The sequence below is a fragment of the Actinoplanes couchii genome (assembly GCF_016862075.1).
Taxonomy (GTDB): Bacteria; Actinomycetota; Actinomycetes; order Mycobacteriales; family Micromonosporaceae; genus Actinoplanes; species Actinoplanes couchii.
In genome coordinates this window covers 1-54,025 of sequence record NZ_BOMG01000108.1, presented here as the reverse complement: position 1 = coordinate 54,025, position 54,025 = coordinate 1, and the positions used below count along the sequence as shown (strand labels likewise).

The 54,025-nt window shown below is 70.5% G+C and carries 59 protein-coding genes and 1 riboswitch (1 of these 60 cut by a window edge); of the genes, 26 read left to right on the top strand and 33 right to left on the bottom strand.

The window, feature by feature from the left end:
* On the top strand, positions 1-209 hold the 3' portion of the coding sequence (locus tag Aco03nite_RS43995) for an alpha/beta fold hydrolase (RefSeq protein ID WP_203807489.1). The gene continues 463 nt to the left of window position 1, outside the view; 209 of the gene's 672 nt are visible here — the last part of the coding sequence; its start codon lies off the left edge, out of view; it ends in the stop codon at positions 207-209.
* Here Aco03nite_RS43995 and Aco03nite_RS43990 read toward each other — a convergent pair.
* From Aco03nite_RS43990 to Aco03nite_RS43950, 9 genes are all read right to left on the bottom strand, one after another.
* Positions 188-850, bottom strand: coding sequence for a GNAT family N-acetyltransferase (locus Aco03nite_RS43990; protein ID WP_203807488.1), 663 nt, complete (start codon positions 848-850; stop codon positions 188-190). The two genes, Aco03nite_RS43995 and Aco03nite_RS43990, sit on opposite strands and share 22 nt — an antisense overlap.
* A gap of 328 nt (positions 851-1,178) precedes the next feature.
* Complete coding sequence (locus Aco03nite_RS43985) at positions 1,179-2,168, bottom strand: phosphotransferase family protein (RefSeq protein ID WP_203807486.1); 990 nt, start codon at positions 2,166-2,168, stop codon at positions 1,179-1,181.
* Positions 2,165-2,347 (bottom strand): hypothetical protein, encoded by a 183-nt coding sequence (locus Aco03nite_RS43980; RefSeq protein WP_203807484.1) that lies wholly within the window; start codon positions 2,345-2,347, stop codon positions 2,165-2,167. The genes Aco03nite_RS43985 and Aco03nite_RS43980 overlap by 4 nt, the downstream gene beginning before the upstream one ends.
* Positions 2,344-2,778, bottom strand: coding sequence for a hypothetical protein (locus Aco03nite_RS43975; protein ID WP_203807482.1), 435 nt, complete (start codon positions 2,776-2,778; stop codon positions 2,344-2,346). The genes Aco03nite_RS43980 and Aco03nite_RS43975 overlap by 4 nt, the downstream gene beginning before the upstream one ends.
* A complete protein-coding gene (locus Aco03nite_RS43970; protein ID WP_203807480.1) occupies positions 2,775-4,784 on the bottom strand; it encodes a hypothetical protein in 2,010 nt (669 codons plus the stop codon). Before Aco03nite_RS43970 ends, Aco03nite_RS43975 begins: the two co-directional genes overlap by 4 nt.
* Positions 4,784-5,305, bottom strand: coding sequence for an NUDIX domain-containing protein (locus Aco03nite_RS43965; RefSeq protein WP_239145934.1), 522 nt, complete (start codon positions 5,303-5,305; stop codon positions 4,784-4,786). Before Aco03nite_RS43965 ends, Aco03nite_RS43970 begins: the two co-directional genes overlap by 1 nt.
* Before the next feature lie 8 nt (positions 5,306-5,313).
* Positions 5,314-5,946 carry a maleylpyruvate isomerase family mycothiol-dependent enzyme gene (locus Aco03nite_RS43960; protein ID WP_203807478.1) on the bottom strand — a complete coding sequence of 211 codons (633 nt, stop codon included), beginning with the start codon at positions 5,944-5,946 and terminating at the stop codon, positions 5,314-5,316.
* Positions 5,943-6,881 (bottom strand): DUF2332 domain-containing protein, encoded by a 939-nt coding sequence (locus Aco03nite_RS43955; protein ID WP_203807476.1) that lies wholly within the window; start codon positions 6,879-6,881, stop codon positions 5,943-5,945. Before Aco03nite_RS43955 ends, Aco03nite_RS43960 begins: the two co-directional genes overlap by 4 nt.
* 22 nt (positions 6,882-6,903) lie before the next feature.
* On the bottom strand, positions 6,904-7,644 hold the full coding sequence (locus Aco03nite_RS43950) for an SDR family oxidoreductase (protein ID WP_203807474.1): 741 nt from the start codon (positions 7,642-7,644) through the stop codon (positions 6,904-6,906).
* 94 nt (positions 7,645-7,738) lie between these two features.
* Between Aco03nite_RS43950 and Aco03nite_RS43945 the strand changes: the two genes are divergently transcribed.
* Positions 7,739-8,047, top strand: a complete 309-nt coding sequence (locus Aco03nite_RS43945) for a hypothetical protein (protein WP_203807472.1) — start codon at positions 7,739-7,741, stop codon at positions 8,045-8,047.
* A gap of 10 nt (positions 8,048-8,057) precedes the next feature.
* Positions 8,058-9,269 carry an RNA-guided endonuclease InsQ/TnpB family protein gene (locus Aco03nite_RS43940; RefSeq protein ID WP_203807470.1) on the top strand — a complete coding sequence of 404 codons (1,212 nt, stop codon included), beginning with the start codon at positions 8,058-8,060 and terminating at the stop codon, positions 9,267-9,269.
* A gap of 89 nt (positions 9,270-9,358) precedes the next feature.
* Here the strand turns inward: Aco03nite_RS43940 and Aco03nite_RS43935 are convergent, their stop codons facing one another.
* The 3 genes from Aco03nite_RS43935 to Aco03nite_RS43925 are packed head-to-tail and all read right to left on the bottom strand — an operon-like array spanning position 9,359 to position 13,036.
* Positions 9,359-9,778, bottom strand: coding sequence for a DUF6262 family protein (locus Aco03nite_RS43935; RefSeq protein WP_203807468.1), 420 nt, complete (start codon positions 9,776-9,778; stop codon positions 9,359-9,361).
* Entirely contained in the window at positions 9,775-11,856 is a 2,082-nt protein-coding gene (locus Aco03nite_RS43930; protein WP_203807466.1) for a tyrosine-type recombinase/integrase, read from the bottom strand. Before Aco03nite_RS43930 ends, Aco03nite_RS43935 begins: the two co-directional genes overlap by 4 nt.
* Positions 11,846-13,036: a tyrosine-type recombinase/integrase gene (locus tag Aco03nite_RS43925; RefSeq protein WP_203807464.1), complete on the bottom strand. Its 1,191-nt coding sequence runs from the start codon at positions 13,034-13,036 to the stop codon at positions 11,846-11,848. The genes Aco03nite_RS43930 and Aco03nite_RS43925 overlap by 11 nt, the downstream gene beginning before the upstream one ends.
* 182 nt (positions 13,037-13,218) lie before the next feature.
* Between Aco03nite_RS43925 and Aco03nite_RS43920 the strand changes: the two genes are divergently transcribed.
* The 3 genes from Aco03nite_RS43920 to Aco03nite_RS43910 all read left to right on the top strand — a co-directional run bounded on the left by Aco03nite_RS43920 (position 13,219) and on the right by Aco03nite_RS43910 (position 16,541).
* The gene (locus Aco03nite_RS43920; RefSeq protein WP_203807462.1) at positions 13,219-14,370 is read left to right on the top strand and encodes a M50 family metallopeptidase; all 1,152 of its coding nucleotides are present in this window, start codon (positions 13,219-13,221) and stop codon (positions 14,368-14,370) included.
* Between the two features lie 67 nt (positions 14,371-14,437).
* Complete coding sequence (locus Aco03nite_RS43915; RefSeq protein WP_203807460.1) at positions 14,438-15,625, top strand: hypothetical protein; 1,188 nt, start codon at positions 14,438-14,440, stop codon at positions 15,623-15,625.
* Positions 15,626-15,698: 73 nt separating this feature from the next.
* Positions 15,699-16,541 carry a hypothetical protein gene (locus Aco03nite_RS43910; RefSeq protein ID WP_203807458.1) on the top strand — a complete coding sequence of 281 codons (843 nt, stop codon included), beginning with the start codon at positions 15,699-15,701 and terminating at the stop codon, positions 16,539-16,541.
* 179 nt (positions 16,542-16,720) lie between these two features.
* Here the strand turns inward: Aco03nite_RS43910 and Aco03nite_RS43905 are convergent, their stop codons facing one another.
* From Aco03nite_RS43905 to Aco03nite_RS43890, 4 genes are all read right to left on the bottom strand, one after another.
* On the bottom strand, positions 16,721-17,968 hold the full coding sequence (locus Aco03nite_RS43905; RefSeq protein WP_203807456.1) for a cytochrome P450: 1,248 nt from the start codon (positions 17,966-17,968) through the stop codon (positions 16,721-16,723).
* Between the two features lie 78 nt (positions 17,969-18,046).
* Positions 18,047-19,117 carry an alkene reductase gene (locus Aco03nite_RS43900; RefSeq protein WP_203807454.1) on the bottom strand — a complete coding sequence of 357 codons (1,071 nt, stop codon included), beginning with the start codon at positions 19,115-19,117 and terminating at the stop codon, positions 18,047-18,049.
* 166 nt (positions 19,118-19,283) lie between these two features.
* Positions 19,284-21,338, bottom strand: coding sequence for a S9 family peptidase (locus tag Aco03nite_RS43895; RefSeq protein ID WP_203807453.1), 2,055 nt, complete (start codon positions 21,336-21,338; stop codon positions 19,284-19,286).
* The gene (locus tag Aco03nite_RS43890) at positions 21,274-22,152 is read right to left on the bottom strand and encodes a helix-turn-helix domain-containing protein (RefSeq protein ID WP_203807451.1); all 879 of its coding nucleotides are present in this window, start codon (positions 22,150-22,152) and stop codon (positions 21,274-21,276) included. The genes Aco03nite_RS43895 and Aco03nite_RS43890 overlap by 65 nt, the downstream gene beginning before the upstream one ends.
* Positions 22,153-22,241: 89 nt before the next feature.
* On the opposite strand from Aco03nite_RS43890, the gene Aco03nite_RS43885 reads away from it, so the two are divergent.
* Complete coding sequence (locus tag Aco03nite_RS43885; RefSeq protein WP_203807449.1) at positions 22,242-23,177, top strand: NAD-dependent epimerase/dehydratase family protein; 936 nt, start codon at positions 22,242-22,244, stop codon at positions 23,175-23,177.
* On the opposite strand, the gene Aco03nite_RS43880 is transcribed toward Aco03nite_RS43885, so the two are convergent.
* Positions 23,119-23,559, bottom strand: a complete 441-nt coding sequence (locus Aco03nite_RS43880) for a hypothetical protein (protein WP_203807447.1) — start codon at positions 23,557-23,559, stop codon at positions 23,119-23,121. The genes Aco03nite_RS43885 and Aco03nite_RS43880 overlap by 59 nt on opposite strands.
* 217 nt (positions 23,560-23,776) lie before the next feature.
* A complete protein-coding gene (locus Aco03nite_RS43875) occupies positions 23,777-24,664 on the bottom strand; it encodes a class I SAM-dependent methyltransferase (protein WP_239145933.1) in 888 nt (295 codons plus the stop codon).
* Between the two features lie 301 nt (positions 24,665-24,965).
* Between Aco03nite_RS43875 and Aco03nite_RS43870 the strand changes: the two genes are divergently transcribed.
* Entirely contained in the window at positions 24,966-25,952 is a 987-nt protein-coding gene (locus Aco03nite_RS43870; RefSeq protein ID WP_203807445.1) for a hypothetical protein, read from the top strand.
* 6 nt (positions 25,953-25,958) lie between these two features.
* On the opposite strand, the gene Aco03nite_RS43865 is transcribed toward Aco03nite_RS43870, so the two are convergent.
* Positions 25,959-27,059 carry a DUF418 domain-containing protein gene (locus Aco03nite_RS43865; protein WP_203807444.1) on the bottom strand — a complete coding sequence of 367 codons (1,101 nt, stop codon included), beginning with the start codon at positions 27,057-27,059 and terminating at the stop codon, positions 25,959-25,961.
* Positions 27,060-27,149: 90 nt separating this feature from the next.
* Here Aco03nite_RS43865 and Aco03nite_RS43860 point away from each other — a divergent pair, with 90 nt between their 5' ends.
* Positions 27,150-28,307, top strand: coding sequence for a sensor histidine kinase (locus Aco03nite_RS43860; protein ID WP_203807442.1), 1,158 nt, complete (start codon positions 27,150-27,152; stop codon positions 28,305-28,307).
* Positions 28,308-28,315: 8 nt separating this feature from the next.
* On the top strand, positions 28,316-28,951 hold the full coding sequence (locus Aco03nite_RS43855) for a response regulator (protein ID WP_239145932.1): 636 nt from the start codon (positions 28,316-28,318) through the stop codon (positions 28,949-28,951).
* Here the strand turns inward: Aco03nite_RS43855 and Aco03nite_RS43850 are convergent.
* Together Aco03nite_RS43850 and Aco03nite_RS43845 are read right to left on the bottom strand one after the other, a co-directional pair.
* A complete protein-coding gene (locus Aco03nite_RS43850) occupies positions 28,944-29,735 on the bottom strand; it encodes an AAC(3) family N-acetyltransferase (protein ID WP_203807437.1) in 792 nt (263 codons plus the stop codon). The genes Aco03nite_RS43855 and Aco03nite_RS43850 overlap by 8 nt on opposite strands.
* A gap of 166 nt (positions 29,736-29,901) precedes the next feature.
* Positions 29,902-30,612 (bottom strand): Pr6Pr family membrane protein, encoded by a 711-nt coding sequence (locus Aco03nite_RS43845; protein ID WP_203807435.1) that lies wholly within the window; start codon positions 30,610-30,612, stop codon positions 29,902-29,904.
* Between the two features lie 54 nt (positions 30,613-30,666).
* Between Aco03nite_RS43845 and Aco03nite_RS43840 the strand changes: the two genes are divergently transcribed.
* Complete coding sequence (locus tag Aco03nite_RS43840) at positions 30,667-31,023, top strand: MerR family transcriptional regulator (RefSeq protein ID WP_203807433.1); 357 nt, start codon at positions 30,667-30,669, stop codon at positions 31,021-31,023.
* A gap of 70 nt (positions 31,024-31,093) precedes the next feature.
* Here the strand turns inward: Aco03nite_RS43840 and Aco03nite_RS43835 are convergent, their stop codons facing one another.
* Positions 31,094-32,065: an alpha/beta hydrolase gene (locus tag Aco03nite_RS43835; RefSeq protein WP_203807432.1), complete on the bottom strand. Its 972-nt coding sequence runs from the start codon at positions 32,063-32,065 to the stop codon at positions 31,094-31,096.
* The gene (locus Aco03nite_RS43830) at positions 32,058-33,521 is read right to left on the bottom strand and encodes an MFS transporter (protein ID WP_203807430.1); all 1,464 of its coding nucleotides are present in this window, start codon (positions 33,519-33,521) and stop codon (positions 32,058-32,060) included. The genes Aco03nite_RS43835 and Aco03nite_RS43830 overlap by 8 nt, the downstream gene beginning before the upstream one ends.
* A 69-nt stretch (positions 33,522-33,590) precedes the next feature.
* Between Aco03nite_RS43830 and Aco03nite_RS43825 the strand changes: the two genes are divergently transcribed.
* The gene (locus Aco03nite_RS43825; RefSeq protein ID WP_203807428.1) at positions 33,591-34,211 is read left to right on the top strand and encodes a TetR/AcrR family transcriptional regulator; all 621 of its coding nucleotides are present in this window, start codon (positions 33,591-33,593) and stop codon (positions 34,209-34,211) included.
* Here the strand turns inward: Aco03nite_RS43825 and Aco03nite_RS43820 are convergent.
* Entirely contained in the window at positions 34,208-34,969 is a 762-nt protein-coding gene (locus Aco03nite_RS43820; protein WP_203807426.1) for a hypothetical protein, read from the bottom strand. The genes Aco03nite_RS43825 and Aco03nite_RS43820 overlap by 4 nt on opposite strands.
* 93 nt (positions 34,970-35,062) lie before the next feature.
* Between Aco03nite_RS43820 and Aco03nite_RS43815 the strand changes: the two genes are divergently transcribed.
* Both Aco03nite_RS43815 and Aco03nite_RS43810 read left to right on the top strand, forming a co-directional pair.
* The gene (locus Aco03nite_RS43815) at positions 35,063-35,428 is read left to right on the top strand and encodes a hypothetical protein (RefSeq protein ID WP_203807424.1); all 366 of its coding nucleotides are present in this window, start codon (positions 35,063-35,065) and stop codon (positions 35,426-35,428) included.
* Positions 35,429-35,510: 82 nt separating this feature from the next.
* Positions 35,511-35,942, top strand: a complete 432-nt coding sequence (locus Aco03nite_RS43810) for an ankyrin repeat domain-containing protein (protein ID WP_203807422.1) — start codon at positions 35,511-35,513, stop codon at positions 35,940-35,942.
* Positions 35,943-36,052: 110 nt separating this feature from the next.
* Here the strand turns inward: Aco03nite_RS43810 and Aco03nite_RS43805 are convergent, their stop codons facing one another.
* Together Aco03nite_RS43805 and Aco03nite_RS43800 are read right to left on the bottom strand one after the other, a co-directional pair.
* Positions 36,053-36,706 (bottom strand): VOC family protein, encoded by a 654-nt coding sequence (locus tag Aco03nite_RS43805; protein WP_203807420.1) that lies wholly within the window; start codon positions 36,704-36,706, stop codon positions 36,053-36,055.
* A gap of 15 nt (positions 36,707-36,721) precedes the next feature.
* Entirely contained in the window at positions 36,722-37,432 is a 711-nt protein-coding gene (locus tag Aco03nite_RS43800; protein WP_203807418.1) for a maleylpyruvate isomerase family mycothiol-dependent enzyme, read from the bottom strand.
* Positions 37,433-37,660: 228 nt separating this feature from the next.
* Between Aco03nite_RS43800 and Aco03nite_RS43795 the strand changes: the two genes are divergently transcribed.
* The 3 genes from Aco03nite_RS43795 to Aco03nite_RS43785 all read left to right on the top strand — a co-directional run bounded on the left by Aco03nite_RS43795 (position 37,661) and on the right by Aco03nite_RS43785 (position 40,618).
* On the top strand, positions 37,661-38,353 hold the full coding sequence (locus tag Aco03nite_RS43795; RefSeq protein ID WP_203807416.1) for a hypothetical protein: 693 nt from the start codon (positions 37,661-37,663) through the stop codon (positions 38,351-38,353).
* Positions 38,354-38,439: 86 nt separating this feature from the next.
* Positions 38,440-39,876 carry an MFS transporter gene (locus Aco03nite_RS43790; protein ID WP_203807414.1) on the top strand — a complete coding sequence of 479 codons (1,437 nt, stop codon included), beginning with the start codon at positions 38,440-38,442 and terminating at the stop codon, positions 39,874-39,876.
* Entirely contained in the window at positions 39,863-40,618 is a 756-nt protein-coding gene (locus Aco03nite_RS43785; protein ID WP_239145931.1) for a sugar O-acetyltransferase, read from the top strand. The genes Aco03nite_RS43790 and Aco03nite_RS43785 overlap by 14 nt, the downstream gene beginning before the upstream one ends.
* On the opposite strand, the gene Aco03nite_RS43780 is transcribed toward Aco03nite_RS43785, so the two are convergent.
* Positions 40,557-41,219, bottom strand: a complete 663-nt coding sequence (locus Aco03nite_RS43780) for a hypothetical protein (protein WP_203807412.1) — start codon at positions 41,217-41,219, stop codon at positions 40,557-40,559. The two genes, Aco03nite_RS43785 and Aco03nite_RS43780, sit on opposite strands and share 62 nt — an antisense overlap.
* A gap of 32 nt (positions 41,220-41,251) precedes the next feature.
* Here Aco03nite_RS43780 and Aco03nite_RS43775 point away from each other — a divergent pair, with 32 nt between their 5' ends.
* Positions 41,252-42,412, top strand: a complete 1,161-nt coding sequence (locus tag Aco03nite_RS43775; protein ID WP_203807410.1) for an MFS transporter — start codon at positions 41,252-41,254, stop codon at positions 42,410-42,412.
* Positions 42,405-43,307, top strand: a complete 903-nt coding sequence (locus Aco03nite_RS43770) for a phosphotransferase (RefSeq protein WP_239145930.1) — start codon at positions 42,405-42,407, stop codon at positions 43,305-43,307. Before Aco03nite_RS43775 ends, Aco03nite_RS43770 begins: the two co-directional genes overlap by 8 nt.
* Before the next feature lie 17 nt (positions 43,308-43,324).
* On the opposite strand, the gene Aco03nite_RS43765 is transcribed toward Aco03nite_RS43770, so the two are convergent.
* A complete protein-coding gene (locus Aco03nite_RS43765) occupies positions 43,325-43,843 on the bottom strand; it encodes a ribonuclease FAU-1 family protein (RefSeq protein WP_203807397.1) in 519 nt (172 codons plus the stop codon).
* A 5-nt stretch (positions 43,844-43,848) separates the two neighbouring features.
* Positions 43,849-43,925: riboswitch (ZMP/ZTP riboswitch) on the top strand.
* A gap of 27 nt (positions 43,926-43,952) precedes the next feature.
* Here Aco03nite_RS43765 and Aco03nite_RS43760 point away from each other — a divergent pair.
* Entirely contained in the window at positions 43,953-44,780 is an 828-nt protein-coding gene (locus tag Aco03nite_RS43760; protein WP_203807395.1) for a metallophosphoesterase, read from the top strand.
* A 20-nt stretch (positions 44,781-44,800) separates the two neighbouring features.
* On the opposite strand, the gene Aco03nite_RS43755 is transcribed toward Aco03nite_RS43760, so the two are convergent.
* Entirely contained in the window at positions 44,801-45,937 is a 1,137-nt protein-coding gene (locus Aco03nite_RS43755) for a hypothetical protein (protein WP_203807393.1), read from the bottom strand.
* Entirely contained in the window at positions 45,934-46,506 is a 573-nt protein-coding gene (locus tag Aco03nite_RS43750; RefSeq protein ID WP_203807391.1) for an RNA polymerase sigma factor, read from the bottom strand. Before Aco03nite_RS43750 ends, Aco03nite_RS43755 begins: the two co-directional genes overlap by 4 nt.
* Before the next feature lie 154 nt (positions 46,507-46,660).
* Between Aco03nite_RS43750 and Aco03nite_RS43745 the strand changes: the two genes are divergently transcribed.
* Genes Aco03nite_RS43745 through Aco03nite_RS43730 form a run of 4 tightly spaced genes read left to right on the top strand, consistent with a single transcriptional unit; the run spans position 46,661 to position 50,053 of the window.
* Positions 46,661-47,143 carry a hypothetical protein gene (locus Aco03nite_RS43745; protein WP_203807390.1) on the top strand — a complete coding sequence of 161 codons (483 nt, stop codon included), beginning with the start codon at positions 46,661-46,663 and terminating at the stop codon, positions 47,141-47,143.
* The gene (locus Aco03nite_RS54415; protein WP_203807388.1) at positions 47,140-48,222 is read left to right on the top strand and encodes a peptidoglycan-binding domain-containing protein; all 1,083 of its coding nucleotides are present in this window, start codon (positions 47,140-47,142) and stop codon (positions 48,220-48,222) included. Before Aco03nite_RS43745 ends, Aco03nite_RS54415 begins: the two co-directional genes overlap by 4 nt.
* Positions 48,219-48,878: an ABC transporter ATP-binding protein gene (locus Aco03nite_RS43735; RefSeq protein WP_203807386.1), complete on the top strand. Its 660-nt coding sequence runs from the start codon at positions 48,219-48,221 to the stop codon at positions 48,876-48,878. The genes Aco03nite_RS54415 and Aco03nite_RS43735 overlap by 4 nt, the downstream gene beginning before the upstream one ends.
* Positions 48,875-50,053 (top strand): ABC transporter permease, encoded by a 1,179-nt coding sequence (locus Aco03nite_RS43730; protein ID WP_239145929.1) that lies wholly within the window; start codon positions 48,875-48,877, stop codon positions 50,051-50,053. Before Aco03nite_RS43735 ends, Aco03nite_RS43730 begins: the two co-directional genes overlap by 4 nt.
* Before the next feature lie 57 nt (positions 50,054-50,110).
* Here Aco03nite_RS43730 and Aco03nite_RS43725 read toward each other — a convergent pair whose 3' ends face one another.
* On the bottom strand, positions 50,111-50,479 hold the full coding sequence (locus Aco03nite_RS43725; RefSeq protein WP_203807384.1) for a hypothetical protein: 369 nt from the start codon (positions 50,477-50,479) through the stop codon (positions 50,111-50,113).
* 248 nt (positions 50,480-50,727) lie between these two features.
* Between Aco03nite_RS43725 and Aco03nite_RS43720 the strand changes: the two genes are divergently transcribed.
* Entirely contained in the window at positions 50,728-51,444 is a 717-nt protein-coding gene (locus Aco03nite_RS43720) for an AfsR/SARP family transcriptional regulator (RefSeq protein ID WP_203807382.1), read from the top strand.
* On the opposite strand, the gene Aco03nite_RS43715 is transcribed toward Aco03nite_RS43720, so the two are convergent.
* Together Aco03nite_RS43715 and Aco03nite_RS43710 are read right to left on the bottom strand one after the other, a co-directional pair.
* A complete protein-coding gene (locus tag Aco03nite_RS43715) occupies positions 51,418-51,831 on the bottom strand; it encodes a VOC family protein (protein ID WP_203807380.1) in 414 nt (137 codons plus the stop codon). The genes Aco03nite_RS43720 and Aco03nite_RS43715 overlap by 27 nt on opposite strands.
* Positions 51,828-53,033, bottom strand: a complete 1,206-nt coding sequence (locus Aco03nite_RS43710; RefSeq protein WP_203807378.1) for a cytochrome P450 — start codon at positions 53,031-53,033, stop codon at positions 51,828-51,830. The genes Aco03nite_RS43715 and Aco03nite_RS43710 overlap by 4 nt, the downstream gene beginning before the upstream one ends.
* A gap of 140 nt (positions 53,034-53,173) precedes the next feature.
* Here Aco03nite_RS43710 and Aco03nite_RS43705 point away from each other — a divergent pair, with 140 nt between their 5' ends.
* Positions 53,174-53,809, top strand: coding sequence for a hypothetical protein (locus Aco03nite_RS43705; protein ID WP_239145928.1), 636 nt, complete (start codon positions 53,174-53,176; stop codon positions 53,807-53,809).
* Positions 53,810-54,025: the final 216 nt, after the last annotated feature.

Genomic DNA, 54,025 nt, shown 5'->3' with positions numbered 1-54,025 from the left:
CCGACGAGCGCCGTCTCCAGGTGCCGGTCGTGCTGATCTGCCCCGAGTTCACCCCCGAGCAGGCCCGCGAGTGGCTGGCCGAGGGCGAACTCCCGGAACTGGCCAAGGCCACCAACCTGGAGCTGGTGAACATCGACTCGGGCCACTGGCCGATGCTGACCCGCCCGGCCGAACTCGCCGACCTGCTTCAGGAGAGCGCCCGCCGATAGCGGTGGTGCGACGCGGTCACCCGGAACCCGAAGCGCTCGTACAGGGTTCGGGCTCCGGACGGGTCATGGGCCTCGGTCCTCAGCCACGCCGCGCCGCCCAGGCGAGTCAGGGCGCGGCTGAGCAGGACCGATGCCAGGCCGCGGCGCTGGAAGTCCGGATCCACCAAAACGTCGTCGATCTCGTCGCCGACCACGGCGACAAAACCCGCGATCCGGTCACCGGAGGTCACCACCTCGAAGGTGGACAGGTCGGAGCGCCGCAGCCACGCCCGCAGCCGGTCCTCGCTGGGCAGGCTGATGAACTCCCGCCCGGCCCACGCCCGCCCGGCCAGCCGCCACAGCTCCGCCGCATCCTCGACGGTCACGGTGCGTGTTCGAAAACCTTCAGGCAGGGGCTTCTGCGGTACGGGCCCCGCGTCCCGCCGCATGTCGACCATCGTGAAGGCCCGCCGAAATCCCCGGCCGAGCAGCATCGCCTCCCGCTCGTGCTCGCCGTCGTCGGCGTTCGCCCCGAGCACCACCGGGCCGGTGATCCCCTGCTCGGCGACCATCCGGCGGACCGTCTCCTCGGCCTCGTCCAGAGCATCCCCGTCGACCACGAAGACGTGAACGCCGCTGTCCTCCACCCACGACCGCACCATGACAGTCCATAATGCCGTGTGACTCCTGACGAGTTGGTGCGGGCCGCTGTCGATGTCGCCGAGGAAGGCATGGCGGTCGCGTCCCCATCCGGTACGGCTGGCGGTCAACCTGGAACCCTGCCTGATGTGCATCGGGGCGGCGATGGCGCTGAAGGTTACCGAGGTCCACTACGGTCTGGAGTCCCCGGCCGACGGTGGTGCGGCGGTGGCCGCTGCCTGGCCGGCCAACCCCGATCTCCCCTGGTACGTCGCTCCGGTCATCACCGGCGGCCACCACCGGGACCTGGTGCGGGACCAGTTCCGCCGTTACTGTGACCGTGCTCCGGAGTCAGGGTTTCGGCGTTGGGCTCAGACCCTGGTCGGCGATCAGCCGGGTTACCAGGGGACGTAGCGCCACCGAACGCGCTCGGCGCCATGCCGCGATGCCGGGCATGACGGTGTCCGGGATGGTCGCGGCCTTGATGCACCACATGCCGGCCAGCCCGACGACGAACCGGGACGCCTCGGGTGGCAGGGTCCGCAGCAGCCGGTAGGCGCGATCGGTCGCCGTCTGCGGGCCGAGGACGTGGCCGGTGCCGACGATGTCCGCCGCGAGCTGGGCCAGGTCGATCCACGGGGCTCCGACGGAGGCGTACGCCCAGTCCAGGAGCAGCGCCGAACCGGTTTTCGCGTCGACTGTGGTGTTGTCGAGGCGGATGTCCCGGTGCACCAGGAACTCACCGGCCGTCCACTGCTCCCACCCGTCCACGACGGCGGCCGCCGGTTTCGAGTGGGCGATCTCCCACTCGTCGGCCTGGCCGGTGGCGAGCAGTCTGGTCCAGCCGTCGAAGTCGAAAACCCGCTCGACAACCGGAGGGAGAGCACCCAGAGGGAGAACGGCCGAAGGGAGAGCAGCCGGGCTGAGAGCGGCCGGTATTCGGTGTCGGTTGGCGGTTCGGCAGGCTTCGGTGACGGCCTCGATCGAGGCGTCGGTCCAGGTCGCCCCGGTGGTGCCGTCGGCCCAGGTGGTGGCCAGTGCGATCCACGGTCCGTGTTCGACGGTGGCGAGCCGTTCCGGTGCTCGCACCGAGGTGGGCAGTACTGCCAGGACCTCGGACTCCTGCGCGATCATCCGGTGGTTGTGGGCCCGGACCTCGGCGGACACCGCCTTGACGAAGATCCGCCGCCCGTCCGCCAGCCGCAGACTCACGGCCGGCCCTGGCGACATCCCGCCATGCAGATCGGTGTGCTCCACGATCGCGCTGCCCAGCGCTGCGGCGACAGCGTCCCGCACGGCTTCCGGCGTGTCGGCCCACGCGGCCCGAGGGGTGAACGTCATCGGCCGGCAGTGACGGCGGCCTCGATGCGCAGGCCCACCCCGATGAGGACCAGCAGCCCGGCCAGGACCGGTGCGCCCGTGAAGGAGAGGAGCAGGCCGACGGCGATGGTCATGGTTCCGACGATCCGGCTGGTCTGGGTGCGGCGCTCGTTCTTGGACATCGGCTGCATACGGGTCATCTTCCCCTCCCGGGGTCAACTGGGGCGGGACTTCCCGGGGCAGGTGGAGCAGGGCGACGGAACCACGCGGCCATGGCCGGGGCGGAGGCGGTCAAGGCCAGTGCCAGGAGGGTGATCACCGCCTGGCCGATGCGGCCGGCCGTGATGCCGGTGGCCGGGTCCAGGACGTAGTTGGCGTAGGCGTTGGCGGCGGCATCGGTGAGCAGGACCGCGCATCCCAGGTACAGGCCGGACACCCGGCGCATCGCCAGCAGCACCGCGGACAGCGGATCGAACACCACCAGGCTGGTGAAGTACACGGTCAGCCAGGTCGGCCCGGACAGTGCGGGCCGCAGACCCAGCAGGTCCGCGACATGGACGATGGTGCCGTACGCGAAGACCACCACAGCCGTGACCACCACGAACCGGATCCGCCGCTCGCCGGTAGTCATCGCGTCTCACGCAAGACCGACCGGCACCGGTCCCGCAGCTGCTCGTCGTCGGTGACCTGGCTGGACGACCAGGAACCGGGACGGACGTTGAACCGCTGGTGCGCCGCGAGTTCGGCGTGCAACAGCGGTTCCAGAGCGGCGGCCAGCGGTCCGGTGGCCGCCGCGGCGATCGCCGGCCGGGTGAGCGGGTTGCCGTGCCAGCCGCCGGTCAGCACCGGCACGGTCCGGTCGGTGTCTCCGGTGATGTGCCACAGGGCGAGAGCGGCCAGGACCGGCGTCCACCAGTGCCCCTCCGGTGGGGCGCCGAGATGGGTCACCACCAGCGGGGCGACCGCGGCCGCCGCCGGGCCCATCGCGGCCAGCTCCTCGAACGCGGTGCGAGAGCCTGGGCCGTCCAGGTGGGCGGCCAGCAGTCCCGCGGCATCCGGCGCGCGGTCGATGCGCCACAGCGCCCCGGCCGCGGCGGCAGCCAGCCGCGGATCGTCGGCGGACACGGCCCGTCGCAGAGCGGGAACGGCTTCCGCGGCGGCGGGCCCGATCCGGCCGAGTGTCGTCGCGGACCACTCCCGCATCGGGGCGGCGAGCAGCCGGGGAACGGCCGGGGCGGCGTCCGCGCCGAACGCCCGCAGTGCCCCGTGGAACGCGTACCACTCGGTGGGTTCCCGCTCCCCCTCCGCGAGCACCGGGAGATGCGGCAGGATCGCGGCGGTGATCCGGGCCCCGTGCCCGGGATATCGGGCGAGCCGGTACCCGGTGTCCTTCGGCCGCTGCGGCAGTGTCAGCGCGGTCAGCAGCAGGGGAAGGGCCCGCTCGTCACCGAGCCCGGCGAGGATCTCCAGGTAGGGGTGCAGGGTGGAGCGGAGGGCCCAGTCCGGCAGACCGTCACGCCACGGGCGGGCGTCGATGGAGGCCAGCCGGCCGGCGACGGTGTCCGCGGCGGGCGCGGCCACCGGCCCCCAGTGCTTCAGCATGCGGGCCGCCTGCCCGGCCAGTTGCCGGGACCGGTCCAGGAACCCGGCGATGACGGCGACCGTGTCCCGGTAGTCGCCACGCCAGCTGTCGATCATCTTGTTGGCGGCGTAGAGCGCGTCCCCGGCAAGGTCGTCGTGGGCCGAGGCGAGCAGCGGCGTGAGGATCGTGATGCGTTCGGGCACGCGTGAGCCGAGCGGATCGGTCAGGTCTTCGATCCGGCGGGCGCAGTGCGGGGCCCGGCGTCCTTCGTCGCGTTCCTCCGCCAGCACCCGCAGCGACCCGATCAGTGTGTCGGTCTGGAATCCACCCGGTTCGGCGGCCGGCCCTTCCTCGGCGTAGGCACGTTCGATGAGGGCGGTGACGCCGTCGAGGGGAACCCGGTGCGGGCGAGCTCGGGTCACGGCGATCAGCGCGGCGAGCGCCATGGACGCCCGCTCCGACTCGGCCAGTTCGAGGAGCCGCCCGACAGTGCCGTCGTCGAGTGGCAGACCCCCAAGGGCGTCGAGCAAACCCATTTTCGCCGGTACGTCCACCTCGGTCCCGTGAAGACGAAGCAGCAGCTCCGGCAGATCGGGGATCGCCGGACCCAACGCGACGAGGAGTTTCGGCGCAGCCGCACGCACCAGCGGCGAGGGGTCGTCGGCGAGCCGGAGCAGGCGTGGTGCGGCGGCCGTCACCAGCACATGAGCCCGGGAGGCCTGCCGGCACATCTCGGCGTCGTCCTCGTCCCGATCGGGATCGTCAGGCCATTCCCCGATCTCCGCGATGCTGGCGAGCAGCTCCACGATGCCGTCCCGCCCAGGCAGTTCCGGTGTGGTCAGCGCCTCGATCAGGTAGGGCACCGCCGCGACGGTGGAGTCGTAGATGTCGCCCTGGTGGTGCACCGCCCCGTACATGGCGTCCAGTGCCACCTCGCGTACCGCCGGATCCGGATCGGCCAGCCCGCGAACCCAGCCGGGCACGTCTTCCGCCGTCCCGTAGGCGTGGCGCAACGATCCCCAGTCGATGTCGTCGAGCCCCGCGAACATGGGCATCAGCGCAGGCTGTAGAGGGTCAGGGCGGCCAGGGACGGGGCGTCGACGATGTCACCCGAACGGATCAGGCCGGTGATCTCGGCGTCGGTGAACCGGCGGTGGATCATGTCCTGTTCGGTCACCTCCCGGGCCGGGTCGCCGGTGGACAGTTCGGTGGCCAGGTAGACGTCGAACCCCTGGGTGCAGTAGCCGTACGCCTCGTACAGGTGACCGAGATGAGTCATCGAACCGGCGCGCAGGCCGGTCTCCTCGGCCAGCTCCTGACGGGCCAGGGCCAGCTGATCGCCTGTCGTTCCGGTGCCCCAGCTGCCCTGTGGGAACTCCCAGGCGCGCCGGCCGACCGGGTATCGGAACTGCTCGACCAGCCAGAAGCCCTGTTCCCAGCGGGGCAGGACCAGGGCGAAGTCGGGTTTCTCGACGACACCGTAGATCCCGGGGCTGCCGTCGGGGCGGCGGACCTGGTCCTCCCGAACCGTCATCCACGGGTTTTCGTAGACGACCCGGGTGCTCACCTGTTCCACGGTTCTCCCTATCCGAGGGTCAGCGGCCGGAGTCCGGCTTCGGTCATCTGCTGCGACTGTGCGGTGGTCACCGGGGCACGGCCGGTGGCGCGGCGCAGGATCGTCTCCGGTGGCCAGTCCAGGTCGGGGCGGCCGGTGCCGAACAGCAGTTCCAGTACGGCGGACGACGCCTGCGGGGTGAGCCAAGCCGGGCGGCCGAGGGCGTCGGCGACGTCCAGGCCGTGCACGGCCAGTTCGACGACGCGGGTGGTCAGGAAGTCGGTGAGCAGCATGTGGTCGCCGTACCGGGTGGTCACCAGGCGACTCGGGGCGCAGCCGTCGACGGCGTGCAGCATCGCCGTCACGGTCCGGCGGAACGATGCCGGGGAGACCGCGCGGGCCTGCCCCGTGCGTACCCGCAGATCGTTGGCGGCCTGGCTGAAACGCTCGTCCGGGCGGTAGTAGCCGGTCGCCGTGGTGTCCGGTGCCGGAGGCGCCGGTGCGGCGATCATGTCGGGCACCCGGCTCAGGACGGTGATGACGTGCCCGGTCAGACCGCGGACCGTCCACGGTGTGCAGCGGGTCGGCAGGTCCCAGTGGGCGTCGGTCAGCGTGTCCAGGGCGGCGCCGAACGCCGCGGTCTCGGTGTGCAGGGCGTTCATCCGAACCACCGGACCGCCTGGCCGTGGCCCTTCGCCCAGGCCAGTGGGCGGCCGTCGAGGGTGACGACGTTGTGCAGGGTGTCGTCCCAGGCCGGGGGCAGGGTGTCGGCGGGTGCCACCGCGCCGGGCAGGTCGACGGAGATCCAGTGGCCGGGCAGGGTGCCGACGAGGTCGATGAACGCGGCCCGCCGGTCGTCCGGGACCTGGTAGAGCACCGAGGTCAGGAAGACGACGAGGGTGGCGCCGGGTGGGGCTTTCGCGGCCAGGGCGGCGAGGTCGTCGACCAGGTCACCGGCGATCAGTTCGGGTGGGTCGGCGGCGGCGATCGCGGCGGCGGCTCGGAGCCGGTCGCGGCGGTGCTGGTGTTCGGGCCAGATCAGGGCGTCCAGCCAGGCGATGTCGGCCGGGTCGGTGACGCGCAGCGGGTTCAGGTCGATGCCGGCGCGCCACACCACCTCGGGCAGCCGGGTGGGTGGTTCGGTGCCGGTCAGGTCGCAGTCCAGGACCGGGCCGCCGGTGCCCAGGGTGTGGTCGCCGTAGCGGTAGGAGTACCGGTCGGGATAGAGGCCCAGCCCGGCGGACGCGCCGACCTCCAGCAGGGCGAGGGGTTGCGGCAGATCGGCCAGTACGGGTAACAGCACCGCACATCGCCCGGCCTCGTTGGTCTGGGTGGCCCGGACCAGTAGTTCCGCCTCGATCGCCGGCCAGTTCGCGACCGTGAAGTCGTGGAACGCGCCCACGTCGCCGACCGGGCCGCCGAGCAGCCGGACCACCCCGAACAGCAGGTTCGGCTGCCGTTTCGCGACCGGCACCCGCTCCAGCAGCTCATGTATGACGGTGTCCCCGGCGACCGCCGCCGCCAGCCGTTCGTAGGTCGGAGACACCCCTCGGGCCTCACGGGTGGCGAAGTCGGCGTACAGCTCAGCGGTCGTCACCCGGGGATCTTTGCACAAACGGTCAACGTATTCGTACCTGCAAGAAATCAGCCCAGGTCTCGCCTGCGGTGAGGTGGCCGGGGACCAGGTGGGCGCCGGCGCGGAAGGCCCGGAAGGCCGCGCCGGGCAGCCGGACCGCAACCAGCCGTCGTGTGCTGCCGGTGGCGTCGAGGTAGTCGCGGAACAGATCAGGGGCCTGCAGCACCTGCGGACCACCGAGGTCGGGCAGCCGGCCGGATACCGGCGCGGCGAGCGCTGCGGCGATGCGGGCGGCCACGTCCCGGGTGGCGATCGGCTGCACCGCGACATCGGGGGCGGGGACGATCGGCAGGCGCGTGGCGAGCCGGGCCCCGCCGAGGACGAAGTCGTGGAACTGGGTGGCCCGCAGGACACCGCCGCCGTAGTCCCGGACCAGTTGTTCGGCGCGCAGTTTCACGCGGTAGTAGGGGTAGGGGATCGTGTCGACGCCGACGATCGAGACGAACAGGACGTACGGGTGGCCGGCTCGGGTGGCGGCGTTCAGCAGGTTGCGGGTGCCCGTCACGTCGCCGCGGCCCATCCGGCGGGTGTCGCTGGCGCAGTGCACGACCGCGTCCACCCCGCGTAACGCCGTGTCGAGGCCGTTGCCGCTGGTCAGGTCGGCGCGGAAGTCCTGTCCGGGGTTGCGGCTGAGACCGCGGACGTCGTGGCCGTGGGTGCGCAGGAGTGCGGCGACGGGCCGGCCGAGGGTGCCGGTCGCGCCGGTGAGCAGGATGGTCTTCATACGATCGGGGACGACATGGCACGGCCGGATGTGACGGGGCGTTGCCGAGCGTGTTGCTCGCCGCCGTCGCACCGGCTCGAAAGGTCATTCCGTCATGCTTGAAACCCACTATCTCGAGGTCCTGCACGCATTGCGAGCCGCCACGCCGCTGATGATCGCTTGGCTGGCCGTGGTCGGTACCTTCCGGCTGCTGCGGGCGTTCACCGACGCCGCGTTGGGGATCACCACCGGCCTGGTCACGGCGTTCGTGGTCATCAGATTCCTCCGTGGATACTTCGGCCTTCAGGCCGGAGAGGAAACGGACTTCTGCGGAGCAGGTCAGGGGTGGTCGATTCGCCGTCAAGGCGAACTCGGCGTTTATCCTCACACCGCTCACCGGATCAGTTTCGAACAAATGTGCTAATATGTGAAGCATGTCCACGCGCACGGTGAAGCGGGCTTTCAAGTTCCGTTTCCATCCGACTCCGGAGCAGGCTGACCTGCTGAATCGGACGTTCGGGTGTGTGCGCAAGGTTTACAACCTGGCGTTGCAGGCCCGCACCGAGGGCTGGTATCAGCGACAGGAGCGGGTCAACTACAACGCCACTTCGGCGATGCTGACGGTGTGGAAGAAGTCCGAGGAGCTGGCGTTCCTCAACGAGGTCTCCTCGGTTCCGCTCCAACAGTGCCTGCGGCACCTGCAAAACGCGTTCTCCGCGTTCTGGGAGAAGCGGGCCAGGTATCCGCAGTTCAAGTCCAAGCGCAGGTCGCGGGCTTCGGCCGAGTTCACGCCGTCCGCGTTTCGCTGGAAGAACGGCGAGCTGACCCTGGCGAAGATGTCCGCATCCCTGGACATCGTGTGGTCGAGGCTACTGCCCGAGGGGCAGTCGCCGTCCACGGTGACGGTGTCGCGGGATTCGGCAGGCCGCTGGTTCGTGTCCCTACTCTGCCAGGACACCATCGAACCCGGGCCGGCCACCACGGCGGCCGTCGGGATCGACGCCGGACTGAACCACCTGATCACCCTGTCCACCGGCGAGAAGATCGACAACCCCCGCTACGAACGCGCCGACCGCAAGCGGCTGGCCCGTGCGCAGCGGGAACTGGCCCGCAAGGACAAGGGCTCCAAGAATCGGGCCAAGGCCCGGGTCAAGGTCGCCCGCGTCCACGCCCGCATCGCCGACCGCCGCCGTGACACCCTGCACCAACTGACTACTCGACTCGTTCGCGAGAACCAAGTGATCGTGATCGAGGACTTGGCCGTGCGTAACATGGTCAGAAACCACCGCCTGGCCCGCGCCATCAGCGACGCGGCCTGGCGCGACTTCCGCTCCATGCTGACCCACAAGGCCGACTGGTATGGCCGGGACCTGATCGTGATCGACCGCTGGTACCCGTCCTCCAAACTCTGCTCGGCCTGCGGAGCCATCGCTGAGAAGATGCCGCTGAATGTCCGCACGTGGACCTGCCCCTGCGGGGCCGTCCACGACCGCGACGTCAACGCGGCACGCAATATTCTGGCCGCCGGGCTGGCGGTTGCTGCCTGTGGAGCTGGTGTCAGACCTCAACGGGGAAATCTCCGTCCGAGGCGACCGGCCGTGAAGCAGGAAACCCGGCGGGCGACCGCTGGAATCCCCGTCCTTTAGTTATCGCCGGTTTGATCTTTCCGTTCCATCATTCCTGCACTTCAAATTGTTGATGAGATCTAATCAATGAGATGAAGCCGGGGCCTCGCTTAGTCGTCGGACCCTCCTCGGCGCTGGAGTTCACGGCGAAGGGCGAGGTTTTCTCCGTGTGCCTGCTCCAGCGCTTTGCGGAGTTCGGTGACTTCTTGGCGGTGCTGCTTCTTCAGTCTCGTGACCTCCGCGGTGAGGGCCGTGACGATGTTGTTCTCGGTGTTCACTGCGGCCGGGACCGGGCGTGGGGTCGGGCGTTGGGTTTGCCGCTGGTGCTCAATCCTGGCCCGCAGGTCCGGGTTCTTGTAGAGAAAGTTCTGCGAGACTCCCGCCTCGCGCTGGACCGCCTGGAAGGTCACTTGGTCACCGCGCTTGATCAGCCTGCGTATGGCCGCCTCGGCGGCCTTGACCTTCGCCTGCGACTTGCGGCGGGCCGCGTCCGTGAGGTTGTCGATCCTCCGCTGCCGGGTGTCGCTCACGACCGCGCCTGCCGGTGCCGGATCGTGTCGATGGTGATGGGCGTCGGTCCAGAGGTGGGGCTGCCCGCCCCCTGGCAGGGCCGTCCTGGGTTGTCTCGCATCGCGGTCAGCAGTTTGGTCAGGGAGTCACGCTCGGCTGTGCGTTGCAGGAGCCACACGTTGTCAGCGGGCATCGGCCGACCGTGCCGGGCCTGAAAGGCGCTGGTCTGCCTTTCGATCAAAGCCTCGGATTCGTCGAGTTGACGCTGCAGCGTGTCCAGGTGGCTGGAGTCGGTGACGAACACCGAACACGTCAGGCAGGCGTTCCCCTTGTCGCAGGTCTGCAGCGGCGGTAGCAGGCAGTAGCCATGCGGAAGGAAGCGATCCGCCCGGTTGAACAACTGCATGCCGTCGTGGTCCTCGCGGGAGAACGTGACGGCGGTGCCGTCGGCCTTGAACTTCCTGGTGGCCAGGAACGCCTGCTCGGAATGTTCCTCGCGGCGGGCGACGTAGTGCATGGACATGGTGGGATTCGAGTGGCCGGCGTATCGCTGCAGGACGTGGACGGGCAGGCCCAGCTCGGCGAGGCGGGTGATCCGGGTGTGCCGGAACCGGTGGGTCTTGCTGAGCCGGACCGGGCGTCCCTTGCTGTCGGTGATGTTCACCTGCTCACTGAACTCGCGCAGGATGCGCCCATAGTTGGTGGCGCTGGAGTGCTTGGTGCCGTGGGCGTTGGCGTGTTGCTGAGGGAAAAGGTAGGAGGGCCGGGTGCCGGGGAAGCGGTCGCGGACCCACTGTTGTTGCTCCTCGACCACCGCGACGACCTCGGCGTCAACGAGGATCGTGTCCGGAGCCTGGTCGATCTTGCTCTGCGCGTAGCGGAACCGGGCGACCTGTTCCCCCTCGGCTGTCTCAATGGCCTTGCCAGTGGCGGGCGAGAGGCAGTCGAAGTCACACATGCAAATCTCGCTGGCACGGCGTCCGGTGAGGATCTGGAGGAGCAGCATCCTCATGGCCTGCGGGTTGTTCTGTCCCAGCGTCGGCAGCGCCGTCGTGATCTGCCCGAGGGTGTGATCATCGACGTAGTGCTCTTCATTGACCAGCGGTTTCGCTCCGCGGCTGCGGGTGATCTGCTTGCGCCAGACGGCAGGCTGGATCTCCGTCAAGTCGTCCCACGGGGAGGGGCCGAGGATGGTCCGGCACTCATCGCGGTTCTCGACGATGAATGCCATCATGTCGCTGACGGTCCGTATGCCGTCGTTGACCGCTCGCTGGCTGACTGATTGCCCCAAGGTTCGCGGGCGGTTGGCTGGATCGCTCAGCCAGCGCCGAAACGAGGATGCCAGGGCACCGGCCTTGACCGAATCTCTGGTCAGACTCGCGGGTTCCGCGGTGGTGGACAACCAGCGGTCGAACATCAGCAGGAACAGCATCGAGCCCCCGGTGATGGTCGACCAGGTCTTTGTCCCCGACTCCAGCATCGTGCCGGCGAACCACTTGATCGCATCACGGACCCAAGGAATCTCAGCCTTCCCGGGACTGCATCCTTCGGAGCGTCGCGGCTCCCGGTCTCTGACCGGGATGCGAGGGTCGCAACGGGGATGCCAGTTATCCAGCACCCACCACGGTCTGTCATTCAACCGGGCGATCAGCGCCATCTGCGGATAGCCGAACAGCACCCTGCCAAATCGGTCGGCGCTCTCCTGCGAGGGAAGGCGACCCCGGCGAGACTCGAAGGACGTCCGGTAGAGCCGCATGAAGGTGTCCTTGTCGAGCGCAGCCATCGAGGTCGGATGTTCCCTTCCCGACGTGATGGCCCATGCGAGTGCGGTCGCTGCCTGGTTGAAATCCGACACGGAGACTCCGATTCCGTCCCTGAACTGCCAGTGGGCCATCCACGCCAGTTCGGTCCGCAACCGCGGCGGCAGCCCTGCGAGACGGAGCGAGGCCGCTCGGCCTTTCTCAGTCCGGTCGTGCCAGCCGTCGATGCCAGGGCCGATCACCTCGCCTTGCCACTCGACCGGCAGATCCGCCAGCAGCCTGCCCAGCGCGTCGGTGGACGCCGGAGTGGGTGCGACGCGGAGGGCGTCAGATCGCATCGGTGGTCACCTTCCAGCCTTCGGTGTAGTTCTTCCAGTTCGCTGCCGCCCGCAGGGCTTCGTCTTCGGTCACCCAGCCGTAGAGATCCAGCGTGGTTTGGACGTGGGCGTGTCCAAGACGGCGAGACACGACCCAGTCAGCGGTGCCGCCCAACAGCAGAGCGGTGGCGTGGGTGTGCCGGAACCAGTGGGGCGTCCAGTCCGCGGGTCCGATGCCCTTGCGTTTCAGGGCGGCCACCTTGTCGCGGACGGTGCCCTCACGCAGCGCCGCGAGGTAGGGAGGCCGGTCCAGGTTGACGAACAGCGGGTCGCTCGGCTTGACGGGGAGGCCGAGGTCGGCGGCCCGCATGGCGAGCAGGGTGAGGTAGTCGGCGTAGAGGCGTTCGAGGTCGCTGCCGACGTAGACGCGACGGGGACGCAGCATCTTCACGCGGGCGTCGTTGGGGTTGTCCTCGCGCGGGATCACGTCGACCTGTGGCGTGCCGCCGCGGCCCATGACAAACTCGTTGATCCGCATGCCCAGGGCTTCACCGATGCGCATGCCGGTCTCGGCCAGCAAAGCGAAGAAGAATCGGTCCCGAAGGTTGCCGACCCATTCCCCGGTCGCCGCGTCATAGGTAGCGCAGCCATCGAGGATGGCCTGGACCTGCTGCGGCAGTAGAACCGGCGGCCGATCGCGGCGCTTGACGGTGCGGACCCGGACCAGGGACGACGGGCTGGGTTGGGTGCGGTTGTCCAGGTGGGACAGCAGTCCTCGGGCCGGTGCACGCCGCGGGGCCCCACGTAGGAGTTTGGCGGCCACGGGGACCTCGTGGACGGCGGCCTGCCAGCGGTAGAAGGAGATCAGCGCGGCGAGCCGAGTCTCCAACGTCTCCGGCGAAGGTGGGTCTTCCGGTGCGGTGATGGTGCGTTCGACGGTTCGGCCGTTCCGCAACCACGACAAGTACCCCGCGACGACGGGCACGCCGACCGCGTTCCACTTGCCGGTCTCGTCGCGCTGTTCGAGGAAGGTCCACCAGTGGGCCAGGCTCGTCGCGTACGAACGCACCGTGTTCGGTGACCACTCGGCCCGGTGGGACTCCAGCCATTCCTCAACTGGGGCCACGGTCTTGTAGCCCGAGTCGACCACGGTCCAGGTACGACGTCCCCCAGGTGGCCGAAGCGGCACGGTATAGGCCACGTCTCTCTCAACTCTCCTTGTTGATGAAGGACCGAGGATAGTTCTTCATCAACAAGGAGGATCAAGGAGGGTCGCCCACGCTGATTACATAGATTAGAGGTGGCAGGGCACCGTAGATAACTTTAGGGCGGGGAGGATGTCAACGGTTCCCTCAACCGCTGACGATTTGTACGATCGGCGGCGTGCTTGCCTATGTCGCGGGTGTCGTGTTGTTCGTCGTCGGGTTGTGCCTGTCGCTGTCGATCCACGAGGCCGGGCATCTGCTGACCGCCCGGATGTTCGGGTTGCGGGTGCGGCGCTACTTCGTCGGGCGCGGGCCGACCGTGTTCTCGTTCCGGCGCGGGCACACCGAGTACGGGCTGAAGGCACTGCCGATCGGCGGTTTCTGTGAGATCGCCGGGATGACCACCCTGGACGAGCTGACGCCCGAGGAGAACGAGCGGGCCATGTGGCGTCAGCCCTGGTGGAAACGGACCGTGGTGATGGCGGCCGGGCCGGTCACGCACGTGTTCCTGGCCGCGGCGATCCTCTACGGCATGGCGGTCAGCACCGGCCTGCCGAACCTGAACCCGGTCACCGAGCCGGTCGTCGCCTCCACCTCGTGTGTGGGCGCGACCTGCCCGGCCGCTGATGCGGGGCTGCTCGCCGGGGACCGGATCACCGCGGTCGGCGGGGCGGCCACTCCGCTCTGGACCGACGTGCTGGCGGCCGTGCGCGCGGCCGGTGGGCCCACCGCGGTGACCGTGCAGCGGGGTGGGCGGACGCTGACCCTGACGGTGGACGTGGCCCGGGTGACCCGTGAGGGTGCGCAGGTCGGCATGATCGGTGCCACCGCGGCCACTCCCCCGGCGTACCTGCGGCACGGCCCGGTGGCGGCGGTCGGGGCGACCGTCGTGTTCACCGGTGATCTACTGCAGCGTTCCGCGGCCCAGCTGGTCGCGTTCCCGCAGCGGATCCCGGCGGTGATCGCGGCGATCGGTGGCGCCGAGCGGACCGCGGACACCCCGGTCAGCATGGTCGGTGCGAGCCGGCTCGGCGGTGAGGCGGCCGAGCGTGGGCTGTGGGAGGTTTTCCTGCTGCTGATGGCCAGCCTGAACCTGTTCATGGCGGTGTTCAACCTGCTGCCGCTGCTGCCGTTGGACGGCGGCCACATCATGATCGTCTGGTACGAGCGGCTGCGGGACACCGTCCGCCGGTTGCGGGGCCGGCCCGCCCTCGGCCCGGTCGACTTCACCCGGCTCTACCCGGTGACGATGGCGCTGGTCCTGATCGGCGGCGCGGTCATGCTGCTGACCATCACCGCCGACGTGGTGAACCCGCTCCGCCTGTCCTGACCCTCTACTGTGCCCCGCACGCTGCGGAAACGTAAAAATGTCAGGGGGTGGCAGTAGGTTCCGCATCGTGTTGGAGAAGCTTTCCGAAGTTCCCTGGGCCCGGCTGGGGCACGCCTACGGTTCGGCGGCCGACGTCCCCGATCAGATCCGCGCGCTGCGGTCCCCCGACATGGCGGTCCGCGACGCGGCCCGGCGGTCCCTCAACCACAACATCGTTCATTCGGGTACGAGGTATGAGGCCAGCGCCTTCGCCGTCCCGTTCCTGCTCGAACTGCTCGCCGACCCGGCCACCCCGGAGCGGGCCGATCTGCTGGCCCTGCTGACGTCCCTGGCGATCGGTGAGGACGAGTCGTGGCTGCCGGGCCCGTTCCCGGTGGCGTCCTATCGGGAGCAGGCCGCCGGTGGTGAGCCGATCCTGCGGGCGGCGCCCCTGCCGTCGTACGAGGACGACAGTGTTTTTCGTTATGTGGAGGCGCTCGACGATCGCGGGCGGGAGAGCATGTTCGCGTTCATCGAGTTGAGCGCGTACGACGCGGTCCGGGCCGGGGTGCCGCTCTTCCGTGACCTGTTGTCGGCCGCCGACCCGGGTCTGCGGGTCGCCGCCGCCTATGCGCTGGCCTGGTTCCCGGAGGAGGCGGCCGTGGTCGAGCGGGCGCTGACCGCGTCGGCCGCCGATCCGGATCCGGCGGTGGCCGCGACCGCGCTGGTGGCGCTGTTCCTGTCGGGTGGGCCCGGGGCGATCTTCCGGGAGGCGCTGGGTGACGGGCGGGCGCTGGTCCGGTGGGCGGCGGCGGTGACGGTGGCGGGTCTGGACGGGCCGGCGACCGGTCAGGCCGCGGTCGACGAGTTGCTGGGCTGGGCCGGGCGTGGCCGGGCCCGGTTCCCGGCGGTGCCGTTCCTCGGCGGTGACCTGTCCGGGTTGGCCGGGCTGGCGTTGCGGCGGCTCGGTGACACGCACGCGGGCGCGGCGTTCGAGACGTTGCTGGTGCGGATTCCGGCGGTGAGCGGTCCCGAGGCGCTGCCGGTGGTCGGTGAGGCGCTGCGCCGGGCGTTCCCGGCCGGCCCGGTCGGGTCGGCGGTGCGGTTCGCCGACCTGGACCAGTTGCAGCAGAAGCTGTTGCTGAAGCTGGCCGACTCCCCCACCACGTGGCAGTGGGGCGAGTCCGGGATCTTCGCCAACTTCACCCTGATGGTGAACGCGTACGGGCTGCCGCACAGTGTGGAGGACATGCGCAGTTTCGTCAGCCACTCCTGACGTTACGGGCCGTGTCCTGGCGCCCTCTCCCGCCGTTGAAGGTAGGAAAAATGCGGCTGGGAGAGGGTGCGCCATGGCGGATGATTCCGTCGGACTTTCCGCGGGTGCTGCCGGAGCGGGCTCACGGCGGCACCCGGCACAGAGGATCACCGACCACCGCTGGACGGTGATCAGCGGGGTGGCGACGGTGGCCGGTGTGCTGGTGGCCGTGTATTTCGGTTTCCGCCCGGCACCGCCGGCCGCGGTGTTCACCCCGGCGCCGACGGATCACCTGCCCTGTTGGCAGGGTGACGGCAATCCCGCCGGCATCGTCTGCGGCGACCACAACAACCTGGAGATCAACCGGGAGAGCCCGGCCGGCACCACCCGGGTGTTGCCCCGGATCACCGTCCCGGTCGACCGGGACGAGACGGACACCACCACGCGATGGCAGGCCTGGTCGCCGCGAGGGGGCCTTGCGGCCACGACTCGTGCGGCCGGAGACGAGACAACCACGGCGGTACGGGTCGTGACGACCGCCGTGCTCCCCCCGGAGAAGCAGCGGCCGGACCCGGCGCGGGCACCCGCGGGCCGACCGGTGGAGACCGGCGGTGTCACCGGATTCGTGAAGCCGGCGTTCTTCCTGGCCATCGAGCGGGGTGGACGGCTGGTGCGGGCGGCGAGCAAGGACGCCGCCGACCTCCGGCTCAAGTGGTGGTGGCTGACCCCGTTGAACGGGGCCGGAGTCGCCGCACCGGATCCGGTGCTGTCGTGCGCGCGGGCGCAGTTCCGCCCGGAGCAGGTCTCGGTGACGCCCCGTGCCGTCGACGATCTGTGCGTCCGGTCCCGCCGGGGTGAGGTCCACCGCCTGCGGGTGGTCCCCCGCCCGGACCTCGCCCGGACCTACCCGTTCACGGTGAGGCTGGTCGCGGGCTGAGCGTCACCGGCCGGGGTGCGCAGATCAGCGCCGACATCTGATTCCGTGCGTTCGGCATGCAGATCAAAGCCGGTCATTCAGCCGCCGGTCGCCTGACGACGCTGGCCGGCGACGGAACCGTCCCGGTGACCGGGCACCTCAACGTCCAGGGTCGCGACCGCGGCCACGCCATCGGCCTCTCACGCGCGGGTGGAGGACGGCTGTGGGCGGGACGGGTGGGCCGTCGTGGGGAGGACAGCGCTGTTCGACGGGCGTACCGACAAGGGGAGTTTGTTGACACTGACCATGATGAACGGGTTGCGGAACTCGGGTGGGGCGTCCGGGGTCAGGGCGATGTCGTCGTAGCGCTGCATCAGCAGGCGGAGTGCGATCTTCGCCTCCAGGCGGGCCAGCGGGGCGCCGAGGCAGAAGTGGATGCCGTGGCCGAAGGACAGGTGCGGGTTCGGTTTGCGGTGGATGTCGAAACTGTTCGGGTCGGTGAAGATCCGTGGGTCGCGGTTGGCGGCGGTCACCCACAGTTGCAGGATCGCGCCGGCGGGCAGGTCGGTGTCGCCGAGGCGGGCCGGGCGGGTGGTCAGCCGGGCCAGACGCGGGAACGGGGTGCGGAACCGGATGCTCTCCTCGATGGTGGCGGGCAGCAGGCCGGGGTCGGCACGGACCTCGGCGAAGGCGTCCGGGTTCTCGTCGAGGCCGACGATGGTGTTGCCGAGGGTGGCGGTGGTGGTGATGTGCCCGGCCAGCAGCAGCAGGCCGACAAAACCGATGATCTGCTGGTCGTCGAGGCGTTCGCCGTCGACCTCGGCGGTGGTCAGCCGGGTGGTCAGGTCGTCGCCGGGGTGCGCGCGGCGGGACCTGATGTAGTCCAGCAGGTAGCTGTTCATCTCCCGGATCGTGGGCGCGACCCGGGCCATGCTCTTCTGGCCGGCCTCCAGGATCGAGTCCTCGGGGTCGATGGCGGTCTGGTCGAACAGGACGTCGGCCCAGCGCCGGAAGATGCCGCGGTCGGCGGTGGGGATGCCGAGCAGCTCGGCGATCACGATGATCGGCAGCGGGTACGCCAGGGCCTCGATCAGGTCGATGCGGTCGTGGCCGTCGACGGCGTCGAGCAGTTCGGTGGTGACCTCGGCGATGCGGGGTTCGAGACCGGCGACGACGCGCGGGGTGAAGGCCTGGCTGACGATGCCGCGCAGTTTGCGGTGGCGCGGCGGGTCCATCCGTACAAAATTGCCCTGCTGGAAGGTCGTGAAGTCGTCCTGCACCGGCATGATCTCCGACATGTCGGAGGAGTAGGTGCCCGGGTCGGCCAGGATCTCGCTGACCTCGGGGTGGCCGACGACCTGCCAGACGCCCTGTCCGGCGTCGTGGTGGACCGGGCCGTGGGTGCGGGCTTCTTCCAGCCAGTCGAGGAACTCCGCGAGTGTGCTCATGCCGACTCCCGAGATGATCAAATCGGGTGCAACAACCACAATCCACGCTAGCCCCGCCCCCACGGCGGGTCAAACACGTCAGCCGGCGAGCGTCGGATAGTCGGTGTAACCGCGGTGGTCGCCGCCGAAGAACGACGACTTCTCCGGCGTGTTGTAGGGGCCGCCGGCGGCCAGCCGGGCCGGCAGGTCCGGGTTGGCCAGGAACAGCGCGCCGAACGACACCAGGTCGGTGGTGCCGTCGGCGATCAGGGCCAGGGCCTCCGGGCCGGTGATCTGCGGGTGGGTGGCCGGGTTCAGCACGAACGTGCCCGGCCAGGCGGCACGCAGGCTGCGGGTCAGCTCCCGGTCCGGGCTCTCGATCAGGTGCAGGTACGCCAGGTTCAGCGGGGCCAGACTCGCGAGCAGGGCGGCGTACAGCTGCTCGGTGTCTTCTTCGGTGATGTCGTTGTACGGGTTGGCCGGAGAGATCCGGAAACCCGTGCGGTGCCCGCCGATCGCCGCGGCCACCGCGGTCGCGACCTCGACCCCGAACCGGATCCGGCCCTCGATCGTGGCGCCCCAGCCGTCGGTGCGCCGGTTGGCGTTGGCCGACAGGAACTGGTGCACCAGGTAGCCGTTGGCGCCGTGCACCTCCACCCCGTCGAATCCGGCGGCGATCGCGTTGCGGGCAGCGGTGGCGAAGTCGGCGATCGTCGCGGTGATCTGCGCCTCGGTCAGCTCGCGCGGGGTCTCGAACTCCTTGAGCCCGTCGCCGGTCCACAGTTTGCCGGCCGGTTTGACCGCGGACGGCCCGACCGGGTGCAGGCCGTCCGGCAGCACGCTGGGATGCCCGATCCGGCCGGTGTGCATCAGCTGCGCGAAGATCACCCCGCCGGCGCCGTGGACGGCGCCGGTGACCGTGCGCCAGGCGGCGATCTGCTCCTCGGAGTGCAGGCCCGGGGTGTCGGTGTAGCCCTGGCCGGCCACCGACGGCTGGGTGCCCTCGGTGATGATCAGGCCGGCGCCGGCGCGCTGGGCGTAGTAGGTGGCGGTCAGGTCGGTCGGGGTGGCACCCGGACCGTACGCGCGACTGCGGGTCATCGGTGCCATCGCGATGCGGTTGGCCAGTTTGGTGCCGGCCAGATCGTACGATGCGAATGCGTCAGCCATGGGCTCGAACCTAACCGCCGACCTTTACACCTTTGTCACAAGATCATTCCGGGCCCCGGGCTTCGCAGGGCGCGGTGGCGGGGGCGCAGATCGTCAGGTGGCTGGGGACGACGACGCGTTTGCGGTCGCCGTCGTACTCGTAGACGATCTCGACGCTGACCACCGGTTACTCAGGCCCGGATGGAGCCGGAAGATCCAGTGCGGTTCGCAGGAAGTCGACCTCGAACTGCCATTCGGTGTTGTCGAGCATTCCCATGTGGGTGGCTCCGGGCAGCGGCAGGACGGTGTGTGGGCGGCCGGCGGCCAGCAGGGCGGCGGACAGCTTCATCGTGTGCACCGGCAGTACGTTGTCGTCGAGCAGGCCGTGGATCAGCAGCAGGGGGCGGCGCAGGTTCGGGGCGTCGTCGATCAGGGACGCCTGGGCGTACAGGCCGGGGTTCTCGGCCGGCAGGCCCAGGGTTCGTTCCTGCCAGTGGGAGCTGTAGAGCAGCTGGTCGGTGACCGGGGCCCCGGCGATCCCGGCGTGGAAGACGTCGGGGCGGCGCAGCACGGCGAGGGCCGCCAGGTAGCCGCCGGCGGACCAGCCGCGGATGCCGACCCGGCCGAGGTCCAGGTCGTAGTGTCCGGCGGCGGCGTGCAGGGCGTCGACCTGGTCCTGCAGGCGCGGCGCCGGGTGGTCGTCGCCGCGGGCGCGTTCCCAGGCGGGGCCGCGGCCGGGGGTGCCCCGGCCGTCCGCGACGATCACGGCGAAACCCTGGTCGGCGAACCACTGCGAGGCCCAGAACCGGGTCCGGGTGGCGACGACCCGCTGCGCGGCCGATCCGCCGTACGGGTCCATCAGCACCGGCAGCGGACCTGAGGTGTATCCGGTGGGCAGCAGCACCGCGGTACGCAGCTTCCGGGTGCCGAGGGTGTGCAGGTGGACGACGGGTTTCACCGGGGACACCGCGGTCGTCGCGCGCAGTTCCCGGCCGTCGACGGTGACGGTCTCGCCGGTCAGGGTGCGGGCCTCGATGACGGTGGTGCCGCCGGCCAGCCGGCCGTCGTGCACTCCGGCGCCGCTGGTCAGCTGGGTGAGACCGGCCGGCGACCAGGTCCACAGGTGCCGTTCGGTGGGGTCCTGACGGCCGGCGAACAGCACGGTGTCGCCGTCGACCGACAGCACCTGCTCCATCTGCAGGCCGGGCGGGGTCACCGGCACCCCGTCGACGGTGAGCCGCCGGGTCTCGCCCTCGTCGGAGGTCCACAGCAGATTCCCGAACGCGGTGTACGCGGGCACGCCCTCGACGATCGTGGTCCACTGCGGGTCGGTGTCCTCGCGCAGCACCGTGGTCGCCCCGGTCGCCGGGTCCACCGACAGGATCCGCATGACCGTCTGCGGCCGGTTCTGCACCACCACCAGCAGGCCGTGCGACGACCATCCGACACGGGTGACGTATTCGAACCCGGCCCGGTCCCAGTCGACGGCGACCCGGCTGCCGTCCAGGCCGAGCACGTGCAGGGTGACGTCGGCGTTCGGGGTGCCGGCCGCCGGGTACCGCAGCGCGACGGGCGGTTTCTGCGGGTGGGCGGGGTCGCTGATGTGCCACACCTGCACCGGCGCGTCGTCGACCCGGGCGGCGATCAGGGCCCGGCCGTCCGGGGCCCACCAGTACCCCTGGAACCGGTCCATCGACTCGGACGCCTCGTGTTCGGCCCGGCCCCAGCTGACCTCGGGGCCGTCCGGTTCGGCGAGCGGCCGGTCGTCCTTGCCGTCCCGGCCGATCAGCCGCAGCTCGTTCTCCCGCACGTAGGCGACGGTGTGCCCGGTCGGGTCGAGGCGGGCCTCGGACGCCGGCTGCTGCGCGCCCAGCTCGGTGACCTCGCCGCTGCCCAGGTCGGCGAGGTAGAGCCGGGTGCCGACGGTGAACACCGCCGTACGTACCGCCGCATCGGTGTGGAAAGCCCCGATCCCGGCGGACCTGTCCCGGGCCCGCTCACGTCGGGCCTTCTCCTGCTCGGACATCGGCGCGCCGCCGTCGCGCAGCGACGCCGCGGCGACCAGCAGCCGTTCCTCGCCGGAGGCCACGTCGTAGGACCACAGGTCCCCGGACGGATCCTTGCCGGTCGCGGTCCGCAGGAACACCACCCGCGAGCCGTCCGGCGCGATCACGAACTTACGGGCGAGACCCAGGGTGAAGCTCTGGGTGCGGGCGACGAGCCCGGGATACGTCGATGCCATGACTCCACTCTTCCGTAATCGACGCCAACAGGGTTAGTTTCTCGGCGGCGTCCGACCCGGCGTCCGGGTGGTAGATCACCAGCATGATGCCGTCGGTGCCGCTGACCAGTAGTTTCTCCCGGTTCAGGACCAGTTCGCCGACCTGTGGGTGCTGGAACGGAATGGTCGCGCCGGAGCGGGTGCGCACGTCGTGGCGGGCCCACAGTTTCCGGAACAGCGGGCTGGCCAGACTGAGTTCGCCGACCAGTTCGATGCAGCGCTGGTCACTGGTTGCGGTGCCGACCGAGTCCCGGAATCCGGCGACCAGCCCGGCGGCGGCCATCTCCCAGTCCGGGAACATCGCCTGCTCGGCCGGGTCGAGGAAGACGTCACGCAGCCGGTTGCCGCCCGGGACCAGCCGTGGGGACAGGGCCGCCGCGAGGGGGTTGGCGGCCAGGACGTCCAGGTAGCGGCCCTCGACGAAGGCGGGCAGCGGCAGCGTGGCCACCAGTTTGGCGGTGCTCGGCGGGACGGTCTCCCGCCGTGGGCGGCGCGGGCGCTGCTTCGGGGCGACGGCGAGACTCATCAGGTACGCCTTCGTATCGGCGTCCAGCAGCAGCACCCGGGCCAGCGCCTCCAGGACCTGCGTGGACGGGTTGCGGTCGCGGCCGCGTTCCAGGCGCAGGTAGTAGTCGGCGCTGATCCCGGCGAGCATCGCCACCTCCTCGCGGCGCAGCCCCGGCGTACGGCGCACGCCGGTCACCGGCACCCCGGCGTCGGCGGGGGTGACCAGTTCACGGCGGGCGCGCAGGAATTCGCCCAGCGGGTGTGTCATGACCGCAACGGTAGATCGCCGTGGGCCTGGCAGAGGGGGTCCTGACGGAACCCTGGCTACCACAACCGGACGGCTGGACAGTGGTCGTCATGCCACTTGTGCTCGTCACCGGCGGGAACGGTTTCATCGCCCGCCACATCATCATTCAGCTGCTCGAACGGGGATTCCGGGTGCGGTCCACCGTGCGGGGCCGTCCCGAACGCGACGACCAGGTCCGGGCCGACCTGCTCAGCGACGACGGCTGGGCCGAGGCGGCCGCGGGCTGCGACTACGTGCTGCACGTCGCCTCGCCGGTGCGTCCCGGTCACGTCGCGAACGAGGACGACGTGATCGTTCCGGCGGTCGAGGGCACCCGGCGGGTGCTGCGGGCGGCCCGGGACGCGGGCGTCGAGCGGGTGGTGCTCACGTCGGCGTTCCATGCGGCCGGATTCGGGCATCCGCACACCGGTCACACGTTCACCGAGGACGACTGGTCGGTGATGGACGGGCCGGGCATGGACGCGTACGGCCGCAGCAAGGTCCTGGCCGAGAAGGCGGCCTGGGAGTTCGACGGGGTGGATCTGACGACGCTGCTGCCGGTGGCGGTGATGGGCCCGGCGTTCGACGGCAAGGTCTCCGGCGCGAACCACATCGTGCAGCGAATTCTCGGCGGGCAGATGACGGCGTTCCCGGACATGTACGTGCCGATCGTCGACGTGCGCGATGTGGCCGCCGCTCATGTGGCCGCGCTGACCGCCCCGGCCGGGCGTTACCTGCTGGCCAACGGCCGCCCGCTGGCGATGAAGGAGATCGCGGCGGTCCTCGGTGTGCACGGGCGCAGCGTCCCGGACTTCGTGGTGAAGCTGGCCGCGCTGGTCAAGCCCGAGTTCCGGTCGGTGGCCGGGGAACTCGGGCACGTCAAGAAGATCTCCGACGCCAAGGCCCGTGCGGCGCTCGGCTGGAACCCGCGGCCTGCCGAGGAGGCGATCAGCGCCGCCGCGTCGACAATGCGACCAGGAACTGACCGCCACCCGGCTCGACCGTAGCGTCGACCGGCAGGCCCGGTACGAGCCGGGAGAACCGGTCGACCAGCCAGTCCGCGGCGTCCTGCGCGTCGTTCTTGCGCGGGCAGCGGGCCACCAGCTCGCGGCCGCCCTTGCGGTCCAGGCGTTCGGCGACGGTGATCAGCGGCGCCGGTTCGATCACGTTCAGCCGGTCCGGCCAGGCGATGACTACTTTGACCGCGCCCTTGCGGGAGTTGCAGGCGCGGTGCGCGAGCCGCTCGGTGATCTTCGCCTTGCGGTCGGCGGTCCGGGCGTCGACGCTCGGGCCACGATCGTCGTTCACCGAGGCGTCCGGGTCGACCTTCTCGTCGCACACCCAGCAGCGCCAGCCGTCGCGTTCACCCACGTCATCAAGAAGACTCACGGGGTCAACCTTACGGAGTGGAGGATTTGTGCCGACGACGCGTACCGCCATCGTCACCGGTGCCGGCAGCGGCCTGGGCCGGGAGCTGGCGCTGGGCCTCACCGGCCACCGGATCGTGGTGGCCTGAGCGATCAGGAACGGTCAGCGCTGCCGCCGCTGATTCCGCCCGCCGCGGTGGTGGCCGGCCTGATCGGCGGCGGCGCCGGCGGCGCGGTGGTCACGTTGTGAGGTGGAACCGGCTGCACCGGGTGACGTAGGGCATGGTGATCTCGTCGCCGAACCCCTGCCGGTCGAGCAGTTCGGTGACGTCGCCGAGCAGTTCGGCCCGCTCGTGCGGGGCGAGCACGATCACGTAGCTGCGGGACGCCACCATGTCCAGCAGGGCGGCCCGGGTCAGGGTGTGCCGCCAGCGGATCTCGGTGCGTTCGGCCGGCCCGAACGGCGCCCCCACCTCTGGGGTGGTGTCGATCTCCTGGCGGGTGTGCCGGTGCAGCACGTCGTCGAGCAGCGCCACCCAGGGTTCCTCGTGGTCGCGGATGTTCCACACCAGGTTGAGGGTGCCGCCGGGCCGCAGCACCCGGGCCACCTCCGGCACGGCCAGTGCCGGGTCCACCCAGTGCCAGGCCTGCGCGCACACCACGGCGTCGACGTCGCCGTCCGGGAGCGGGATCTGCTCCCCCGTACCGGCAAGGATCTCGGCGGTGACGGTGATCTCGGCCCGCATCTCGGCGGACGGCTCGACCGCGACCACGCTGAGACCGGCCGTGGTCAATAATTCGGTGAACTTCCCGGTTCCCGCCCCGAGATCCAGCACCCGCCGGGCGTGCCGCGGCACCACCCATTCCACAGCCGACAGCGGATAGGTGGGCCGCCCCCGGTGGTAGGTGCCCGCGACGCTGCCGAAGGAGCCGGCGTGCAGCGTCTTCGACCAGCGCCGGGTGGCTCCCTGCCGGGTCATGCCGCAGGCCTGCCCGATCTCGTCCCAGCTGGCAGCCTGGTTCTCCCGCAGCGCCCCGACGATCCGGGTGCGCTCGCTCTCCATCGCTCGGATGTCCCCGGTGAGCCCCCGAAGCCGTTCCAGGCCGTCTTCCCGCACGTCCTTCATGGACGCAACATATGTTGCCTTTCAAAAGATTTCAACCCAGGCTTCGGTACGCCCGGACAAGCCCTTCGCCGAGCCACCCCTCCCGTGGCATCACGCCAGGCAGGCGTCCCCTCCCACCCTCCCCGCGACCGCCGGGCCGGATGCGACCCGCACTGCCAACCCGAAGCCGAACGATGCTCGCCCGGGTCGGCGCAGCTCCCGTAGTCGACACCCACAGTGATCCTGGTCGACTGGGGGTCACCCTACGCAGATCCGGTGCGGGCGCGGCGTTCTTGTCGTACCCCTGCGGCATGATCGCGCCGTGACATGGACGCCGTTGATTCCGGATGTCGTGGGCGAGCCGATCGGCCTCACCGAGGATTCACGCACGACAAGGGCCTGGGCCGGGGAGCTGCCGCCGGCGGATCCGTCGGCCGCCGACCTGGCACAGGTGGTTTCCTTCGCCTCGGCCGCGGTCTACTCCCGGCTCCGCGGGGCGGACCGCGTCGTCCGCGGCTGGCCCGCCGGCTTCCGGCGACTCGCCGCCATGAAGGTGCACCTCGAGGCCGTCGAGAGGTGGCACGCCGACTGTGCTCCTGACGAGGCGCCGGCACGCCTGATGCCGGTGCTGATCGACGACCGGATCCGAGGGTCGCGTTCCGACCTCGCCTGGGCGCTGCGCACGGCGGACGGCTACGGGCTGTACGACGGTGCGGCCCATCTGCTTCCCGGGTTCATCGCGGCGTCGCTCAGCCCGGCCGCGGTCGCGGATTTCGAGCCGGCCCTACGGGCGGTGTTCGCCGATGTCGTCACCCAGCGCAGCACTCCGCGCCCGGTCCGGCGGCTGCTGGGCGAGCGGTACGGCACGGCGATCTGGCGGATCACCGGCCGGTTGCCGCTCGACCTGCTGCCCCGGCACGACCCGTTCGGTGCCTGCGTCCGTGACCTGCTCGGTGAGCGGCTCGACGAGCCCGGGGCCGCCGAGGTTCTCCGGCACGCCGCCTCGCTGACCACGTCGTCCCCCACGCGGGCATGGCTGCGGGCCGGCGGCGCGTTCACGCCGCGCTGGCCGGTGACCGTCGTTCTCGGCCTCTTCGCGGAGTACCGGGGCCACGTCTTCTCCACCGGCGACCAACTGCTGCGGGGCCTCGTCTGGATGCTGTCGCAGGATCCGTCCGGCGAGGCCACCACGCTGCTCGGCCGGGTCGCCGTCGCGGCCGGTCCGGCCGGTGGGCACCGTCCGGTCGCGCCGCAGACCGCGGCCGCCGCCGCCAAGGTCCTGGCGGTGGTTCCCGCCCGGACTGCGTGAAGCAAGCTACCGGGATACGGCCCCCTGCCGTTGCGGGAGCCGCCACGCCCAGTGCCAGGCCAGTTCCAGCGGGCCCCGGTCGAAGCGGCGCAACCACCAACCGGACGCCACGATCAGCAGGGCCGACACCAGGGCCCACGCTACCGGCGGCCACCACGGGCGCAGGTCGGCGAACCGGTCGGCCAGGCCGAGGCCCCAGCCGTAGCAGAGGACGGCGCAGAGCAGGTTCTGCAGGACGTAACACGACAGTGCGGTGCGCCCGACCGCCGCCAGGCGCGGGCTTCCCGTGGACCGCATCAGCAGGGCGGTCAGCGCGGCGAGCAGGCCGACCGCGACCAGCGGGGCGCACACGTACCGGTCGACGAAGAACCAGCGCGGGCCCGCGAACGCGGTGAGCAGGTTCAGCGGCAGGCCCACACCGAGTCCGAGAACGGTCAGGCGGCGGCGCAACCGGGAACCGGCGGACGTGTCGGTGAACAGGCCGGCGCGCATCAGGCGGGAGCCGCCCAGGAACAGCAGGATCGTCAGCGGGATGATCAGGATCGATTCGGAACGGAACTCCCAGAAGTGCTCGATCCGGCCGCTGACCTGATCGGCGTACGCCGCGGGATAGGCGCTCAGGCCGCTGTCGCCGTCGATGCCGGCCAGGGTCAGCAGCGTGATGAGAACCAGATGCAGCACGGCGGCCCCGGCCATCCCGACGCGGACCGCCCGGTCCGTGCGCGCCACCACCCCGGCCACCAAGAGCGAGACCAGCGCGTACGCCATCAGCACGTCCCACTCGAAGATCAGCAGGTAGTGCAGCGCCCCTTCGGCGAGCAGGAGCACGGCCCGCCACAGGTACCAGCCGGGCCAGCGTTCGCCGCGGCGCTTCGCCGACCGGTACTGCAGTTCCAGGCCGATGCCGAACAGCAGGGTGAGCAGGGCCAGGAACTTGCCGTTGCTGAGCGTACGCAGCAGGGTCTCGAAGAAACCCGGACCGTCGCTGATCAGTGACCCGGCCGGCCCACGGGGATCGGTGAAGATCCAGATGTTGGTGCCGAGGGTGCCGAGGATCGCCACCCCGCGCAGCACGTCCAGGACGGGGATCCGAGTGGAGACGGTCATGCCGGTCAGTAGACGCGGCACCGGGCGACAACGGACAGACCGAAAGGTCGGGGCGACCCCTACGAAAGTAGTGGGCACTACCGTGTGGGCATGTACCTGCTCTTCGACGTCTGGCTGGCCGTGACCGTGGCTGCCGCCGACACCGTCGTGGTGATCGGGCACTGGCACCTGGACAACCGGTACAGCACGGTGCTGCTGGTGGTGCAGGCGGTCGCCCAGCTCGGCCTGGTGGCGCGCCGCCGCGCCCCGGAGGCGGTGCTCGGTGTCCTGGCGCTGGTGGCGCTGCTGCAGTGGATCCCGGAGCTGATCGCGCCCGGCTCCATCTGGCCGGCCGACGTGGAGCCGGTGTGGGTGGTGACCCCGGTCGGCAGCGCCTTCGCCATCTACGCGACGATCGTGCACGGACGGCACCCGCGGGCCGGCTGGACGCTGATCGCCCTGGTCACGGTCCTCGCGGTCCGGCCGTGGCAGCCGCACGTCACGGTCGTCACGCTCGGTCTGACGATGACGGTGATGCCGGCGCTGTTCGGGTTGTGGTCGGCCAGCCGCCGCCGCCTGCTGCTGGCCCTCGCCGAACGGGCCGAACGCGCCGAACGCGAACGGCATCTGCTCGCCGAGCAGGCGCGCGCCGAGGAACGGTCCCGGCTGGCCCGCGAGATGCACGACGTGGTGACCCACCGGGTGACGCTGATGGTGCTGCAGGCGGGCGCGCTCGGGGTGACGTCCCCGGACGGGGCGACCCGGGCGGCCGCCGAACAACTGCGCACCGCGGGATGTCAGGCCCTGGACGAACTCCGGGACCTGGTCCGCGTCCTGCAGTCGCCGGAGGTCGTCCACCGGGAACCGGAACCGGTGGCGCTGCCGGATCTCACCGCCCTTATCGAGGAATCACGATCGGTCGGGGTGCCGGTCGACGTGGTGCGCGACGGCGACCCGGTGCAGGTGGCGCCGGTGGTCGGCCGGACCGCGTACCGGGTGGTGCAGGAGGCGCTCACCAACGTGCGCAAACACGCTCCGGGGGCGTCGGTGCTGGTCGAGGTGGGATTCGCGCCGGACCGGATCCGGTTGAGCGTGACCGACACCGGGCCGGTACAGGGCGCCGACCCGGTGCTGGCAGGGTCGGGCTCCGGCAGTGGACTGATCGGTTTACGACAGCGGGTGGAACTGGTGCAGGGTGAACTGGACACCGGGCCGCGGCCCGGCGGCGGCTTCCGGGTGGCGGCGACCCTGCCGGCGGGCCTCCGATGATCCGGGTCGTGGTGGTCGACGACGAACCGATGGTCTGCGCCCACCTCAGGACCATTCTCGGTACGGCCGCCGACATCCGCGTCGTCGGCCAGGCCCACGACGGCGCCGAAGCGGTCGAGGCGGTGATCCGGCACCGGCCCGACGTGGTGCTGCTGGACCTGCGGATGCCCGGCGTGGACGGGCTGACCGCGCTCGGCCGGATCGCCCGGCTCACCCACCGGCCGGCGGTGGTGGTGCTGACCACCTTCGACGCCGACGAGTTCGTGCTGCGAGCCTTACGTGCCGGAGCCGCCGGATTCCTGGTCAAGTCCACCCCGCCGGACGACCTGGTCGGGCTGGTGCGGGTGGCCGCCGACGGGCACACCGTGCTGTCCGCCGAAGCCACCCGGGGCCTGGTCGCCGCCGCCGGGCGCCAGGAAGCCGGCCGTGACCGGGCCCGGCTGCTGCTCGACGACCTGACACAGCGTGAGGTCGAGGTGCTGACCTGCCTCGGCGAGGGCCTGCCGAACGCCGGGATCGGCGCCCGGATCGGTGTCACCGAGGCCACCGTGAAAGGCCACGTGTCACGGCTGCTGGTGAAACTCGACTGCGCCAACCGCACTCAGGCCGGTCTGCTGGCCCGCGAAGCGGGCCTGGTCAGTTAGCCCGGTTCGCGATCATCCAGGCGACGCCGAAGTCGACCAGGGCACGCTGCGGCATCAGACGCGATTCGGCGTTGCCGACCCGGCCGACGCAGACCGGACCGCTTTTCTCGTACGCCCGGCCGATCTCGTCGAAATCGGACTCGTCGTCGACCGGGGCCGTCCACGTCAGCCAGCTGCTCGTACCGTCCGGATTGCGGACCGCCGCGCCGTGCTCCTCCATCAGCGGATCTGGCACCCGGCACTCGGCCAGGTGCAGCGACGTGTTGTTGCCGTGGTCGCAGCCGATCAGCAGCACCTTGCCGTTCGCCCGGTACACCGCACCCAGCGGCGAACCCTCACCCAGGGCCTCGGCCGGCGGATGCCCGGCGGTGACGGCCGCGGCCAGCGGCCCCAGCGCCGCGAACGACGTCTCCGGATGACTGCTGCGCACCGCACCCGGCCAGGTGCGCACGGTCTCCGCCAGGACCCCCATCCACCGGCTCGGTGTCCGCAACGGATCAAACCCGGGCGCCTGCTCCCGGATCACCGGCCACCACGACTCGGGCACCGGCGGATGCTCCCAGGTGGCCGGATCGCTGTTGTCCGGGGTGTGCGTCGGCACCACCAGCGTGCCGTCCGGCCCCAGCACCTGCAGCAGCGCCTCGACCACGGCCTGCGCCTGCCCGACGACGAACCCGACCGCCTTCAGCGCCGAATGCACCAGCACCACGTCCCCGGCGGCCAGCCCGAGCCCCCGCAGATCAGCGGCGAGCGAGGCAGTCGTGTACGGCGTCTCCTGAGTCACCGCGACAGTCTGCCCCGCCGACGGTGTCCGCCGATATCGAATTGTCTGAACACCGAATTCGGGAGAACCCGCACCGACGATCGAGACACGGGCTCCGGGACCGGACGACTGGCCGGTCCGGCGCGAGTTGCGGCCGGCGGTGGTGGAGGGGAACCGGGGCGCCCGGTCACTCTACGTTCGCGCCGGTTTCCGGGACACCGGGGTTCTCGGGGACCTGATGGTCAAGGCCCTGACGCCGCCACCTGTCGACGGCGACCAGGATCAGACCGAAGAGGAACAACAGGATCAACGTCAGTGCGCCGGTACGGTACGCCGCTCCCGCACCGACCACGGCGACGTCGACGATGCCGTACGGGTACCAGTGGGTGATCGCCCCGTAGCCGAACACGAAGATCATCCACGTCGCGGGCCAGATCATCGCCGGCAGCACGTCGGTGTACCGCCACGTGCGCCGCTGGTCCGGCAGCAGCCAGATCAGCACGGCCAGCAGCGGATCGACGTAGTGGTAGAGCACCGTCAGCAGCAGCGGCAGGCCGGTCAGGTCCAGTGACGGCGCGAACAGGATCTGGAACCCGATGCCGATGGCCGCGATACCGATCAGGGCGTCGAGACGAACGACGCGCCAGATCCGGCCGTCCCGGTGCGGCGCGATCACGGCCACCGCCGCGACGACACCGGCGAGCAGATTGCTCTGGGTGGTCAGAAAGCTGAACATCTGGATCAGCCGTGTCCCGAACGGAATCGTGACCGCCGGTGGCTGGAACAGGGCGTCGATCTGGTTGAGCGCCAGGAGCACGATCTCCAGAATCACGGCGGTCAGGACACTGATCACGAGTACCGCGTTGGCCGATCGATACAGGGACGACGTGGTGAACATGCGCGAACCGTAGGAGTTAGAGTCGACTCCAAGTCAAACGCCGGGGGTGGAACCGTGTCGTTCTCGATAGGCCAGGTGAGCGAGATGACCGGTCTCACCACACACACCTTGCGGTTCTACGAGAAGCAGGGCCTGTTCCTCGAACCGATCCCGAGGGACAGCGCGGGCCGGCGGCGCTACAGCGACACGCAGATCGACTGGATCCGTATCGGCGGCAAGCTGAGGACCGCGGGCATGCCCTTACCGGAGATCCGCCGCTACGCTGAGGCGAGCCGAGACCGCTCCACCGCCGCCGAGACCCAGCTGAAGCTCCTGCAGGACCACGAGAAACGTGTCCGCTCCCAGTTGGCCGACGTCCAACACCTGCTGGATCTCATAACCGACAAGATCACCCATCACGAGTCCCGGTAGGTGAGTCGTGTCCCCGCCCTCGAGGGACGGGGATTCCGGTGGCCCACCCGCTGCCGGTGAGTGGTGACGGTCAAGTCGCGAGCAGTCGGCTGGTCCAGGTCGTCAGGGCCGCGGTGGCGGTCCGGGACAGTGCCGCTCGGGGCATCATGCCGGTGAAGCCGTGGAATCCGCCGGGCCAGACGTGCAGTTCGGCATTGATGCCGGCCTGCCAGAGCCGGGTGGCGTAGGCCACCGTCTCGTCGCGGAACACCTCGGCGCTCGCGCAGTCGAGGTAGGTCGGTGGCATGCCGGTAAGGTCGGTGGCCCGGGCCGGCGCGGCGTAGCGGGACACGTCGTCACCGCCGCGCCGGTCGCCGAGGTAGGCGGTCCAGGCGAAGCGGGTCATGGCGCGGTCGGCGACGCCGACGCCGTCGATCTGGCGGGTCGAGAGGGTCGAGTCGCTGTCGTCGAGCATCGGGGAGATCAGGATCTGGCCGAACAGTGACGGTCCCTGCCGGTCGCGGGCCAGAAGCGCGGTGCCCGCGGCGAGTCCACCGCCGGCGCTCTGCCCGGTCAGCACGATGCGCGCGGGGTCGATGCCGAGTTCCTCGGCGTGGGCGGCGGTCCACAGCAGACCGGCGTAGCAGTCCTCGACCGGGTAGGGATCGGGATGCTCGGGCGCCAGGCGGTAGTCGACGCTGACGAGGACCACGTCGTCGTGGGAGAGCAACCATTCGTCGTAGGAGTCGAGGTTGCCCAGGTAGTGGCCGAACATCATGCCGCCGCCGTGCATGGTGTAGAAGCACGTCGCCGGGCCGGTGTGCCCGATGCGGCTGATGACGGCCAGGTTGATCGGGGCGCCCTGGTAGCCGGGAACGGTGACGGTGCGGCGGTGCAGCCCCCGGGCCTGCAGCCGCTCGTCGATAGCCTGCTCGGTGGTGTCCAGCATCCGCATGTGCGGCAGCATCTCGGTGGTCAGGGTGAAGGGGCCGCGTTCCTGCATGGCGCTGAGGAACACGTGGAGTTCGGGGTCGAACGGCGGGTGCGGCAGGACGTCAGACATGGTGGGTCTCCTTGGCGGGCGTGGTGGTGTGCGAGCGGACGAGGCCGTAGGTGACGAGCGCGGCCGCGATGACGGTGAGGGTGAGAGCCGCGATCGTCACCGCCTGCTGGAATTGCCCGGCTTGTGCGGGGCTCCAGTTCGCGGCGGTGAGGGTGCCGGTGAACAGGGCGGCCAGGATGGTGCCGGTGGCGGCGATGCCGACGCCGGTGGCGAGTTCGCTGGAGGTGTCGACGAGTGCCGCGCCGATCGAGGTGCGGTTCTCGGGCAGTCCGCGTAGCACGTTGGTGCCGGCCACCACCCCGACGACGCGCATGCCCGCGGCGACGAGCACGAGCGCGAGGAGCACCCCGGGATAGCCGAACCTGTTCAGTGCGGCGAAGACGGCGAGACCGGTGACGACCGCTGCGGCGCTGAGCCAGGCCGCCCGTTGCAGGCCGGCGCGCCGTACGAAGGGAGCCACCAGGCGGCCGCCGGCGAGCAGCACGACGACCTGCGGCAGCATGCCGGCGGCCGCCATCGCGGGGGACCAGCCCCAGGCGAACTGCAGCAGCAACGTCACCAGGTAGCCGAGGCCGGCGACGGCCAGGCCGGCGGCGGCCTTGTAGGCCAGGCCGCTCGATACCAGTGGCACTGCCAGCAGACGCAGGTCGAGCAGGGGGTGACGGGCGGTCCGCTCACGCCGGACGAAGGCTGCGGCGGCGGCGATCGCCGCGGCTGCGGTGGTCCAGGGCGCCCACGAGCCGGCGCTCTGGTCCACGAAGAGGGTCGGTGTGACCAGGGCCAGGATGATCGTCGCCGTGCCCAGCGCCGCGCCCGGCAGGTCGAGCGGGGCGACGTGCAGGCCGCTCGGCTCATCCGCGGCGACGCCGAAGCGGATCCCGGCGAACGCGAGCGCGGCGATCGGCACGTTGGCCAGCAGGAGAGCCTGCCACGGGGCGACGGCGAGCAGCAGTCCGCCAGCGGTCGGGCCGATCGCCAGGCCCACCAGCCCCGCGGTCGAGATGACGGTGATGGCCCGCACCCGCATGTCGTCGGCCCGGAACAGCCGGAAGGCCAGCGCCATCGAGCCCGGGGTGGTCATCGCCGCCGCGATTCCCATGCCTGCCCTTACCGCGATGAGCTGCCCGGCGGTCGACACGAACGCGGTCGCCAGGCTCGCGGCGCCCAGCAGGACCAGGCCGGCCAGCATGACCCGGCGCCGCCCGAACCGGTCGGCGATCGCCCCGAACAGCAGCATCAGCCCGCCGAAGACGACCGAGTACGCACCTGTCACCCACTGCAGCGCGGTCGTCGTCGCCTGCAGCTCACGGCCGATCGTGGGCAGCGCGACGTTGAGGATGGAGTTGTCGAGCATCTCGAACAGGAACACCGCGGACAGCCCGGTCAGGGCGATCCATCTGTCGCCCAGCGACTCGGATCGAGTCGTCGCGGTGGGGCTCGCCTCAGCAGTGGACATGGGCACTACGTTAACTCATTAAGTTAAGTCACACAACTACTATGCTGACCACAGCCAGAGAGGGGCCACATGCCACGCACCGACGCCCGTGGGGGACCGCAGACGCGCGCACGGATCTCGCAGATCGCCACCCGGCTGTTCCTCGAGCACGGGTTCGGCGCCGTCACCGTGGCCGACGTCGCCCGCGAGGCCGGGGTCTCCACCGTCACCGTGTTCAAGCACTTCCCGCGCAAGGAGGACCTCCTGCTGGACCGGGCCGAGGACGCCGTGCAGATGCTGCGCTCGGCGGTCCGCGACCGTCCCGCGGGAACCGATGTGCTGGACTCCCTGCAGGCCATGCTGCTACGGCTGACCGACGACCGGCACGGGCTGTCGGGCACCGCCGCCGAGTCCGCCCCGTTCTTCCGCACCGTGGCAGGCTCCGCCCCCCTCATCGCGCGGGCCCGGGAAATCGCCGCCGACCTGCAGCACCAACTGGCCGACGAACTCGAACGGGATCCCGGCTTCGACGGCGACAGCACACTGCTCGCCGCGTTCTTCATATCCGGCTACACCACCGTGCTGACCGACAACGCACGCCGCCTCATCGCCGGCGAACCCTCCACCGAGGTGGTCCGGAACCATCGACAGCGCCTGGAACAACTCATCCGCCTGCTGCGGGGTGGAGTCGGTGAAACCGCAGCCGTCTAGGGGGCGGCGGGGAACCAGCGGTCGCCGACGATCCAGGTGAGCAGCTGCAACGCCAGCGGGATCGTCACCGACAGCACCAGTCCGGTCAGCAGGCCCAGAGGCCAGCGGTCACGGGGTGTGCCGGGATCAGGCGGTGGACGGTCGGTCCACGGGCGTTCCCGCAGGGTCCAGAAGATGACGCCCAGGCCGTACGGGGTCAGGAAGTTCAGCCAGAACCAGTACCACCTGGTGCCGAGCGCCGGAGCCGGCCCGGCCACCAGCACGGCCAGGAACAGCAGGTACACGACCGCTCCGATGGTGCCGAGGAGATTGCCGAACACGAAGATGTCGGTGTCCCGCCGCTCCCCCAGCCCGGCGTCCTGGATCTCACGCGACAGCGCGGTCGTCCCCGCACCGGAGTAGAGCTGGACGTCCTCGTCGCTCATCGGTGCCATGTCCGGGTTCGCGCTGTCGGCGTCGACCCAGTGCACCCGCCCGTCCCCGGTACGCCAGCTGAACAGCGGGCCGATCCGGTTCGACGAGTACAGCGTGTCGTTGCCGAACCACCTCCGGGCGTCACTGTCCCAGCGCTCACCCCACCGGAAGGCGACCACGTCACGTGCGGCGATGTCCGCGCGCGCCTGCTCGTAGGTGGCCGGCCGTGGCGCGACCCACCAGTTCACCGCCACCGCCACCAGCCAGCCGCCGATCATCAGGATCCGGAGGCCGGCCCACCACCACCGCTGCCACGACCCGGTCACCCGCAATGATCCCCCCATGCCGCGGACGCTACCGACCGGCCGCCACCACTGTGACCCGGAAACCCGAAACGGCCACTTCCCGCGCGTACGCCGCCGCAGGAAAATGCCTCCATGGTGGATGCCGATGTCGCGCTGTTGCGGAACCCCCGGGCCCATCGGCGGGCCATCGGTGCGGCCGCCGGCGTGCACACGCTGGTTGTCGTCGGGTTGCTGGTGAACGCGTACCTGGTGCCGTGGGAGACCGCGTCGTGTGACGGGGCGCTCGACTTCTGTGTCTCCACCCGGGACGAGATGTGGTTCCTGCTGGTCCTGAGCGTGCCGGTTCTGGTCATCTCGTTCGTCGTGGCGCTGGCGATGGTCCCCCAGTTGGCCCGGCGGTTCTCCTCGCCGTGGACGATCGGCGCGGTGTCGGGACTTGTCGGGTTGGTGGTCGCGGTGGTTGTCATCCTGTTCCTGATCGGAAGCCGTGTGTTCTGACGTGCCGTGTCGAGTCGTGTCCTGTTCAGCCCCGCACGCCCTCTGGAGCATCCTAGGAGGCTAGCCCTATACGGTGGGCGGTGTGAATCGGCGGAGGCGGAAGAAGATTCAGCGGCGGCTCGTGGCCGCGGCCGGGTGGGGAACGCCGCGGGACGTCGCGGCACTGTTGCGGCGCGGCGCCGACCCGGACCTGCCCGATCAGGACGGGACCACTCCCCTGTACCGGGCGAGTGTGCAAGGGCGGTCGTTCAACGTACAAACGCTGCTCGAGGCCGGTGCCGACGCCAACCGGGAGAGCGGCGACTTCGATGAGGGGCTGCCTCTCTGCGCCGCGGTCTGCCATGGGCACGACGAGGTCGCGGCGTTGCTGATCGCGGCGGGCGCCGACCCGGAGTTGCGGGAGGACGGCGGCACCGGCCTCAGCGCGTCCGGCTGGGCCGCGAAACTCCAGACGGAGCGCCACGACGACGATCAGCGCCCCGGTGCCGAACGTCGTCGTGGCGCTGATCACTGACGGACGGATCCGACGTCGGCAACTCGGCGGGCGCCGGGCCGCGATCTTCTCCAGCACCGCCTCCACGCTGCGGGGACGCCCGGCCGGTCATGGACGCCGGACGATGCTGCTCACGGACGTCGCGCGATGCTGATCACGGTGCCGTCCGGGTCGGCGAGAACCCTTGCTGGGCCGCCGAGAACACCACCCGGCTCGGTGGCTCCCAGGGACAGCAGGTGGGCGATTTCTGTCTCGGAGGCGGTCAGTTCGAAGTGGAAACGGCCGTTGTTCGGGTTCAGCGGCGGGCCACCCCAGGTGATCTTCGGGCCACCGGACGGGGACTGGATCGCGGTCTCCTCGTCCTGGTCCCAGACCAGCGGCCAGCCCAGCGCCCGGCTCCAGAAGTAGCCGACCTCCCGGGTTCCGTCACAGCACAGCGCTCCCACGAACCCGCAGCCGGCGAGGAAACGGTTGCCCGGGGCGATGACGTCGAACTCGTTGCCCTCCGGGTCGGCGAGGACCACGTGGTCGGCGTCCGGGCCCTGACCGATGTCCAGGTGCCGGGCTCCCAGGCTCAGCGCCCTGTCCACGGTGGCGCGCTGATCGTCCAGGGAACTGCTGGTCAGATCGAAGTGCGCGACGTTCGGCCCGGTCTTCGGCACCCGGGCGGGCCGGAACCGCACCGCGAACCCGGGATCGGCCCCGGCCAGCATCGCCGCCCAGAACGCCTCCTGGCGCGCGGGATCCTCGGCATCGAAACAGACAGCGGTCAGTACGGCAGCCATCCGCTGAACCTAGACTCAGAACCGGGTGGCGGCGAGCCATTTCGCCAGCAGCGCCGCGTCCCCGTGGACGACGGCGGGTGGTCGGCGACGGTTCAGGATCAACAGAAGGTCCCGAGGCGAAGCCTGCACTTCCACGTCGGCGGGGCCGGTGCCGGGGCGCCAGGACACGCCGTCGGGCGTGAGGGTGACGTGCCAGCCGTGGGCGCCGGTGGTGAACTGCAGGGTCTCACCGGTACCGTGCACGGCGAACCGGGGCTGGGCGTAACACAGCAGGATGTCGGCGACACCGTCGAGTGCCAGATCCTCGTCCAGATCGCCGCCGGGATCGGCGTCGAACCGGTGGACGATCAGGTCGTGCAGCATCCGCCGCAGCCAGAAACCGACGGTCGGATGCTCGGGGATCCACGTCCACACCCGCGTGGCGAAGCCCTGCTCCCGCACCGCACCGATCAGGCCGGCGGCGCCGGAGACCAGCCAGGCGGTCCATTCCCGAGGATCTTCGGGGGCATCGATCAGCTCGTACGGGCCGGGAGCGCCCGCCCGGGCCGACACCACCGCGGCGGACAGGCGATGGCCGGTGCCGACGTGGGTGACCAGGTCACGCACCGTCCAATCGGGGCAGGTGGGCACCGCTTCCCCGGGGTCACGCCCGCTCACGGCGGCGGCGAAACGCGCGGCCTCGGACTCCATGGCGGACAGATAACGGTCAGGTGTGAGCCAGTCCACAAGCCTGACGCTAGACCTCGGCTCGGCCAGGGAACGGATGCCGGATCTGGTCGGACACCGAGGCGGCGACCCGCCGGACCCCGGGCGGCGATCAGGCGGAGCCGGACCGATCGGTCCGTCACCGGGTCGTGAGTGTGAAGGTGACCGTGGCCGCGCCCTGGCTTCCGCTGATGTCGATACCGGACCGCGCGGTGTTTCTCGTGGTGGAGGGACCGCTACCGTGGGCCGATGACCGGTCTCGTCCCCTTTGGAATTCGGCTCGCCCGGCTGCTGGAGCTGCGGGGCCTGCCCTCGCTCGACCCGGAGACGACGGTGGACGACACGCTGCTGCGGCGGCTCGGACCGGAACTGGGGCTGCACACCGCGGATCTGTTCCTGTTCGCAGGACTGGAGGTGCCGGAGGATCTGGCTCCGGCTCAGCTCGAGCACCGGTTACGGGTCAAGAGGCTTCTCTGGAGCGCCGGCCGCCTGGATCCGGCGGCGTTCGCCCGGGTCCGCGGGTTCGTCCGGGAGCTGCCGGCGCGGCCGGTGCGACGGGACCGGCCGTTCCCGGACGACGGTGACGACGCCACACCGGGGGTGGTGCTGCGGCGACTGCTGGCCAACCGCAACATCCGGATGGACAGCCAGGTCCTGATGGTTCTCGGCGGCGGCCCGTACGTGTCGACGTCGACGTACTGGATGGCGACGGCGGGCCGGATACCGCTCGCCGACCGGTTCGTGAACCCGATCGCGCGGCTGATCGGCATCTCGGTCGGCGAGCTGGCGGCGCTGCTCGGCATCGAGGCCGCCGAGATCCCGTGGGGCCAGCCGCACCCGCTGCTGCCCGAGCTGGTCGACCTGGCGTGGGCGCTACGCCGGCTCGACGACGAGCAGGTTCTGGCCACGCGGGAGTTCATTGAGGTATGTTCGGCGCCGTAAGAGCGAGTTGATGTTCCAGTCCGACCTGTCTGGCAGCTCGCGGTGATCACCACCGCTGGGGTTCTGCTTTGTTCACAGGTCGGATTTTGTCGTCTCCGGGGGTCGCCCGGTTCTTTCTGTCCGCCGCGGTCGCCCGGCTCGGGGTGGCGATGAGCGGGCTCGCCGTGATGTGGGCGGTGTATGGGGTGTCCGGGTCGTTCGGGCTCGCTGGGACGGCGGCCGGGATGTTCGCGGCCGCCGAGGCGATCGCCGGGCCGCAGATCGCCCGCCTCGTCGACCGGCACGGCCAGCGGCGGGTCGTCCCGTTCACCGCCGGAGTCTTCGCGGTGGCGGCATCGCTGCTGGTGGTGGCATGTGCCCGGTCGGCGGCGGCCGGCATCCTGCTGCCGCTGGCCGCGCTGGTAGGGACGACGGTGCCGCCGATCGGGGCGCTGTCCGCGGCGCGGTGGCGGCGGGTCGCCGGCCCGGACGAGCGGGTACTGACGGCGGGGATGTCACTGGACGGCGCGGCGAACGATACGGCCTTCCTGGTGGGTCCGGTTCTGGTCACCGGCTTGAGCGCGGTGTTCCTACCGTGGGCCGGTCTGGGGCTGGCCGTCGCCCTTGTCGTTTCCGGTCTGGCGGTGCTGCTGACCGCAACCGGGACAGAACCTGAGGCAGGGCCGGCAACGGCGCCCGGGATCACGTCGGAGGTGGGGACGGCCGGCGTGGCTGGGACCGGACCGGCCGGCCTGGCCGGGCTGATCATGGATCGGCGGCTGATCGAGCGGCGGTTCCTCGGCCTGTTCGCGGCCAACCTGGCGCTCGGGTTGTTCTTCGGCGGGATCGGGGTGGCGATCGCCGGGTTCGCGGTCGCACATGGTTCCGGGGCGCTGACCGGCGCGATCACCGGGGTGGCCGGGGCGGTCAGCCTGGTCGCGGGCCTGGTCTACGGCAATCTCGCCAAGGGCAACCGGCCGGAGAACGGCCCCACGGAAAGCGGCCCCGCGGAAGGAAAGCCGACAAGAAGCGACCTGGTGGAAGGCGGCCCGAGGGAAAGCGGCCTGGCGGAGGGACGCCTCACGAACGGCGACCTCACGAACGGCGACCTTGCGAGAAGTGGGCCGGGAACCGTGATGGCGGTCGCGAGCCTGGTCCTCACGGTTGGTTGCGCGCTGCTGGCGCTGACGCCGTCGGTGCCGGTGATGTTCGCCGGGTATGCGGTGGTCGGTGGAGTGGTCGCGCTGGTGGTGATCCCCGGCGCGGTTCTGGTACAGCAGGTGACCGCCCGTGAGGTCGCTACCCAGGCGTGGACATGGATCAATTCGGCCAGTGCGCTCGGGATCGCGACCGCGGCGCCGCTGATCGGTATCGTCGTGCAGCGGAACGGCTGGTCGTCTGGATTCCTGGTCCTGTCCGGTCTGACCGCCGCGCTGCCGCTGAGCCTGCTGTTCCTGCACAACGTTCGGAAAGGAACAAACCGCGGCGCTCGGAAAGAAGCCGACCACGACAGCCGGAAGGGGGCCGCCGGTGTCCGCCGATGAAGTCCGCGAAGAGAACGCCGAGAGCCGCGAGGGCAACAGGGTTCGCGAAGACAACGGGACTCGCGAGGAGGATGCGGTGCACGGAAGGGAGGAGGTCCGGGAGCGGATCCGGCGGGACGGGTTCTACACCGAGACGGAAGCGGCCTTCCAGAACCCGAACCGGCGGGCCGAGCTGATCTTCGACTACAACAACACCCGGCCCGGCGACACCGAACGTAAGCGTGAGCTGCTGGAACGGATCCTGGGATCGGTCGGGGAACGGACGGTGCTGCTGTCGCCGTTTCATGCCGGATTCGGCAGCAACGTGCACATCGGTGACGACTTCTTCGGCAACGTCAACCTGACGTTCGTCGACGATGTGGAGATCCGGATCGGTCACGGGGTGATGATTGCGCCCGGGGTCACGCTGACCACCACCGGACATCCGATCCATCCGGCGCTGCGGGAGGACTTCCGCCGGTTCTCGAAACCGATCTCCATCGGGGACCGGGTGTGGATCGGCAGCAACGTGGTGGTGCTACCGGGCGTGACCATCGGCCACGGCGCGGTGATCGGCGCGGGCAGCGTGGTCAGCCGGGACATCCCACCGATGACCGTCGCGGTCGGCACACCCTGCCGGGTGGTCCGCCCGATCACCGACGCCGATCTGCCCACCCCGCGGCCGGTGGAAGGCGATCTGCCTACCGCGGAACCGGCGGATGGTGGTCTGCCCAGCCCGGGGCCAGCGGCAGGTGGCCGTTGAGCCGGGCGCGGCGGGCTCCGGTGATCCAGCTGTGCAGGACGAGGGCGGTTTCTTCGATCGTACGACCGGTGGTGTCGATGGTGGGGACCGCCCATCGGGGGTCGGAGCCGGACCAGGCGGACCACCGGGACCAGCGCATGTCCTCGCCACCCGCGGCGGTGATCGCTTCCGGTCGGTGCTGTGGGTCTGCGGCATGTCCTCGGAGCCACTGTGCCCAGCCGAGGAACGCCTCCTTCGTCCGGTCGTCCCATTTTTCCGGGTCGCGTTCCTCGAGCCGGCGCAGCCGCACCGGGTCGGCGACGTCGATCAGACAGGCGGCGATCCCGTCGAGGGCGGTGGCCGACGGGCAGGCCAGCACCTCCCCCAGCGGCGACTGGCCGGTCAGCAGCACGTCGACGCCGGCTGCCTGGTACTCCAGCGCCCGCCGGATCCACGCCTCGGTGGCCCGGTGCCGCCACCCCGCGCCGGCACCGGGCGGCACCCCGATCTCGTCGAAGTCGTGCACCACCAGGCCGTCACCCGTGCCTGCTGCCAGGGCTTCGACGGCTCGGGCCGCGGCTGTCTTGCCGGAGCAGCTGGACCCCACGACGGTAAATAACATCGAGACAGGATAATTTCTGGTACGACTTTGCGGTGCCCACCGTCACCCTGTTCGCCGCCGTGCTGTTGCTCGGTGTCGCCGATGCGATGGTGGGGTCGTACATCATTCTGTTCGGTGCTGACGCGGTCGGATTGACGCCGCTGCAGCTCGGGGTGTGGTCGTCGGTGTATGCGCTCGGCGGGATCACGATCAGCTGGTGGCTGGGGCGCTCGTTCGATCGGAGACCGGCCCGGCTCTACGTGGTTGTCGTGCTGGTCCTGGGGTCGGCGGGGTATCTGCTGCTGCCCCAGGTGTCGAGTTTCGTCGTGCTGCTGCTGATGGCCGCGACGGTTCTCGGGGCGCTGGGTGCGGCGTACCCGCAGATGTTCGCCCTGGGTGCCGGTGTCGCCGGGCCTCGGGCTACACCGGTGCTGCGGTCGGCGTGGTCGCTGGCCTGGGCCGGTGGTCCGCTGCTCGGGGCGCTGGTGTTGTCCCGGGGTGGCTGGTCATGGCTGATGTGGGCGGCCGCCGGGGCGTTCTTCGCCACCGCGCTGGTGGTGCTGGCGGTGCCGCGGCCCGGGCCGGTCGAGGCGGCCGGGTCGACGAAGGGTGACACGCCGGTCCTGGTCACCGTCGGGGTGATGCTGTTCTTCACCGCGATGTTCGCCGGTGGGCTGGCCCTGCCGCTGTTCGTCACCCGGGAGTTGCACCAACCGGCTTCGGCGATCGGGGTGCTGTCCAGCGTGTGTGCCGCCGTCGAGGTGGTGGCGACCCTGGCTCTGGCCGCGGTGCCGGTGCGGTGGAGTCAGCGGGCGGTGATCCTCGGCGGGTTCGGGTCGTTCGCCGGCTATTTCGCATTGACCGTGGTCTCCCCCGGCATGCTGATGCTGGTGCTCGGGCAATTTTTGCGGGCCGCCGGGATCGCGATCGTCGGGACGGCGGGAATCCGCTATTTCCAGGAACGGCTCGCACCGGCTACCGGGCGGGCGACCACGTTGTTCTCCAATGCTTCGACCACCGGCCTGTTGATCTCGGGGATTCTGGCCGGGGCGGCTGTCGAACACCTCGGCTACCGGGCGACCCTGCTGTTGTGCGGGGCGGTGGCCGGGGTGGGTGGGGTCGCGTTCGCGGTGGGCTCGGCCCGTGAAACCCGTGAAACCCATGAAGTCAGTGAAGTCAGTGAAGGGCGTGAAGGGCGTGAAGCCGATGGATAGGCCCCGGCTTGCCGATGCGCCCGTTGACGTGCGGGCCGCGGTGGCGGATCTGCTGGGTGGGCCGATCGTCAGCGAGCGGCCGGCCGACGCCGGTTTCACTCCGGCGATCGCCTCGGTCGTGAACGACACGCTGTTCGTCAAGGCGGGACCGGTCGGTGAGGGTCTCGGCGAGGCGGTGCAGGCGGGTGTGGTCCTGGCTCCGGCGGCCGGTGCGCTGGCCCCGCGGCTGGTCGGTTCCGCCGTGCTCGGTTCGTGGCGGATGGCAGCATACGAGGTGGTCGAGGGCGAGACGGTGACCCGGTGGGAGGCCGCTGACCTGCCCCACGTCCTGCGGGCCGTGGCTCGGCTGCGGGATCGGGCGGCGCCGTGCCGGGTGCCCGGTGTCACCCCGTACACGCAAAGCTTCCTGCCTTTGCTCGGCACCTGGCAGGCGCTGGCCGGGCGGACCGGCGGCATCGCCGTGGATCATCTCCGCGGACTGACGCTGCCGGTGGATCTGCCGCTCGAACTGCTGGCTGATCTGGAAAGCAGATGGATCGACGCCCTTGCGCCCGGAACCGCTCTGCACCACGGTGACCTGCGGCGCGACAACGTCATACGGGAACCCGATGGATCACTGCGGATCGTGGACTGGACACATCTGTGGACGGCGCCGGGCTGGCTGGACCTGGTGCGGCTGGCGCCCGACCTGGCCGCGTGCGGTCACGACCCCGAGCGGGTGCTGCGGAGTTCCTGCTGGTCGGATGCGCCCGCCGACGCGGTGAACGTGGCCCTGGCCGGGCTGGCCGGCCGCGCCTGGCGCGAGTGGCACCTGTCTGGCCTCCCCCGGCTCCGGCAGATGCAGCAGGAGCAGGGCACGCACACGCTGCGGTGGCTGGCGGCGCGGCTCAGGTGAACGGGCCGCGGCCCGGCTCAGGGGAACGTCGCGGGCGGCAGCTGGGCGAGGTTGGTGATCGCCCGCGGCGGGAAGTCCGGCCAGATGTCCCGGCGGGTGTCGTGGCGGCGGTTCAGGTGCTGGTCGAGGAAGTGCTGGGTGCGGCGCAGACCGTCGATCCCGGTCGCGGTGTCGATGGCGCCCTCGGCGATCGCGTCGGCGTATTCGTCCAGGTCGAGAACACGGTACGGATGGTCCGGCGGGCCGACGATCACGTCGATCCAGTGGTCGTCGACGTGCACCACGTCGCCCTCGTCGGTGACCCGGACGAGATCGCAGTACCACCAGCCCCGCTGCTGTTCCGGAAAGGTCACCGCCTGGTTGATCTGGAATCCGGTGTCGAGCAGGACAAAACTGCGTTGTTGCAGGATCACGCCGTTCCACGGAAAGGCCCAGTCATAGACGATCGCCTTCCCGTCGCGATATCCGGGCGCGCGGACGGCGCCGTCCCGGACGACGGTGACGGATACGGGTTGCGGGCCCGGTTCGGGAGTCATAGCGTGTTTCTGTACACGACTGGCGCGGGTGGGCTGACCACCGGGGAGTGCAGCCGGAGCATCGACCGCCTGGGTGCTCCTCATCGAGCACGATGAGGAGAGTGTGATCGTGGTTCATCGACTTCTGCACCTGTCCGACACGCATTTGCGGCATCCGCAGGTTGATGCCGCGGCGGCCGTCGACCGTGTTCTTCTCGACGTGGCTGATCAGGCGGGATTCGACGCGGTGATCGTGTCCGGGGATCTCGCCGACGACGGTTCCGCCGAGGGCTGCGCGATCCTGCTGGAGAAGGTCGGCACGTTCGCCCGGGAGCGTGGGATCCCGCATTTCTACTGCACCGGCAATCACGATTCCCGGGAGGCGTTCCGGGAGGTCTTCGGCAGCGGGCACTTCAACAAGGATGTCCGTACGGGGCCGGACTGCTCCGCCGTCAGCGAGGTCGGCGGGCTGCGGATCGTCACGCTGGACAGCCTGGTGCCCGGCCGGATCCACGGCCATGTCAGCGACGACCAGCTGGAGTGGCTCGGTTCGGAGTTGGCCACTCCCGCCCCGGCCGGCACGGTGGTCGTGTTGCACCACCCGCCGATCGCCCCGGCCGCGCCGGTTCACCTCGGCACGATCAACCTGCGTAACGCGGCGGCGCTCGGGGACGTCATCGCCGGCACCGACGTGCAGGCGGTTGTCACCGGCCATTTCCACCTGCAGTTGTCCGGCTTCCTGCGGGGTGTGCCGGTGTGGGTCGGCCCCGGCGTGGTGTCCCGGATCGACCTGACCGCCGCGGACCACTTGGTCCGTTTCGTTCAGGGCCCGGGCGCGGCCGTCATCGACCTCGGCGGCCCGTACTCCCCGGTCTTCCACACCCTGCACGCCCGTGATCCGCTGGCGGGAACCCTGATCGCCGAGGTCGAGGTGAGCAGCTTCCCGACCGGCGACTGACCTGAGGCTGCCACGGGAGGTCAGGGGCGGGTGGTGGCCGTCCGGGTGTGGGTGCCGTGGAGGGTGGTGTCGGACCGGGTGCCGTCGGTGGTTCGGGTCGTCGTTTGCAGCAGGTCGCCGGTGGACGGGTCGAAGGTCAGGTCGGCGGTTCCCGATTCGTGGGGCACGCGCAGGGTCACCCCGCTGTGGTGCGGGAGCACGGTGGTGCCGGGGATCGTGGCGGCTAGGCGCAGTGCCAGGGCCCGTTCGGGCGGGGTGGATTCGGGGCTGGTGAGGATGCCGGTCAGCGCGGTCCAGCGCAGGGCTGAGCAGTCGGTGGTGGCCGCGTTGACACACAGTTTGCCGATCGCCAAGGTCAGTTTCTTCTCGGTGGCGGGGATGCGGCCGCCGAGGTTGAAGGTGGTGCTGACCGTTCGCGGGCCAGGGTAGGGCAGGCCGGCGGGGAGCGGTAGCTGGGCCCAGCGGGCGGCGGCGTCGGTGGTCTCGCCGTCGAACAGGGTGCGGGCGGCGGTGATCTCTGCTCCGGGACCGCAGCCTGCCTCGGCCGCCGTGGCTGCGGGTGGTTTCGCCAGGGCGACGGTCAGGTGGCCGGTGACCGGGGCCGCGGGTGAACCGGCCGGGGTCCAGGTCCGCACCGACACAGCGGTGATCACGCAGTTCGCCGGGATGCCGGTGACGACCAGGACGGTGTCGTCGCGGTGCAGGTAGCCACCGGTGGCGGTGGTCTGCCGGCCGGCGGCGGTGGCGAGGGAATCGAGCACCTCGGCCGGCGCGGGTGTGCTGGTGGGGGCGGTGACGGGCGGGGGCGACGGTTCCGGCCGGAGGACGAACAGACCCGACAGGCCGACCAGCACCGCCGCGGCGGCGGCCACCGGAACCAGTCGTCGGCGCCGCACCGTGGACGTGCCGTCCGGCGGCTCGGTCTCGGGCCCGAGGGGGCGACGCCGCGCAGTGGACGTGACTTCCGGTGGGCCGGTCTCGGGCCCGAGGGGGCGACGCCGCGCAGTGGACGTGGCCTCCGGTGGGCCGGTTTCGGGGGCGAGAGGGCGGCCGCGTACCGGCAATGGGGTCTGGATGTGTTTGACCAGGGTGTTGAGGGTTTCGCGTTCGTGGGCGGTGAGGTCGTGGGCGTAGTCGTCGTCCCGGTAGGAGGTCATCTCGTTCGGTCCCTTGTCATCGCGGCGAAGAGGCGGTCGCGTACCCGTTTGAGGCGCATCCGGGCGGTGCCCGAGCGGATGCCCAGTTCGCCGGCGGCCTCGGTGACGGTGAGGTCGCGGTTCACCATCAGCTCGATGAGTTCCCGTTCGGCCGGTGGCAGGCCGGGCAACGCGGCCAGGGCCGGTCCGGCCAGGTCGCCGGCGTCCAGGCGGGCGTCGGCGCGGTCGAATTCGTCGACGGCGGGTGGACGGGCCCCGGCGAGCCGGTGCAGGGCCCGGCCCTCGGCTGCCGCCCCGCGCCATCGCATGGCGATCAGGTTGCGGGCGATGCCGAACAGCCAGGCCCGGGGTGGGCCGGCGGCCGGGTCGTAGCGGCCGGCGGATTCGATGGCGGCGATGAAGGTGGCCGCCACCAGGTCGTCGGCGTCGTGCGGGTTGCCCGTCGACCGGGTCAGGTGGCGGGTCAGGGCGCGGACGTGGCGGCGATAGAACTCCTCGATCGCCGCCGGGTCGTGCCCGAGACGTTTCACCAGCCACCGGTCGTCGACCGCCTCGAGATCCTCCGGCATCACACCCTCCCTTTGCGCGACTCCCGCCCGGCGTCACAAGCAACTGCCCGGCGTCACCTGTGACGCGTTCGGGGCCTGGTGCAAAGACCCGGCGAAAACCCACCCCACCACGGAGGTACGCGGGATGTCAGTCGCGTTTGGATATCGACTAGTGTTGATCTCGTTGGGTTCGCTGCTGCTCGCCGGCTGTGCGAACGCCGCCGACACCGGCCCGGAGATCGCCACCGCCCGGTCCGGGCCGCCGGTCACCGGCACGTCCGCGGCCGCCACCGGCGATGCCAAGGCCTTCGTCACCTGCATGCGCGACGCCGGGGTGCAGGTGGACGATGCCAAGCCCGGTCAGGCGTGGCAGATGAAACCGGGCGACAAGACCGACCCGGACTTCCCGGACGCAATGGCCGAGTGCAAGAGCCTGCTCCCGGCCGGTTCCGGCGGTGCGCCCGTGATCAGCGAGGAGCAGCTCACCAGGATGCGGGAATTCGCCCAGTGCATGCGGTCCAACGGCGTGCCCGATTTCGCGGATCCCGGACCGAACGGCTTCGCCAGCGCCCCCAAGGACGCGGCCGCCGCCGAACGCGCCACCAGGACCTGCGGCGCGATCCTGGGCATCGACCCGAACGCGCCGCACCAAGGGTGAGCGGGCGGCGATGGATCACCCGGACGCTGTGGACCCTCGCCGGGCTCGGTGTGGTCGCGGCGACCGCGGTGGTCACCCACGTGGGGTTCGGCGGCAGCGGGCGCCCGGCGGCGGTCGTGGCGTCGCCGGATCCGTTCGGCAGCACGCCGGTGCAACGCGAGACCCTGGTCGAGGAGGCGAGTGTGTCGGCTCAGCTGGGGTTCGGCGCGGCGTCGCCGGTCGCGAGTGTCACCACCGGGGTGCTGACGTGGCTGCCGGGGACCGGTGACGTGGTGCGGCGCGGCGAGGCGGTGCTGCGGGCCGACGAGAAGCCGGTGCTGCTGATGTACGGGCCGCTGCCGATGTACCGGCGCCTGGTCAAGGATCTCAAGGGCGCGGACGTACGGCAGTTCGAGGAGAACCTGTACGGGCTGGGTTATCGCGGCTTCACCGTGGACGAGGAGTTCACCGACCTGACCGTCGCGGCGGTGAAGCGGTGGCAGAAGGATCTGGGGCTGGCGGAGACCGGCGCGGTGGAGACGACGGCGGTGATCTACGCGCCGGGTGCGCTGCGGGTCGCCGGGGGGACGGCCCGGATCGGTGGGACGGCAGCCGGTGATCTGCTGTCCTGCACGGGTGTGACGAAGGTGGTGACGGCGGCGGCCGAGGCCGCGGACCGGGCCTGGGCGGTACGCGGGGCGAAGGTGACCGTGGAGCTGCCGGACGGTGGTGACGTGGCGGCCACGGTGTCGTCGGTGGGCGGCGACGTGACGGTGCCCGCCGACGGTGCGGCGGCGCAGCCGGGGGCGGGGGCCGAGGCGACCGTTCCGGTTCTGCTGCGGATCAAGGACCAGGAGAAACTCGAGGCGTTCGACTCGGCGCCGGTGCAGGTGCGCTATGTCGTGCGGGAGCGTAAGGACGTGCTGACCGTGCCGGTGGCCGCGTTGCTGGCGCTGGCCGAGGGTGGTTACGGGGTGCAGCCGGCCGGTGCGGGTGGTGCCCGGACCCTGGCGGTGGAGGTGGGGCTGGTCGCGGGGGGCCGGGCCGAGGTCACCGGTGCGGGCCTGGCCGAGGGGCTGCCGGTGGTGATTCCGCAGTGAGCGCCGTCCGGTTGGAGCGGGTGTCCAAGACGTACCCGGGTGGGGTGACCGCCGTGCGGGAGGTGGACGTGAGTGTGGAGTACGGGGAGCTGGTGGCGGTGATCGGCCCGTCCGGGTCCGGGAAGTCGACGATGCTGCAGCTGATCGGCACTCTGGATCGGGCGTCGGCGGGGCGGGTGCTGGTGGACGGCAAGGACGTGTCGCGGTTGCGGGACGCGGCGCTGGCTGCTCTGCGGGCGTACCGCATCGGCTTCGTCTTTCAGCAGTTTCACCTGGCCGCGGGGGTGCCGGCGGTGGACAACGTGGCCGATGGGCTGCTGTACACCGGGACGTCGCGGCGGGAGCGGCGTCGCCGGGCCGAGGCGGCGCTGGAGCGGGTGGGGCTGGCCGGGCGGGCCGGGCACCGTCCGCATCAGTTGTCCGGTGGGGAGCGCCAGCGGGTGGCGGTGGCCCGGGCGGTGGTCGGTGATCCGGCGATCCTGCTGGCCGACGAGCCGACCGGGAACCTGGATTCGGCGTCCGGGGCGGCGGTGCTGGGCATTCTGGGCGGGTTGCACGAGGCGGGCACGACGGTGGTGGTGATCACCCATGATCTGGGGGTGGCGGCGTCGGCGCAGCGGCAGATCCGGATGAGTGACGGCCGGGTGGTCGTGTGAGGAGCCGGTTGCGGGCCGCGGACGTGGTGCGGGTCGGTGGGGCCGGGTTGCGGGCGCATCCTCTGCGGGTGGTGTTGTCGGTGCTGGGCATCGCGATCGGGATCGCCGCGATGCTGGCCGTGGTGGGTATCGCGGCGTCCGGGCGGGCCGAGGTGGATCGGGCGTTGCGGGCGATGGGCACCAATCTGCTGACCGTGACGCCGGGGAAGACGATCACCGGGGCGCCGGCGCCGTTGCCTGCCGAGTCGGTGGCGATGGTGCGCCGGATCGGGCCGGTGACGGGGGCGTCGGCGACCGGGACGGTGGCCGCGGCGGTGTATCGCAACGAGTTCATCCCGACCGGGCAGACCGGCAGCATCGAGGTGCTGGCCGCGCAGCCGGATCTGTTGGGCATCGTCGGTGCCCGGGTGGTGCGGGGTTCGTGGTTCACCGAGGCGACGGCCGGGATGCCGGCGGTGGTGCTGGGCAGTACGGCGGCCGACCGGCTCGGGGTTCGGGTGGCCGGTCCGCGGGTGTGGCTGCACGGGATGTGGTTCAGTGTGGTCGGGGTCCTGGAGGCGGTGCCGTTGGCGGCCGAGCTGGACAGTGCGGTGCTGGTCGGCTGGCCGGCCGCCGAGACGTTTCTGGCTTTCGACGGGCATCCGACCAGGATCTACACCCGGTCGGTGGAGACGCGGGTGGCGGCGGTGCGGTCGGTCCTCCCCCGGACCGCCAACCCCGCTGCGCCGTACGAGGTGACGGTGTCGCGTCCGTCGGATGCGCTGGCCGCTCAGCGGGCCACCGGTGAGACCCTCGGCGCGCAGTTGATCGGTCTCGGGGCGGTGGCGCTGCTGGTCGGGGGGATCGGGGTGGCGAACACGATGGTGATCTCGGTGCTGGAGCGGCGTTCCGAGATCGGGTTGCGGCGGGCGCTGGGTGCCACCCGGGGGCACATCCGGTCGCAGTTCCTGATGGAGTCGCTGCTGCTGGCGGTGCTGGGCGGGGTGTCCGGCACGTTGCTGGGGGTGCTGGCCACCGGTGGGTACGCGGCACTGCGGGACTGGCCGGCGGTGGTTCCGGGGTGGGCGATCGGTGGTGGGGTGCTGGCCACGGCGGTGATCGGGACGGTGGCCGGGCTGTATCCGGCGTTGCGGGCCGCCAGGCTGGCGCCGACCGAGGCGCTGGCCAGTCCGTGACGACGCGGGACGGCGGCACGCCCGAGGGTGTGCCGCCGTCATCGGTGCGGGGTGGGATCAGCAGGCGTAGTTGCTGCCGTTGCCGGACAGCAGGTAGTCGTTGATCCAGCCGGAGCGGCCGAGCGCGGGCACGTAGGCCCAGGTCCAGGTCGACCAGCCCTGGTAGGTGTCGCCGGTGGTGTAGCACTGGTACTCGGCGGCGTATCCGCGCAGCGCGTAGTAGACCGGCGTACAGGCGTTGGGGCTGATGTAGTGCGGGCCGGGGCGCACGCCGGCGTCGGTTCCGGTGATGTAGCCGACGGTGCTGTCCTTGTCGGAGTGTGCGTGGCTGCAGCTGGCCAGCGCCGGGGCGGCGGTTGCCGCGACCAGGCCGCCGGTGATCATTCCGGCTGCGCCCAGGAACGCGAAAACGCGTCGTGTTTGCATGAGTCCCCCTCGTGCAGATTCGGATCCTGCGGATGCCGAAATGCTGTGCCGGGGCGCTGAAGATGCACTGAACAGGCGCTGAACAGGCTTCGGGAAGATCTGTCAGGTATTGACATAAATCATTGTTAAAAAAGGGTAAAAATGATCTCACCCGACTGCCATGATGCATGTGCACTGGTCTGCCATGACATCGGGGGATGAATCACGTGACCAGATTATGCATCGAGTTGAAGATTCTCGGGCCATTCATGCTCCGCATCGACGGCCGGGTCGTCCACCCCGGCCAGCCGAAACAGCGCGCCCTGCTGGCCCTGCTCGCCCTCAGCCCCGGCGTGCCGGTGGCGCTGCCGGAGATCATCGACGCGCTCTGGGACCACGCGCCGAGCGCCGGCGCGCGCAATCAGATCCAGGTCTACGTGTCCCGGCTGCGCCAGCAGATCTCCGCGATACCGATCGACACCCACCCGGCCGGATATGTGCTCGACCTGCCGGCCGAATGTGTCGACCTGATCCGTTTCGAACACGCCGTGATCCGGGCCGGGCACCTGATCCGCGACGGTGATCTGGGCGCCGCGGATCAGGTGCTGTGCGAGGCGCTGCGCCAGTGGACCGGCCGGCCGCTCAGCGGCGTGCCCGGCGTCTACTTCGAGCGCCTCGCCGACCAGCTGCAGGAACGCCGGCTGTCCGCCCTGGAGCAGCACGTGCACGTCCGCCTCGGGCTGGTCGAACGCTCCGGCGGCGACTTCGTGGAACTCACCCACAACCTGCGCCCGGCCGTCACCGCCAACCCGCTGCACGAAGGCCTGCGGCACGGCCTGATGCTGGCGCTCTACCACGACGGGCGGCCCGCCGAGGCCCTCGCGGTCTATCGCGAGGGCCGTCAGCGGATCGTCGACGAACTCGGCATCGAACCGGGCCCGCGGTTACGGTCGCTGGAGTTACGCATCCTGCGCGGCGACAGGTGACCACGCGGCCTGCTCTTCTTCGCTGCGCAGGATGCAGAACTCGTTGCCCTCCGGGTCGGCCAGGATCACCCAGCCGCCGCCGTCCGGTTTACGCAGGTCGCCGACCTCGGTGGCGCCCAGGGCCAGCAGCCGGGCCAGCTCCTCGTCGCGGGTGCCCTCGGCCGGGCGCAGGTCGAAGTGGATCCGGTTCTTGCCCTGCTTGACGTCGGGCACCTCGATGAACAGCACCTTGTGCCGGCCGTCCCGGGAGCTGATCAGGCACTCCTCGTGGCCGGGCTCGTTCGGGTCGTCCGGGTCCTCGGCCCAGTCCAGGACGCCCTGCCACCAGCGCGACAGGGTGAACGCGTCGGCACAGTCCACGGTGGTGTGAGAGATGTAGGAGGTCATGACACCATGGTGGGCCGGAACCTCAGGCGCAGTGACGCCGGGGCCCGGGTGAACAGACCGCTCGACTGCACCGGCTCGGCGAACTCGATGTCCTCCATCGCGTCCAGCAGGGCATTCATCACGATCTCCACCTCGGTACGGGCCAGCATCGCCCCGACACAGAAATGCCGGCCCAGGGCGAACCCGGTGTGATTGGCGGCTGCCGTATACGCCTTGCCGAAGTCCAGATCGTCGCGGGTCAGGTCGAAACGGTCCGGGTCGGAGTAATGCCGCGGATCGCGGTTGGCGGCGGCGATCAGGCAGACCACGGTGGCGCCGGCCGGCACCGTGCCACCGGACAGTTCCACGTCCTCAGCGGGCTGCCGCATGATCATCTGTACGGGCGGGGAATGGCGCAACGTCTCGGCGAGCGCCGGGGCGATCAGGGACCTGTCCCGGCGTACCAGAGCCATTTGATCGGGGTTCTGAATCAGATTGACCATCAGATTGGCGATCGCCTTGTCGGTGGTCTCGCCGCCCGCCACCAGAAGCAGACTCACGAATGCCTTGATCTCGTTCTCGGACATCTGCGCGCCGTCGATCTCGGCGGTACACAATGTCGACATCAGATCGTCGCGGGGATCGATGCGGCGCTCGTGGATCCGGGGCAGCAGATATTCCTCCATCTCCACCCGGGTCCGCATTCCCCGCTCGATGATCTCCGGATCCTGGGACAGGTTGGCCAGGAACGCGACGATCGAGGTGTACCAGCGGTGGAACAGGTCGTGGTCGCTCTTCGGCAGGCCCAGCATGTCCACGATCACGTTGATCGGATAGCGGGTGGTGAACTGGTCCACCAGATCCACCTCGCCGGTGTGCCGGAACACGTCCAGCAACTCGGTGGTGTTCTGCCGCATCATCGGCACGAACCGGGTGGTCAGGTCACTGCCCCGGAACGCCGGGGTCACCAGCCGCCGGTGGATCGCATGCTCCCGCCCGTCCATCTGCAGAATCGTGCGCCCGTGCACCGGCTCCAGCTGCCAACTGTAGTTGTCACTGGTGAACACCGGATCCTTGAAAGCCCGCTGGACGTCCTCGAAACGGCTGATCACGTACGCGTTCATCCCCTGGTGGAAGGCGAGTGGCTCGGTCTCACGCAGGGCGGCCCACACGGGCACGGGGTCGGTCAGGCACTCGGGAGACAGGATGTCGGTGACAGTCATCGATTTCCTTCCGTGGAAACACTGACCTCCCCAACGTAGGGCAATTCGCCCGATCTTTCCGTGGTACCGCCTGCCGTCATCGCCCCCACGCCGTGCGGGCCTGTGCTGGGATCTCCCGGAAGGCCGGATTGAATGACCGCGTGATCAAGCTGCAGGCAGTGGTGGAAGTGCCGATGTTCGATGAGGGCCCGGCGCCGTGGCCGGTCGCGGCTGCCGCACCCGGCTCGTGGTTGGTTCTCGATACCGGGTGCACTGCCGATCAGGTGGGTCTGTTCGTGGCGGCCCTCGCCGCGCGGATCGATGTCGCGTCTCCAGGCGGTCGTGATGAGGTTCTGGACGCGCTGCTGGCCGAGGAGGCGCTCATCGTCGCCGGCGGTCTACAGGTGAGTGACACGGAAACCGGAACGGTCGTCGTGCCGGGTTGTTGCAGTGGCCTGGAGGACTGGCGGGAATGGACCGGGGTCCTCACCGGCGATTCGCTGTGGCTGGGGCATGATCCCGGCCCGCACGTCGAGGTCGTCGGCCCGGATCTGCGGGTGTGGCAGGACGGCGGGCCGAACCGTGAGCGGGGCCGGTGGGCCGGGCAGCGAGTCGACCTTCCCTGCCGTGAGCTCCCGCAACTCCTGCTCGACGTCCAGCGGGACCTGGCCGGCTTCCTGAACGCTCTGGCCGACTGGGCTGAGCAGACCGGGATCGGCCCGCGAGGGACAGCGCTGGTGCAGATGATCGACCAGAACTTCGCCGTCACCGCGCCTCTGGAGTTGCCGGCCGGCTGACCGGGCGGTCGTCCCCACCACTGCACCCGCGCATGGGAGATCACCTCGCTGTGGCGCCTGGACGCAGCTCAGCTTGTCGTTTGACCTCCCGGCTCCGCCCAACGTCGCCGCGGACGCACCGCTACGTCATCAAGGGAGACTACAGCGAGTGCTGGCCAGCGCGCTGGGTGTGGACAGCGGCGGGACGAAGCGCGCGTTGCCTGCGGCAGATGAGGA

Bases quoted from the DNA above. Each gene is read 5' to 3' on its own strand.
- Aco03nite_RS43765 (WP_203807397.1), bottom strand. From the start codon at position 43,843: ATGACTCCCGAACCGGGCCCGCAACCCGTATCCGTCACCGTCGTCCGG.
- Aco03nite_RS43885 (WP_203807449.1), top strand. From the start codon at position 22,242: ATGCCACTTGTGCTCGTCACCGGCGGGAACGGTTTCATCGCCCGCCAC.
- Aco03nite_RS43865 (WP_203807444.1), bottom strand. From the start codon at position 27,059: ATGACCGTCTCCACTCGGATCCCCGTCCTGGACGTGCTGCGCGGGGTG.
- Aco03nite_RS43990 (WP_203807488.1), bottom strand. From the start codon at position 850: ATGGTGCGGTCGTGGGTGGAGGACAGCGGCGTTCACGTCTTCGTGGTC.
- Aco03nite_RS43830 (WP_203807430.1), bottom strand. From the start codon at position 33,521: ATGTCCACTGCTGAGGCGAGCCCCACCGCGACGACTCGATCCGAGTCG.
- Aco03nite_RS43950 (WP_203807474.1), bottom strand. From the start codon at position 7,644: ATGAAGACCATCCTGCTCACCGGCGCGACCGGCACCCTCGGCCGGCCC.
- Aco03nite_RS43940 (WP_203807470.1), top strand. From the start codon at position 8,058: ATGTCCACGCGCACGGTGAAGCGGGCTTTCAAGTTCCGTTTCCATCCG.
- Aco03nite_RS43900 (WP_203807454.1), bottom strand. From the start codon at position 19,117: ATGGCTGACGCATTCGCATCGTACGATCTGGCCGGCACCAAACTGGCC.
- Aco03nite_RS43890 (WP_203807451.1), bottom strand. From the start codon at position 22,152: ATGACACACCCGCTGGGCGAATTCCTGCGCGCCCGCCGTGAACTGGTC.
- Aco03nite_RS43970 (WP_203807480.1), bottom strand. From the start codon at position 4,784: ATGCCCATGTTCGCGGGGCTCGACGACATCGACTGGGGATCGTTGCGC.
- Aco03nite_RS43875 (WP_239145933.1), bottom strand. From the start codon at position 24,664: ATGAAGGACGTGCGGGAAGACGGCCTGGAACGGCTTCGGGGGCTCACC.
- Aco03nite_RS43845 (WP_203807435.1), bottom strand. From the start codon at position 30,612: ATGTTCACCACGTCGTCCCTGTATCGATCGGCCAACGCGGTACTCGTG.
- Aco03nite_RS43860 (WP_203807442.1), top strand. From the start codon at position 27,150: ATGTACCTGCTCTTCGACGTCTGGCTGGCCGTGACCGTGGCTGCCGCC.
- Aco03nite_RS43945 (WP_203807472.1), top strand. From the start codon at position 7,739: ATGCTTGAAACCCACTATCTCGAGGTCCTGCACGCATTGCGAGCCGCC.
- Aco03nite_RS43825 (WP_203807428.1), top strand. From the start codon at position 33,591: ATGCCACGCACCGACGCCCGTGGGGGACCGCAGACGCGCGCACGGATC.
- Aco03nite_RS43895 (WP_203807453.1), bottom strand. From the start codon at position 21,338: ATGGCATCGACGTATCCCGGGCTCGTCGCCCGCACCCAGAGCTTCACC.
- Aco03nite_RS43905 (WP_203807456.1), bottom strand. From the start codon at position 17,968: ATGAGCACACTCGCGGAGTTCCTCGACTGGCTGGAAGAAGCCCGCACC.
- Aco03nite_RS43910 (WP_203807458.1), top strand. From the start codon at position 15,699: ATGGCGGATGATTCCGTCGGACTTTCCGCGGGTGCTGCCGGAGCGGGC.
- Aco03nite_RS43980 (WP_203807484.1), bottom strand. From the start codon at position 2,347: ATGACCCGTATGCAGCCGATGTCCAAGAACGAGCGCCGCACCCAGACC.
- Aco03nite_RS43720 (WP_203807382.1), top strand. From the start codon at position 50,728: ATGCTCCGCATCGACGGCCGGGTCGTCCACCCCGGCCAGCCGAAACAG.
- Aco03nite_RS43710 (WP_203807378.1), bottom strand. From the start codon at position 53,033: ATGACTGTCACCGACATCCTGTCTCCCGAGTGCCTGACCGACCCCGTG.
- Aco03nite_RS43820 (WP_203807426.1), bottom strand. From the start codon at position 34,969: ATGGGGGGATCATTGCGGGTGACCGGGTCGTGGCAGCGGTGGTGGTGG.
- Aco03nite_RS43975 (WP_203807482.1), bottom strand. From the start codon at position 2,778: ATGACTACCGGCGAGCGGCGGATCCGGTTCGTGGTGGTCACGGCTGTG.
- Aco03nite_RS43755 (WP_203807393.1), bottom strand. From the start codon at position 45,937: ATGACCTCCTACCGGGACGACGACTACGCCCACGACCTCACCGCCCAC.
- Aco03nite_RS43815 (WP_203807424.1), top strand. From the start codon at position 35,063: ATGGTGGATGCCGATGTCGCGCTGTTGCGGAACCCCCGGGCCCATCGG.
- Aco03nite_RS43715 (WP_203807380.1), bottom strand. From the start codon at position 51,831: ATGACCTCCTACATCTCTCACACCACCGTGGACTGTGCCGACGCGTTC.
- Aco03nite_RS43780 (WP_203807412.1), bottom strand. From the start codon at position 41,219: ATGTTATTTACCGTCGTGGGGTCCAGCTGCTCCGGCAAGACAGCCGCG.
- Aco03nite_RS43770 (WP_239145930.1), top strand. From the start codon at position 42,405: ATGGATAGGCCCCGGCTTGCCGATGCGCCCGTTGACGTGCGGGCCGCG.
- Aco03nite_RS43795 (WP_203807416.1), top strand. From the start codon at position 37,661: ATGACCGGTCTCGTCCCCTTTGGAATTCGGCTCGCCCGGCTGCTGGAG.
- Aco03nite_RS43750 (WP_203807391.1), bottom strand. From the start codon at position 46,506: ATGCCGGAGGATCTCGAGGCGGTCGACGACCGGTGGCTGGTGAAACGT.
- Aco03nite_RS43960 (WP_203807478.1), bottom strand. From the start codon at position 5,946: ATGAACGCCCTGCACACCGAGACCGCGGCGTTCGGCGCCGCCCTGGAC.
- Aco03nite_RS43985 (WP_203807486.1), bottom strand. From the start codon at position 2,168: ATGACGTTCACCCCTCGGGCCGCGTGGGCCGACACGCCGGAAGCCGTG.
- Aco03nite_RS43930 (WP_203807466.1), bottom strand. From the start codon at position 11,856: ATGCGATCTGACGCCCTCCGCGTCGCACCCACTCCGGCGTCCACCGAC.
- Aco03nite_RS43725 (WP_203807384.1), bottom strand. From the start codon at position 50,479: ATGCAAACACGACGCGTTTTCGCGTTCCTGGGCGCAGCCGGAATGATC.
- Aco03nite_RS43835 (WP_203807432.1), bottom strand. From the start codon at position 32,065: ATGTCTGACGTCCTGCCGCACCCGCCGTTCGACCCCGAACTCCACGTG.
- Aco03nite_RS43805 (WP_203807420.1), bottom strand. From the start codon at position 36,706: ATGGCTGCCGTACTGACCGCTGTCTGTTTCGATGCCGAGGATCCCGCG.